Genomic DNA, 54,791 nt, shown 5'->3' with positions numbered 1-54,791 from the left:
CGTCATGTCCTTCGGCGTGATGGGCGGCAACATGCAGCCGCAGGGGCACATGCAGACGCTCGTGCGCATGCTCGACTACCGGATGGCCCCGCAGGCCGCGTGCGACGGCCCGCGCTGGCGCTTCAACGAAGGCGTGTCGCTGAACGTCGAGACGCAGATGCCGAAATCGACGCTGGAAGCGCTCGCGGCGCGCGGCCACGAGGTGGAAGTGCTCGAGGACAGCTACCAGGACTTCGGCGCGGGCCAGTTCATCTGGCGCGCGGGAGACCCGAAGCGCGAAGGCTACATCGCCGCGTCCGATTCGCGCAGAGACGGGCTCGCGGCGGGCTATTGAGTAGCACCGCCGCTCCCCGTCATTCCCGCGAAGGCGGGAATCCGGAGGCGCAGCATCACTCCCCGTCATTCCCGCGAAGGCGGGAATCCAGAGGAGCAGCACCGCTCCCCGTCATTCCCGCGAAGGCGGGAATCCCCCCTGGGTAAAACGCTAATGGAAGAGATGGGCGCCCTGGATTCCCGCCTTCGCGGGAATGACAGGAGTGGTGCTGCTGCTCCACTGGGCGCCTGACCAGCGCCCGCGCCAGCATGTGCGTTCGATTGGAATTTCGTTTTCATGCGGGATGGTGTACAAACGCAAGCGCCATGAAGCTGTTCTTCTCGTCGTCTTCTCCATTCGCACGCAAGGTGCGCGTCTTCGCCCGCGAGAAAGGACTCGCGGGCGGCCTGAGCGAAGTGGAATGCAACCCTTACGCCAACTCGGGCGAGCTCGCGCAGGCAAACCGCCTCGGGCTCGTGCCCACGCTCGTCGTGGGGACCGATCTGGTCCTCTACGACAGCCCCGTGATCTGCGAATATCTGGAAAGCCGCAACGACCGGCCCCGGCTCATCCCCCAGGCGGGGGGCGACCGCTGGCGCGTCCTGCGCGCGCAGGCGCTGGCCGACGGCCTGATGGAGCTCGCCGTCGCGATGACGGTCGAAGGCAGGCGGCCCGTGCAGGAGCAGTCGGCGCAGACCCAGGCGCGCCGCCGCCTGAAGATCGCCGGGGCGCTGCAGATGATGGAAGAGCAGCTGCCGGACCTCACCGCGCTCCTCAATCTCGGTCACATCGCCTTCGCGGCGGCTCTCGGCTACCTCGACTTTCGCCATGCGGACCTGGGCTGGCGCGCGAAGCATCCGGCACTCGCCGACTGGTTCGACCCGTTCGCACAGCGCCCGGCCATGCTGCAGACCGCGCCGAGCGATTCCAGTTACGCCTTGTAGCAGCACGCCGACGAAGCGCGGGAAATCCCCGATCGGTGGCCGCTTGCCCTGCGCGCCGCACGCGTTAACCTCATGGACGGTTCCAGTGGACAAGTGCGCAGAGGCAGGAGACGAATTTGGTCGTAATGTGCAAGGCGCTCGCGGCGCTCACGGCAGCGCTCGGCATGGCCCTCGCGGCGCACGCTCAGGACTCATGGGTCGTCGGCCAGTCGGCCCCGCTCACCGGCGGCAACGCGCAGTTCGGCAACGACATCCGCAGCGGCGCGAACGCGTGGTTCGCCTCCGTCAACGCAAGGGGCGGCGTGCAGGGCCGCCCGATCGAGCTCGTCACGCTCGACGACAGGAACGACCGCAAGCAGGCCGGTGCCAACGCGAAGACGCTGCTCGAAAATCCGAATCTCCTTGCGCTCTTCGGCTTCGCATCGGCCACGCTGAGCCTGGACGCGCTGCCGCAGGCCGAAGCCAAGGGCGTAGCGTTCTTCGCGCCGTTCTCGGGCGCGAACCCGGTGCGCGTCAACAACCCCGTGCTCTTCACCGTGCGCGCGTCGTACGGACAGGAGATGGAGAAGATGCTGCGGTTCTGGACGAGCCTTGGCCTCACGCGCGTCTCCGTCGTGCACTACGACGACGAAGTGGGCAACCAGAATTTCGCGGTGGTGCAGGAGTGGCTCGGCAAGATCGGCCTGAAGCCGCAGCACCTGATGCTCAAGCGCAATGCGGCCGTCGGACGCGCGGATGCCGACGCGCTCGTGGCCCAGCAGCCGCAGCTCGTGATCAACACCACGCTCTCCGGCTCGGCCGCGGCGCTGCAAAAGCAGCTCGTCGCGATGGGGCGCATCGTGCCGACTTCGAGCCTCTCCTTCGTCGGGGCGGACCAGTACATCAAGGCGGCGGGGCCCGCGGGCTCGGGTGTTTCGATCACGCAGGTGGTGCCGCTGCCGGGCTCGACGATCCCGGCCGTGCGCGCATGTGCGGCGGCACTCGAAGCGCAGGGCGTGAAATCGATGAATTCGACGCAGCTGGAAGCCTGCTTCGCCGCGAAGGTGCTCACCGAGGGCATCCGGCGCGCGAAGAAGCCGGTGAACGCGAAGTCGGTGCTCGAGGCGCTCGCGAACCTCGGCACCTACGATCTGGGCGGCTACAGGATCACGTTCCAGCCGGGATCGCATCACGGCAGCAAGTTCGTGGACCTCGCGATGGTGACGCGCGACGGCCGGCTCGTTTCCCAGTAGGCGGTTTGCACGGCCGAGATGCAGCCGTGCACGCGCGGCCGTTTCGCCGTGCCAGAGGCAGCCTCAGGCAGTCGGACGGGGACTACCCTGGACGGCGACAGGGGCGCACCGCGCATGGCCGTGCCCGCACGCACGATCGGATGAGCAGAACCCCCTTGTGGAGAAAACCATGCACACCGTCATTTCGGCATTCGAAGACCGCGCCTCGGCGCAGCGGGCGATGGACCGGCTGGTCGCATCCGGCGTCGCGCGTGAGGATGTCCACATCCAGCATATCGCGAGCGAAGCGTCGACCGGGCAGGGGGCGATTCGCGAGCGGATTCATGAGCAGCCCGAGCGCGAAGTCGCCGTGGACCGCGGCACGCTCGACAGCATCGGCCGGTTCTTCGCGAGCCTGTTCGGGCTGGATCACCAGCAGAGTTATGCCGGCACCTACACTGCCGCCGTGCAGGGCGGCCGCGCGGTCCTGGTGGTGGATGCGCGCGACGAGGAGGAAGCCGAGCGGGCGCTGGACATCATGCACGCCGAAGGATCGACGGCGAAGCCGGACATCGTGGAGCGGCCGCGGCAAACGCGTCTGCGCGACATCGTGCTCACGACCGAGGACCCGCTCGCGTCCACGAGCACCGCGATGCACGATCGTGTGATCGAGGAGGTGTCGTCGCTCGCGATCGAGGGGCAGCGCCAGTTGCGTCGTGACGAGAAAGAGCGCGCGATCGCGGCGAACAGCGACGCGTTCCGGGACAAGCCGTCGCGGTAGGCGTGTCGTTCGTCATCCCCGCGCCCCCTCCACGTCATCGCCGCGCCCCCCCACGTCATCCCCGCGCACGCGGGGATCCAGTGTCTTTAACGCGCCCCGCGCGTAACGCCGCCTGAAAGGTTCCTCGCAAAGAGCCCGAAAAGCCTTTCCCAATGCCTCTCCGCCGAGGCCTTGTCGTAAATCCCCTCGCGCTTCGGAAACACGAAGCCGTGCTGCGCACCCGGGTACCACTCCAGCCGATAGTTCGTGCCGCCCTCGTCGAGCGCCTTCTGCAGCACCGCCATCTGTTCCTTCGTCGCCCAGATGTCGTTCTCGGCGCAGCCGACGTACGTTTCGCACCGGATGCGGCCTGCCATGAGGTGCGGCGAGTCGTCGCGGTCGGTCACCATCTTCGCGCCGTGAATCGCGGCGATGCACCGGATGCGGTCGGCGAACGCGGCCGCCGCCGCGAACACGAACGGCCCGCTCATGCAGTAGCCCACGCATCCGATGCGCGATGCGTCCGCCTCGGGCAGCCCATCGACGAAGCGCAGCATGGCCTCGGTGTCGCGCACGACCATCGCGTTGGTGAGCGAATTCATGTGCTCGAACATCGGCGCCATCGCCTCCGGCGTGCGTTCGCGCAGTTCGAACTCGCGCGTGCGCCGGTAGTACAGATTGGGCAGCACCACGTAGTAGCCGACGCTGGCGATGCGCCGCGCCATGTCGTGCAGTTCCTCGCGCTTGCCCGGCGCATCCATGTAGAAGAGCACCACCGGGTGCGGGCCGCCTTCGTCCGGATGCACGACGAACGTGTTCATGCCGCCGTGCGGCGTGGAGATGTCCAGGTCCTTCTCGATCATGCACTCAGCCTTTGTCGATGCGGCTGGCAGTCTACTCCCCGCGGCCGTTTTCGCTACCATCGCCGCATCCCGTGGAAACCCCATCATGCCCCTCCAATTCGCCTCCCGCCTCGACAACGTCGAAACCTCCGCCATCCGCGAACTCTTCAAGCTCCTCGGCAAGCCCGGCATCATTTCGTTCGCGGGCGGCTTTCCCGACAGCGCGCTCTTCGACGTCGCGGGCATCCAGGCGTCCGTCGACGCGGCGCTGAAGGAAGAACCCGGCGGCGCCCTGCAATACGGCGCCACCGAAGGCTACGAGCCGCTGCGCACGCAGATCGCCGCGTTCATGCGCGGCAAGGGCGTCACCGGGCTCGAGCCGACGAACCTGATCACGACCACCGGCAGCCAGCAGGCGCTCGACCTCTTGGGCAAGACGATGATCTCCCCCGGCGACAAGGTGATCGTCGAGGGGCCGACCTTCCTCGCCACGATCCAGTGCTTCCGGCTCTATGGCGCGGACCTCGTGAGCGCGCCGATCGACGCGCAGGGCGTGCAAACGGACAAGCTCGAGGCATTGATCCGCGAGCACCGGCCCAAGCTCGTGTACCTCATCCCGACCTTCGGCAACCCGAGCGGCGCGACGCTCACGCGCGAGCGGCGCCTGAAGGTGCTCGAACTCGCGAAGCAGTACGAGACGCTGGTGGTGGAAGACGATCCTTATGGCGACCTCTTCTTCGGCGAGGCCCCGCCGCCCAGCATCTTCGCCCTGAGCCGCGAGGTCCCGGGCAGCCGCGAGTGGATTGCGCATTGCGGCAGCATGAGCAAGGTGCTGAGCCCGGGGCTTCGCGTGGGCTGGATGATCGCCGAGCCCGGGCTGCTCGCGAAGGCCACGATGTGCAAGCAGTTCAGCGACGCGTGCACGAGCACGTTCAGCCAGGCGACCGCGGCGCAGTACCTGAAGAGCGGGCGCATGCCCGATACGCTGCATCGCGTGCGGCAGATCTACGCGGAGCGCGCGCAGGCGATGGCCCATGCATTGCGGCGCGAACTGGGAGACGCCATCGAATTCACCGAACCCAAGGGCGGCCTCTTCTTCTGGGCGCGGCTCACCGGCGCGGGCGGCAAGGTGTCGGACGCGGGCGAATTCGCGAAGCGCGCCATCGAAAAGGGCGTGGCCTTTGTGCCGGGCGCGCCGTTCTTCGCGAAGGACGCGGACGCGAGCACGCTGCGCCTGAGCTTCGCCACCGTCGGCACGCAGAAGATCGAGGAGGGCGTGCAGCGGCTCGCGCAGGCGCTCTAGCCGTCTTCGATTCGTGCATGCCCTCATGCGCAAGAGTACGAACTGTCGAGTGGAACGGAATCGCTTCGAGCGTCACTCAACCGGCGTCCCTCTTCAGGAAGTACGCCATGTCAGCTCCGAATTCGATCACCACTTCGCCGAACGCGGCGCTGCTTCCGGGCGAGCCACAGCCTGTCGAACACGAAGAGATGCAGCCGCGCGCAAGGCGCAGTGCGGTTGTCGGCAGGGATGACCTTCCACCCGGGCCGCCTCGGCCCATTGACGGCGGACGGTCGTCCCTCGTTGCCGCAACCGGTCGGCGCCCGGTGGCAGGTGCCGACGCCGAGGAGAAGCCCTTCCGCCCGGAGCCGGAGTTCAAGCGTCCGTCCGCCGGCAGCCTCTCGAGCCGCCCGAAAGGATTCATGGCTTCGGTGCGGGCAAAGACGGGGACGCTGAGGGGCTCGCGAAAGGCGGCTCCGCCCGATCCGGCGGCGGCAGGAGCGGAAGACCGGCTGCTCGCGGTAGCGCAACGTCCCTCGATCCAGTCGGCCTTGGCCGAGGCCATCGCAAGCGGCGACGCCGAGGTCTATTCGCGCGCGGTGTCCGAAGTCATGGAAGCATTCCCGGGGACGGAATGCGACGCCGTGATCGTGCAGGCGATCGCATGCCTGCTTCAGCAAGGCGTCATCGACCCGCCCGCGATCAGCAATTTCTTCGCGACGGTCATGATTGCCGAGCGATTGAGCGAACTGGTCTCGCACGTCCAGCCCACGGGCGCGCCCGAGCAGGCGACCGTCCTGATGCTCGCCGGGAATTCACTGCATGCGCGCAACTTGGTCCCCGTCGCCGCCGGCGACCCGCACGCATCCGGGATGCACAGCCGAGCGAATGCCGCTCGCGAGCCCAGGACGCGCGAGGGGCACGCGAATTTCCTTTCGCTCTTCCTGCCGGTGATCGAGGCGGTGCAGAACGCCTCCGACGGCCGCTCGCTGACCGAAGTGCTGCGCCGGATCAAGGATGCCCGGGCGATGCACGCGAGGAGTTCCTATCCGTACAAGGGCAGTTTCGTGGACGACCTGAAGGAACTGATCGCCGAAAACCTCTCTGGCGAGGAACGCGACGCGCTGGCCCGGGCGCTGCGCCGCGTGAAGATGCGCGAACTGCGCGCCGTCCTGCGGGAAGTGGGCCGCACGGCCGCGGTCAAGATGTTCGATGCGCTGCCCGATGAACTGCGCCGGCTCGAGTCGGCGCTTTGTGCGATGCGCACGGCAGCCGACCCGGCCGGAGAGGACGAATCGCCTTGCATCCCCCAGCTTGCCATGGTGAGTCCGGCGGTGCGCGAGACGTTGCGGGCGGCCTGCGCGATCGAGATCGAAACGAACGAGAGCGTCAGCGTCGTCTCGGGCGCTGCATCGCGCAACGTGCGGACTCTCCTCGGCAAGGAACTGCGAAGCATTGTCGAGGCGCCGCAGACGGCTGCGGACCCGGAGGAACTTGCCGACTACGTCCTGGACGGCGCCCCGCTGGTGGACAAGGAAGAGCTGACGCGGCCCGGGACGGACCGGCAACAGGTGCTCCTTGCAGCCGATCGGAAGCTGATGCAGTGGACGAGCGATGCGCCGGCCATGCTGCGAACCCTTCGGCGCGTCGCGAGCGGCGGCGCCACGGGTGCCTTGACCGGGGCGATCGTCCATTCCCCCGACAACCCCTTCCGCCTGGCGGACGGCACGCCTTTCATTCCATCGAGTGCCGGCCGGGTCGCGTTCAGCATTCGCCGCAATGGAAGAAACGGTCTCGTCGTGACTTGCCGCTGGAGATTTCCGAAGACGACCCGCGCGCGGGTGATCGACCCGATGGGACGGGAAAGAGTCGTCGCGCTCGACGAACCCGTGCGAACGGGCTTGAGCTGGGACATCAAGATTTCGCCCGACGGCGCGGCCGCCCTCGTTCCCGCCTCGGTCGATTTCTGGCGGGGCAGCGATGTGCCCGACGAGGTGAGCGAATTGACCCGCGCCGATGCGAACCCTTACCTGGTCGACGAACTCATCGACTTTCTGGAACGCGAGCACAGCATGGAGAACATCTCCTTCATCCGCGCGTTGAACGAGTTCGACAAGATCGGCTCTCTCGAAGAAGCGATCTCGCGGGCCGAAGGGATTCGGGGCGAGTACGTCGCGCAAGGGGCGCCCCAGCAGGTCAACCTGCCTGCCCAGACGCGCCAGGCGATCAAGGACGCGATCGAACGCGCCTCGTCGCCGGACCTGCCGGATGCCGAACGCCATCGATTGCTCACGGACGCGTTCGCGGCGGCCCGGGAGGCCATCGCCGAGCTCATGCGGCGCGACACCTACAGGCGCTTTCTCTCGCAGGCGCGAAGCAATCTTCCTGCGCAGGCCCTGCCCAACGAGCCGCCGCCGCCTCCCGAAGCCCACCGCCGCAGCCTTGCCGAGATCGACGGCGACTGGTTGAGCATGAGCAACACCGTCGCGGGCAAACTGAACGTGCTCGCGACGCCGCTTCCGAGCGCGAGCCTGGTGCAAACCTGGGTGCGCGAGATCGAGAACCTGGATCTCGCGCCGGGTGCGTTCGCCCAGCACGTGAGCGGGTGCCTGAACGCCATGCCCCTGGAGGCGGTCGCATCGCTGGTCTACAACCTGGACGGATTCACGCCGCCAGGACAGGACACGCTTCCGCGCGTCGGCGCCGTGCTCGCGGCCGCGCGCGCACGACTCCGGGGTACGCGCGAGGGGCGGATGACACCGGAGGGCGTGCTGCTCGAAACGGTTGTGCCCGCCCGGATCGACATGCGGACGCTTTCCGCATGGCTGGCGGGGCACCGCGTGAATGAAGAAGAGGTCGCCACGTTCTTCCAAAAACTGGGAGGCGTCGCCCTCCACCGCATCCACACCTCGAGCGACCTCGACGAGGACATGGTCCGCATCGTCGGCAATGTGCTTCGCGCCCGCCGTGAACAGATCGAATTCCAGGGAACTCAGCTCGCTGGGAGAATCCGCGATTCCGTGCCAGGGCTCGTTCGGCAGGTGACCTCGCCGGGCGCGGCCCTGTTGCTTTCCGTTTGGCAAATCGCCGCCTCGCTCGCCTCCAGCGTTCAGAGATTCCAGGAGACCTGTCAAGACAACAGGGTGCGAGGGCTTTCGACATCCTTTGGGCCGCTCACGCGGCCTCTCGCGGCGGCACTGATCGCGCAACTTCGGGAGTTCGGCGTCCGGCCTCCGCTGGACCCGAGGCGCACGCAGGAATACAGATCGACGCTCATCCAGTTGGGTGGAGCGCTGCACGAAGTCGACGAGGCATTGCGAACCCGAGTGCCCGCCTCGGAAGAATTGCCCCCGCCCCCGGGGCAAACCTCGCCGTCGTCGGAGGCATTGCCGCCGCCATTGTCGTCGGACGATGAGCCGCTCACCCCACCGCCTCCCGAGCAGGAGCCGTCGCCTCACCTGCCGCCGCCCGAGCAGGACCCATCGCCGCGCACGCCGCCGCCGCCCGAGGACCCGGATGCATGAAGCACCCCGGATCGGCAGCGAGGCCGAAGACCGCTAGAAGCTTCGCCGCGGCAGCGCCTTGTGCAACGCCGCGAGGAAAGCTTCGCGCTGGTCCTTGCGGTCGACGTTGTCCACCATCGCCGCGACGAGGTCCTTGAAGGTCGCGCTGCGGGCGATCTCCTTGCGCACCACGATGCGTGCCATCGGCCCGATGAACTTGCTGAGCGCGAGTTCCATCGCGGCGACTTCCTCGGCGGGCAGATCGAGCGGCCGCGTGGTGGTCGAGCCGCTGCGAGTGGAAATCGGCTGCGCTGCCGGCGCCGCGCGCTGCGCGGGAATGCTCGCACCGAGCGCCGAACGCGGCATCGTGTTCGACTTCGCGGGCGCCGAAGGCATCGCGCCGGAACGCGGCTGAGTGACACCGCGCGGCTTCGAAATCGCAACGCTCTGGCCGCCCGTCGCATGGCTATGCGGCGGATGGCTGCTCGGCCCTTGCTGCCCCGAGAGAAACAGTTCGCGCAAGGCCTCGTCCTGGATCGTGGGCGCGAGCGTCTCGCGCAACTGCTCCACCGACTGCGCGAGCGGCCGCGCCTTGGCCACCAGCACGCGCGCGAGCGGGCCGATGTGCCGCGCGAGTTCGGCCTCCACCTCCGCGGCGCTCGCATCGTCGAGCGCGGCTCCTTGCACCGGCACCGTCTGCGTGTAGCCGGTCGACGGGCCGGTGCGCTTCGTGGTCGATGTCTTCGCGCCGCCCGGCGAGCCGGCCGCATAGAGTTCATGCACGCGACCGTGCTTGTCCTCGTACTGCCCGAGGTAGGCGAACATGTCGGCCGTGTCGTCGGTGATGCGCGAGATCACGTCGTAGTACGCGCGCGAGACGAGCACCTGGTTCGGCTGCGCGAAATCCATCACGCGCTGCGCGACGTTGATGCCGTCGCCGATCACGTTCACGCGTTCGTTGATGTCCTTCACGACGCGCACCGGCCCCATGTGCAGCCCGAGCCGGAGCGCGAACGCCTTGCCCTGGCGCTGCCCGAGCAGGTCGCGCAACAGCAGCGTGGAGCGCAGCGCCTCCTCCGGGTCGCCCATGAAGCAGATGGCCGCGCCGTCGCCCGTGTCGATGGCGATGCGCGTTTCCTCCGGCACCCCGCGCAGCGCCTTGCCGAGCAGGTCCTTGAACATCTTGCGGATCGCCTGCTGATCGTCCACCGACCGCACCGAATAGCCGACCATGTCGAGAAAGAGGATCGTGCACAGGAGCGTGCGCTTCGCCTGCGGGCCGGGGACGGTAGTGGAGGCGGGCTCGAGCGCACGCACCGCGCCCTTCGGCAGAGCGCGAGTGTCGGTGCGGTTGCCGTCGTCGGGCAGCACGACGTCGAGCGTGGCCGCGCCATCCACCGAACTGCGGAACTCGGCCACCGACTGCGGACGGCGGCCTTCCTCCGGCTGCAGCGCCCAGTCGATCGCGGCAAGGAGGGCCGCGCCGTAGACCGAATCGTCGGCGAGTTCGGCCGCCGGCACCATCTCGTCGGTCTTCACGCGCGCGGCCGATTCCACGGGCTTCCTGCCCGTCACCATCCAGTACATCACCGCGCCGATCGAGTAGATGTCGGTCCACGGCCCCTGGTGCCCCTGCGAGTGGTACTGCTCGAACGGCGCGAAGCCGGGACTCACGATGTTCGTGAGCTCCTTGTTGCCCGACATGCGCCGGGCCGAACCGAAGTCCAGCAGCACGGGGGAGTTGTCCGCGCGCACGTAGATGTTGTCGGGCTTGATGTCGCGGTGAAGAAAGCCCGCGCCGTGCACCTGCTCCAGTCCTTCGAGCAGGGGCAGGACGATGCCGAGCAGCGAGCGCTGCGAGAGCGGCGCGTGCTGCGGCACCCACTTCTTCAGCGACAGGCCCGACTCGTACTCCATCACGATGTAGGCCGTGCCGTTTTCGCGGAAGTAGCGCAGCACGCGCACGATGTTGGCGTGGCGAAAGGTCGCGAGCGCGCGCGCTTCGTCGAGGAAGCGCTCGAGCCCCCATTCGAACGTGCCGCGGTTGTCTTCGTTGCCGGATCGGATGTGGACCGTGTGGCCCGTGCCGCGCACGGCGAGGTCGGAGGGAAAGTACTCCTTGATCGCGACGGGCAGGTTCAGGTTGTCGTCGCGCGCGAGGTAGGTGATGCCGAAGCCGCCGCCGCCCAGCGTCTTTTCGATGCGGTACTCGTGGATGGCGTAGCCCGCGGGCAGCGCCGCTTCGTCCGCCGCCGCGGCGTGCGGTGGCGCGGGCGGCGTGGCGTCGGGCGGGCCCATCGCGCGGCGGCTACTGCTCGCCGATCATCTGCATGGCCTTCTCGAGGCTGCGGCGCATGCGATTGAAGGAGCTGCCGAGCACCGCGACTTCGTCGCCGCCCCGCTCGCTGAATTCGGGTTCGCCGAAGTCGCCGGTGCTGATCCTGTCCGCCGACTCCGACATCTTCCGGATCGGCCGCACGATGAGCCAGCTCAGCATGACGTTCAGCACGACGAAGACGGCCACGAACACGCCGGCGAGCGACAGCATGAAGGTGTGGAATGCGTTCTCGGCTTTGGCGAGCGGCACTTCCATCGGCACGCTCACGATCTGGGCGCCGACGATCTCGTTGTGCTTCCAGCCGAACCCGTTCGCCTCGCCGTAGATCTTGATCATGGTGGGCGGCGCCTCGGCGGCGGTGTTGTGGCACTGCAGGCAGGCCGCGTTGGTGATCTGGATCGGCCGCGCGATGAAAAGGCTGCGGCCGTTGGCCGACTGCCGCTCGGAGACGACTTCGGTCACGTCCGCATGGTTGCGAAACCGGTTCACGAGGTCGGCTTCCCAGTCGGCCGTGCGGTCGCGCGGATTGGTCGGGTTGAGCGTCGCTTCCTTGTAGCTGTATTCCGCGTACTTCTTGCGCAGCGTGTTGATCGTCTCGGTGGCCGCGAACGCGGGCACGGTCTGCGGCAGGAAGACGTCGTCGAGCTGCTTGATGAGGTGGGGGCGGATCTGGTCGACCGTGTAGGACCGAACGGAAAGCGCGGCTTCGAGCATGAGGCGCGCGTCGCGCACGACTTCGTCGCGGGCGTTGGCCTGCAGCAGTTCGCGCGAAACGAAGCCCGCCGCGGCGAAGCCGGCCAGGAACACGACAACCAGCACCAGGTTGAACTTGAGGCGCAGTCCCATTCCGATTCCCCTCTCGCCTTGCCGAATATTGAGGACGATTCTATCCACCCGACTCTTCGATGGCGCACCGGATAATCCAGGGATGTCCTCCCGAGTCCTTTTCGGCTTTCATGCGGTGGGCGTACGCCTGAAGACCGCGCCGCAGTCCATCGTCGAGATTTACGCGGACCCGTCGCGGCGGGACGCCCGCATGCGGCAGTTCGTGGCGCGCGCGGGCGAAGCGGGCGTGCGCCTGATCGAGGCGGACGCCGAGCGGCTCGCGAAGCTCGCGGGCACCGTCGGCCACCAGGGCGTGGTCGCGCGCGTGCAGCCGCTTGCGCAGACGCATTCGCTCGACGATCTGCTGGACGGTGTGGAAGGGCCGCCGCTCGTGCTCGTGCTGGACGGCGTGACCGACCCGCACAACCTCGGCGCCTGCCTGCGCGTGGCCGACGGCGCCGGAGTGCATGCCGTGGTCGCGCCGAAGGATCACGCCGCCGGGATCAATGCGACCGTCGCGAAGGTCGCGAGCGGCGCGGCCGAGACGGTGCCGTACTTCATGGTGACCAATCTCGCGCGCACGATGGGCGAGCTGAAGGAGCGCGGCATCCGGTGCGTGGGGCTTTCCGACGACGCGGACAAGACGCTCTACCAGGCGGACCTGAAGGACCCGCTCGCGCTCGTGATGGGCGCGGAGGGCACGGGCATGCGGCAGCTCACGCGCAAGACCTGCGACGATCTCGTGGCGATCCCCATGCTCGGGGCGGTCGAGAGCCTGAACGTCTCGGTGGCAAGCGGCATCTGTCTGTACGAAGCGGTGCGGCAGCGCGGCCGATGAAGGTCGACCTGGCGGTGGTCGGAGCCAGCTTCGCCGGGCTCGCGTGCGCGCGTGCGGCAGCGCTCGGCGGCTTGCGGGTCGCGGTGATCGAGAAGAAGGCAACCGCCGGCGAGAAACTGCACACCACGGGCCTTGTCGTGAAGGACGCCGTGGATTCGGTCGCCTGGCTGCGCGAGGTGCCCGCCGCGCTCGTGCGGCGCATCGATGGCGTGCGGCTTTACGCGCCCAACCTGCGCCACGTGGACCTCGCGGCGCCCGGCTACTACTTCTGGGCCACCGATGCGCCCGCGCTCATGGACTGGATGGTGGAGTCGGTTCGGGCCTGCGGCGTGGACGTTCGGCTCGAGCGCCTGTTCACCGAGGCGCGCCGCGCGGGCGGCGAATGGCGCATCCCGTTCGCATCGGGCGAGGAGATCGCCGCACGCTATCTCGTCGGCGCGGACGGTCCACGATCGCGCGTGGCGCAGGTCCTCGGCCTCTCGCGCAACACCGAGTTTCTCTTCGGCATCGAGCACGAGTATGCCGAGGCGGCCCTGGCGCCGGACCTCCTGCACTGCTTCATCGACGCGAAGCTCGCGCCCGGGTACATCGCCTGGGCGTTCGCGGGCGTTCGCGCGGCGCAGGTGGGACTCGCGCGGCGTTCCAGCGGGATGCGCGCGGGCGCGGTCGATCTCGCGCCCTTTCTGCACAAGGTGCGCGGGCACGTGACGTGCGAGGGCCGCGCGTCGTCGGTGCGCGCGGGGCTCATTCCCTGCGGCGGCCTGCTCGCGCGCGTTGCATGCCCCGGTGCGCTGCTCGTGGGCGATGCGGCCGGCATGGTGTCGCCCGTGACGGCGGGCGGCATCCATACGGCGCTGTGGCATGGCGAGCGCGTGGGCGATGCGGTCGCGGCGCATCTGTGCGGCGCTGCGGACGATCCCGCCGGCTGGCTCGCCCGCGCGTATCCGCGGTTTCGCGCGAAACGGGTGTTGCGCACGCTCTACGATCGTTTCCAGAACGACTGGATCTTCGATCGCCTGCTCGCAACCGCCGCGATGCGGCGCGCGGCGCAGCTCGTGTTTTTCCATCGCAAGGCGGGCGTGGACCGCCGGGTGGCGTGACCGGCGAGGCATCCACTTCGCGCGTCAGAGCTTCGCGATCGACACTTCCGTGGCTTTGACGAGCGCAACCACGTCGCTGCCGGGCTTGAGCTGAAGCTCGTCGACCGAGCGCGTCGTGATGACCGATGTCACGATGCCCCAGGGTGTCTGCACATCCACTTCCGACAGCACGTCGCCCCGGATGATTTCCTTCACCTGACCCTTGAACTGGTTGCGGACGTTGATCGCTTGAATCGCCATGGTGTTTCTCCTGTGGTTGGAACGAATCAGACGGCCCAGCGCAGCGCATGGGCCGCGGGCTGGAACCGGTGGGCATCCGGCGGGTCGGCCTCGGTTGTCTCGAGGACGCGCGCCAGGATCTGCTGCTCGAGCGCCGCGAACGCCGCGTCGCCGTGCGAACGCGGGCGGGGCAGCGGGATGCGAAGGTCCATCGTGACCTGCCCCTCCTCGATCAGCACGACCCGGTCGGCGAGGCTCACGGCCTCCTGCACGTCGTGCGTGACGAGCAGCGCCGTGAAGCCGTGGCGCCGCCAGAGCGATTCGATGAGCCGCTGCATCTCGATGCGCGTGAGCGCATCCAGCGCGCCGAGCGGCTCGTCCAGCAGAAGAAGGCGCGGCTCGTGCGCCAGTGCCCGCGCGAGCGCCACGCGCTGGCGCTGGCCGCCGGAGAGGCGGGAGGGCCATTCGCCGGCCCGGTCCGCGAGTCCCACCTGCCCGAGCAGGTCGAGCGCCTGATCGTGCCGCTCGGACGCGAGACCGAGCGCGACGTTGTCCCACACGCGGCGCCACGGCAGCAGACGCGCGTCCTGGAACATGATGCGCGTGTCCTCGCGCAGGCCGCCCTGCGCGTCGCCGTCGATCCGCACGCTGCCGCGCGTCGGGTCTTCGAGGCCCGCGACCAGGCGCAGGAGCGTGCTCTTGCCGCAGCCGCTGCGCCCCACGATGGCGACGAATTCGCCGGGTTCGATCTCGAGGCTCGCGCGCCGCAGGACGTCGCGGCGGACATAGCGTTTCGAGAGGCGGTGCAGCGTCACGCGCGCGCCGGGATCGGCGGAGGAATTCATGGCGTCTTTCATTGATGGGCGGGATGCCAGCGCAGCCACCAGCGCTCGAGCCCGCTCGCGGCGACGTCGGCAAGCTTGCCGAGGAGCGCATAGAGCAGGATGCCCACGAGCACGACGTCCGTCTGCAGGAACTCGCGCGCGTTCATCGTGAGATAGCCGATGCCCGCCTGCGCGGAGATCGTCTCGGCGACGATCAGGATCACCCACATGAGGCCGAGCGAGAAGCGCAGGCCCACGAGGATGGAAGAGAGCGCGCCGGGCAGGATCACCTGCCGATACAGCGGCCAGCCGCGCAGCCCGTAGGTGCGTGCCATCTCGATCAGACCCGGGTCGACGTTGCGGATGCCGTGGAACGTGTTGAGGTAGATCGGAAAGAACACGGACACGGCGATCAGGAACAGCTTCGCGCTCTCGTCGATCCCGAACCAGAGGATCACGAGCGGGATCAACGCGAGCGCGGGGATGTTGCGCAGCATCTGCAGGCTCGTGTCCAGAAGCCGTTCCGCCCAGCGCACGGAGCCGGTGAGGAGCCCGAGCGCGAGTCCGAGCGTGCCGCCGATCGCGAGTCCGCCGAACGCGCGCGCGGCGCTCACCTTGACGTGCGTCCACAACTCGCCGGACGCGGCGAGCCTGCGGAAAGCCTTCAGCACTTCGACCGGCTCGGGCAGCACGCGCGTGGAAAGCCATCCGAGCTGCGAAGCGCCTTGCCACACCGCGACCAGCGCGAGAGGCAACGCCCACGGCAACGACCGGGCTGCGGCCACGCGCAGCAGCGCCGCGGCGCGCGAAGGCCGAACGTCGCATTTCGCTTCCGGCACGGCGAAGCCGGTCGGCTCCATCGTGAGCGCGCCGGTCTGCAGTTCGGGCGGTCCCATGTCACGCCCGCGAAGGCCGCGGCTCGTAGCTGTTCGCGACCACTTCGCCGAAGGGACCGGACAATACCCGGCCGGGAAGCTGCTCGCTCGCTCGCGCGGGCAGCAGCGGGAACACGAGTTCCGCGAAGCGATACGCCTCCTCGAGATGCGGATAGCCGGAGAGAATGAACTTGTCGAGGCCGAGCGAGGCGTACTCCTCGATGCGTGCCGCCACTGTTTGCGGGCTGCCGACGAGCGCCGTGCCCGCGCCGCCGCGAACCAGTCCGACGCCGGCCCACAGGTTGGGCGAGATCTCGAGGTCCGCGCGCGTTCTCCTGCGTCCGTTGCCGTGGAGCGCGGCCATGCGGCGCTGGCCTTCCGAATCCATGCGCGCGAATGCTTCCTGCGCACGCAGCACCGTCGCGTCGTCCAGGCGGCCGATGAGCGCTTCGGCGGCCTGCCATGCGGCGTCTTCGGTCTCGCGCACGATCACGTGCAGGCGTATCCCGAACTGCACTTCACGGCCGTGGCGCGCGGCGCGCAGGCGCACGTCGGCGACCTTGCGCGCGACTTGGTCGGGCGGCTCGCCCCAGGTGAGATAGGTCTCGGCCTGCTGCGCGGCGAGTTCGTGCGCCGCTTCCGACGATCCGCCGAAATACACAGGCGGGTGCGGCTGCTGCACGGGGGGGAACATGAGCTTCGCGCCGCGCACGCCGAGATGTTCGCCCTCGTAGTCGAACGACCGCCCGTCGTGGCTGCGCGCGAGGATTTCGCGCCAGATGCGGATGAACTCGCTCGACTGCCGGTAGCGCTCGGCGTGATCGAGGAAGACGCCGTCGCCTTCGAGCTCCACCTGGTCGCCCCCGGTCACGAGGTTGACCAGCAGGCGGCCGCCGGAGAGGCGGTCGAAGCTCGCGGCCATGCGCGCCGCGAGACTCGGCTGGTGCAGGCCGGGGCGCACGGCCACCAGGAACTTGAGCTTCCTCGTCACCGCGATCAGGCTGGAGGCCACCACCCACGGGTCCTCGCACGAGCGGCCCGTGGGAATCAGCACGCCTTCGTAGCCGAGATGGTCCGCGGCCTGCGCGATCTGCTTCAGATAGTCGTGGTCGACCTGGCGCGCGCCCTCGGCCGTGCCGAGATAGCGGCTGTCGCCATGGGTGGGAAGGAACCAGAACACTTTCATCGCTGCTGCTCCAGGTGATGCCGCGGGAAGCGCTTCGGCGCGTGGAGGAAGTCGCGGCGGTCCATCACTGCGGTTCCTGCCATGCCGCTTCGCGCACCGAGATCGGCTTCGGGATCAGCCTGAGCTCGGTGAACGTATCGGCGATCCGCTGCTGCTGCGCGGTCACAGCGGGCGTGAGCGGCTTCACGCCGAACTCCGAGCGGCGCAGGCTCACTTCGACGACGTCGACCGGCAAGCCCTGCAAAGGCGCGATCTGTTCGGCGGCTTGGCGCGGGTGCGCCTTGAGCCACTCTCCCTTTTCCACCGAGTCGGCGAAGAGCGCGCGGATCACCTGCGGGTTGCGGTCGGCATAGCCGCGTTCGGCGAGGTAGAACTGGTGATTGCTCGCGACGCCCGTCGCATCGGCGAGGACGCGCGCGCCGATCTGCTTCTCGGCCGCCGCGGTGTAGGGATCCCAGATGGCCCAGGCGTCGACGGCCTTGCTCTCGAAGGCGGCCCGCGCGTCGGCGGGCGGCAGGTAGACGGGGGTGATGTCGGAGACCTTCAGCCCGTGCTTTTCGAGCAGCTTCACGAGCAGGTAATGCACGTTGCTGCCCTTGTTCAGCGCGACCTTGCGGCCCTTCAGTTCGGCGACCGACCGGATCGCCGAATCCTTCGGCACGACGATCGCCTCGGCTCTCGGCGCGGCCGGTTCGTTGCCGATGTAGTAGAACCGCGCGCCCGCGGCCTGCGCGAAGATGGGCGGCGCCTCGCCGGTGAAGCCGACGTCCACCGAGCCGACGTTCAGACCTTCGAGCAGCTGCGGACCCGCGGGAAACTCGACCCACTTCACGCCCACGCCGAGCGGGGCGAGCTTCTTCTCGATGCTGCCCTGGGCCTTCTGCAGCACGAGCAGGCTCGCGCCCTTCTGATAGCCGATGCGCAGGTCTTTCCCGGACTGCGCGAGCGCGGGCAGCGCGAGGGTGGAAGCGAGCGCGAGCAGTGCCGCGCGGCGTACGACGGCATTCAACAGTTTCTTCATGGCAAAGGTTCTCCTTGCCCGCGCGGCGCGGGCTGTGATGGGGGGGTGAATTCGGCGGGGGGCGGCGGCGGGTTCAGACGCTACATCGCACGTTCTCGAAGGGCACCGGCTGGAAGGTGCCGGCCGAGGGCGTGTTGCGCGCGTGTTCCCGCACCAGCTCGAGCACGGCGTCGTCGAGCCGCGCATCGACGTCGGAGGCGATGTGCCAGCCGCCTTCGGGCAGCAGCGTCACCTGCGAGTCCGTCGCGTAGATGCCGGGCAGGATGTGGCGCGCTCCGAGCGACTGGAGCACGGGACGCAGCGCGTAGTCGAGCGCAAGCATGTGGTGGGGGCTGCCGCCCGTGGCGAGGGGCAGGATCACCTTCTCGCGCAATGCCGTTTGCGGCAACAGGTCGAGAAAGACCTTCAGCACGCCGCTGTACGCGGCCTTGTAGACGGGCGTGGCGACCACGACGGCGGCGGCGCGCCGCACCGCGTCCGCGGCCGCGCGGATCGTGCGATGCGACGTGTCGGCCAGGAGCAGCGCCTGCGGAGAGAGGTCGCGGATGTGCAGCCGCTCGATCAGCGGACCGCGGCCGCCCAGCCGATGGCTCACGCGGTCGAGCAGTGCCGCCGAGCGCGACCGCTCGGAGGGGCTTCCGGCCAGCAGCAGGATGGACATTCGGGTGACTCCGCTCTTTGCGCGAATTGGGATACACGCATTCTGGGAAGCGCCGCCTCCGAATGGAACGACAGAGTTCTTGTTTCGTTATCCGGATATGCAAATCCCGGTGCCCATGGCTCAGACGAGCCCGAACCACCCGAGAATCGCTCCCGCCCCGAGCAGCCACAACAGATGAATCTTCGTGCGCCACACGAGCAGCATGCTCACGAAGGCCAGGAGCCACAGCGGCCAGTGCTCGAGCCCGGTGTGGCCGCCCGTCGCGAGGATCCAGCCCGTGGCAACGAGCAGGGCCACCACGATCGGCGCCATGCCCTGCTTGAACGCGCGCACGCCGCGCAGGTCGCGGTTCTCGTGGCTCCAGCGTGTCGCGTAGTAGGTGAGCGCCGTGCTCGGCAGAAGCGTCCCGAGCATGCAGACGGCGAGTCCGAGCAGGGCGGTGGCCGTATTGCCCGCGTTCAGCCCGACGTTCCAGCCGAGGAGCGCGACGAAGAGCACGTTCGGCCCCGGCGCGGCCTGCGCGATCGCCACCGAAGCGCTGAATTGCGCTTCGCTGAGCCAATGCTGCTCCTGCACGAGGTAGCGGTGCATGTCGGGCGCGGTGGTGATCGCGCCGCCCACCGCGAGCAGCGACAGCATCGTGTAATGCAGGAAGAGGGCGAGCCAGTCGGGAAACGACATCGCGATCGTCATCGCGCGAGCCTCGCGTAGGTGAGCACGCACGAGAGGCCGCCGAGCCCGAGCAGCACCCACGCGAGCGGCCATCTGAGGATCGCGACGCCCGCGAACGTGAGCGCACCGAGAACGAGGCAGGCGGGGACACCCAGCGGGTGGGTCCTGAGCGTGCCGAAGAGCTTCACACCGGTGGCGGTGATGAGTCCCGCCGCGACGGCGCCCATGCCCCGCAACGCACCCGCCACGTGCGCATTGCCCGCGAATTGCGCGTAGACGAGCGCGAGGACGAGCACGACGAGCAGCGGCACGGCGATGAGCCCGAGCACCCCCACGATCGCGCCGCGCCAGCCGAACCAGCGGTTGCCGAGCATGATGCCGAGGTTCACCACGTTCGGTCCGGGAAGAATCTGCGCGACGGCCCATTCCTCGACGAATTCTTCCTGCGTCATCCAGCCGCGCCGCTCGACCAGCTCGCGCTGCACCACGGCGAGCACGCCGCCGAAGCCCTGGAGAGCAAGGATGGTGAGCGAGATGAATAGCTCCGACAGGGACGCGGGGCGCGGCCGCTCGGCCTCGGCGGCCGTTGTGGACTCCGGCTGCGTCACGCCATTGGGCGACGTGGACCGCGCCGCATCGGACGTCATCGGGATCGGCGTCGCGGTCTTCGCAGGCCGCGCTGCGCGGGGCGCTTCTGGCATGCCTCCATTATCGAAGCGCGGGCTGTCGATTTCCCGTCAAGGGTCGTCGCTCTCCGGCCAGCCAGAGGCCCGCGAAGATCATGACGAGGCCGGCGAGAAGACTCGCGTGCACCGTCTCGCCGAGCGCCCACCAGCCGAGCAGCGCTGCCGTGGCCGGGTTGAGGGCGAGGAACATCGTCACGCGCGTGGGCGACTCGTGCTTCAGCGCGTAGAGCAGGCAGAAGTACCCCACGCCGCTCGACAAGCCGATGAAGGCGACCACGCCCCACGTCTCGATCCCCAGCGTTGCGACCCGCCGCGGCCAGTCCTCTCCGATCGCCGCGAAGGCAAGAAACAGCACCGAGGCGAGCATCGCGAACGCGGAGACCGGCACGGTCGGATAGCGCTGCAGATAGGGTCTGTACAGCACGCTGCACGCCGCGCCGATGCAAGCGGATGCGAAGACGGCGAGTTCTCCCCACCAGGCGCGCGGATCGCGCGTCGCGAGCTTCGGCGCGAGCGACAGGGCCACGCCCCCGATGGAAATCACGAGACCGGCGGCGAGCCGCGCGGAGATGCGCTCCCGCCCGAGTGCCGCGCCGAAGAGCAGCGTGATCAGTGGAAAGAGGCTGAAGATGAGCGCGGCGTTGGCCGCGTTGACGGTGGCAAGCCCCCAGTTCATGAGTGCGATCAGCACGCCGAACTGCGCGATGCCGAGCACGGCCATGGCCAGCAGGTCCCGCGTGGAAGGCGCCGGGAAGCTCTCGCGATGCGCGCGCCACGCGGGCCAGGCGAAGGGCGCGAGGCACGCGAAGCCGATCGCGTAGCGCAGCATCGCGAGCGTGAGCGGCGGCACTTCGGCCAGCACGAAGCGCGACGCGACGATGGCGGCGCCGACCAGCACGCCCATGGCCGCGGCGGCGGCGAGGGCGCGGCTCAGAGCTTGAGCTCCCAGATCTCGCTCACGAGGCCCGGGTGGAAATCGGCCTCGTAGCGCTCGCGCTTCGTCACCTGGAATCCGCGGGACCGGTAGATGGCTCGCGCGGCCTCGAGGTGGCTCTGAGTCCAAAGCATCAGCCGGCGGTAGCGCTTCTCGCGCGCGAACGCGATGCACTCGTCGACAAGCCGTCCGCCGAGCCCGAGTCCGCGCGCTGCGGGCGTGAGGATCAGCAAGCGCAGTTGCGCGATCGTGCGGGAGCGCCGCATGACGAAGACGGACCCCGCGCGTTCGCCGTCGACTTCGGCGATCCAGCCTCTTTCGTATTCGGGATCGAAGTTGCGGATGAATTTTGCGGCGATCTCGGCCACCAGCGCCTCGAAGCGCGCATCGAACTGGTATTCGCGCCAGTAGAGCTCGCCGTGCGCCTGCACGACCCAGCCCATGTCGCCCGGCCGCGGCTCGCGCAGCTCGATGCGGCGCGGTTGCGCGTCGGCGGCCGGTGCATCGAGGAGATGCCGCACCGTCCCCATGGCCTCGATGAGGCGGGGGCGCGCTTCGGGCGGCACGGTCGCCAGCAGCGCGGCGGTTTCGTCGCGCGACTTCTGCTGCAGCGGCTCGAACGCCGCATGGCCCGCGTCGGTGATGCGCAAAAAGCTCTGGCGCGCGTCGTGGCTCGCGGCTTCGCGTTCGATCCAGCCCTGGTGCTGGAAGCGCCGCAGGATGCGGCTCAGGTAGCCGGCGTCGAGGTCCAGGTCGCGCCCGAGCTCGGTGGCGGTGCAATGCTTGCGATGGGCGAGTTCGTAGAGCACCCGCACTTCGGTCAGCGTGAAGTCCGAACCCAGGTAGCGGCGCAGCACGCCGATGCGCTGCGTGTAAAAGCGGTTGAAGGCGCGCACGGCCTTCACCTGCGCGGCGGGAACGGGGGACGGGGTCATGCGCCCCAGTGTGATTCAATTGATTGACTGAGTCAACCAAGTGGCCCGCCCGGCTTCGGGCCGCGCCATCAGCGTGAAGCCCTTGCGCGGCAGCCGAAGCGAAACGAATCCCGCCGCGATCAGCAGGACGCCGGCCGCCCCGAACGAAACCCAGTGCGTCCCGAAGCGCTCGAAGCCCCAGCCTCCGAGCCAGGAACTGAGCGTCCCGCCGGCCTGGTGGCCCACGTAGGCGATTCCGTAGAGCACGCCCACCAGCCGAACGCCATAGACATCGGCAAGGATCGCCGACGACACGGCGATGCTGCCCGCCCACACCAGCCCGCCGACGGTGGACGTGAGGTACAGCTCCCAGTGCGTGCCCACCATCACGAGCGCGAGAAAGCCGATGCCGCGCACGAAATAGATGGCCGCGAGGATGTGGCGGCGCGGCAGCCGATCGGCCCAGCGACCGAGCAGGAGCGTGCCGCCGATGGCGACGAAGCCGATGAGGCCGATGCCCATCGAGCTCGTGAATGGATCGAAGCCGTGGTCCATCAGCATCGGAACGCCGTGCGTGCCGAGGAGATTCATGCTGAAGCCGCAGCAAAAGAGGCCGAAGAAGATCTTCCAGAATGGCGCCGTGCGCATGGCGTCGCGCAGCCTCAGGCTTTGCGGCGCCGGGGCGGCATTGCCATCGGCAACCGCGGATTCCCCGGGGGGCAGATCGGCATGTTCGGGCGCATCGTCGCGGATCACGAAGAGGGCCGCGGGGACGGTGACGAGCGTGAAGACCGCGGCGAACGCCACCAGCGTCGCCCGCCAGCCGAAATGGCCGATGGCGAAGCTCAGGATGGGCGTCATCGCCGCGAGGCCGGCCATGGAACCCGTGGAGAGGAAAAAGAGGGCCATGCCCCGCCGCCGCGCGAACCAGTGGCTGATGACGGGCGTGAGCGCGACGGGGCTCGTGAACGCGAGCCCCACGGAAAGCAGCAGGCCGAAGGCGAGCAGGAAGGCGAACGCACTGTCGGTGCTCACGGTCCACAGCACCGATGCGATCACGAGCGCGTTGCCCGCGAGCAGCAGGGGCCGCGTGCCGAAGCGCGCGATCAGCAGGCCCGCGAGCGGCATCGCCAATCCATACGCGAACTGTCCCGCCGCGACGATGGTCGCCAGCAGGCTGCGGGTGAAGCCCAGGTCGTGCGCCATCGGAAGGAAGAACGGCCCGAAGCTGAGGCGCATGCCCGACGACAGCAGCGTGAGCATGGCGCTCGCCGCGACGATGTTCCAGCCGAAGTACCAGCGGGAACGCATCACGGGGCCGGGGGCGCGTCCCACTTCGGCTCGTGCCGCCGGATCGCTTCTTTCACCCGCGGCGCGAGGACGAACCCCGGCCCGTACTTCGAAGCCAGCACTTCCGCGCGATGCAGGAAGACATCGATGCCCATGCCGTAGATGAACTGCAGCGCGCCCCCCGTCCATCCCGGAAACCCGATGCCGAAGATCGAGCCGATGTTCGCGTCGTGCACGGTGGTGAGCACGCCTTCGGCGAGGCAGCGCGCGGTCTCGACCGACTGGCGATAGAGAAGGCGGTCCTTCAGCTCCTGCATGTCCCAGGCCGCGTCCGGCTTCTCGAAGAGCTCCTTCAGCTTCGGCCACAGGAATTTCCGGCCGTCCGCCGGATATTCGTAGAAGCCGCCGCCCGCCGCGCGGCCGTTGCGGTCGAACTCCTTCACCATGCGCTCGACGAGCAGTTCGCCCGGCGTCGCGATGTAGGTGCCTCCTTCGGCGCGCAGGTCGGCACGCGTCTGGTCGAGCACGTGCACGGAAAGCGAGAGCGCGGTTTCATCGAGCACCGCGAGCGGCCCCACCGGCATGCCCGCCTGCAGACCGGCCTGCTCCACGACGGCGGCGGGAATGCCTTCGCTCACCATCGCCGCGCCTTCCATCACGAAGGTGCCGAACACGCGGCTCGTGAAGAAGCCGCGCGAGTCGTTCACGACGATCGGGGTCTTGCCGAGCGCCTGCACGTAGTCGAACGCGCGCGCGATGGTTTCGTCGTCGGTCTGCTCGCCGCGGATGATCTCCACGAGCTTCATCTTGTCCACGGGGCTGAAGAAATGGATGCCGACGAACTTGCGCGGCCGCGCGCTCGCCTTCGCGAGGCCCGTGATCGGCAGCGTGGACGTGTTGCTCGCGAAGAAGCCGCCTTCGGCCAGCAACGGCTCGGCTTCGCGGGTCACGCGCGCCTTCAGCTCGCGGTTTTCGAACACGGCTTCGATGATGAGCTCGCACCCTTCGAGCGCCTTCAGCGACTCGGTCGCGGTGATGCGGGCCACGAGCGCCTGCTGTTCGCCCGCGTTCATGCGCCCCTTGTCGACGCGAGGCTGCGTCACCTTCGTGCTGTACGCCTTGCCGAGCTCGGCTTTCTCCTGCGTCACGTCGCGCAGCACGGTTTCGATGCCGCGGCTCGCCTGCGCATAGGCGATGCCCCCGCCCATCATGCCGGCGCCGAGGATGCCCACCTTGCGAGGTCTGTACTTCGGCACGTCCTTCGGCCGCGACCGCCCCGACTTGATCGCGTTCATGTCGAAGAAGAACGTGTTGATCATGTTCTTCGCGACCGGGCTCACGATGAGGCGCGCGAGATAGCGTGATTCGATTCGCAGCGCGGTGTCGAAGTCCACGAGCGCGCCTTCGACCATGCAGGCGAGCGCGTATTCGGGCGCGGGGTAGAGGCCGCGCGTCTTTTGCCTGAGCATCGCCGGTGCGACCGAGAGCATGCCCGCGAGCCTGGGGCTGTCGGGTGTGCCGCCGGGGATGCGGTAGTTCTTGTCGTCCCAGGGCTGCTGCGACTGCGGATGCGCATCGATCCAGGCGAGCGCGGCCGCGCGCAGCGAGCCGGCATCGGGCACGAGTTCGTGCACCACGCCGATCGCGAGCCCTTCGCGCGGATCGAAGAGCTTCGCTTCCATGATGCAGGGCTGCGCGCCCATGAGGCCCAGCAGGCGCGTCATCTTCGTGATGCCCGAGGCGCCGGGGATGAGGCCGAGGTTCACTTCCGGCGTGCCGAACTGGATCTTCGGATCGTCCACCGCGACGCGGTGATGCGCGATCAGCGCCACTTCCCAGCCGCCACCGAGCGCCGAGCCGTTCAGGCACGCGACCACGGGCTTGCCGAGCGTCTCGAGCGTGCGGAAGTTCTTCTTCACCCGCTCGATGCCCCGATAGACCTCGGCGGCGTCCTCGGGCTTCAGGCGCATCGTGCCCTTCAGGTCGGCTCCCGCGAAGAAACTCGTCTTGTTCGAAGCGAGCACGATGCCCCGGATCGCTTCCCGATCCTGCAGCACGCGCTCAGCGAGTTCGGTCATGTCCTGCTGCCACTGCAGGCACATCGTGTTGACGGGCGAATCGGGCTCGTCGAAGGTGATGGTGGCAATGCCGTCGGCGATGTCGTACCGGATCGTCTTCATGTGTGTGTGCCCGCAACCGGCTGCTGTCGTGCCGCAACGATGTTCAAAGCCGCTCGACGATCGTCGCGATTCCCATCCCGCCGCCTACGCAGAGCGTCGCGAGCCCGTAACGCAGTTTCCTGCGGTGCAGTTCATCCACCAGCGTGTTGAGGATCATCGCCCCCGTCGCGCCGAGCGGATGCCCCATCGCGATCGCGCCGCCGTTCACGTTCACCTTCTCGTGGGGCACGCCCATCTCCTTCATGAAGCGCATCGGCACCGCGGCGAAGGCCTCGTTCACCTCGAAGAGGTCGATCTGCTCGAGGGTCATGCCCGCCTTCGCGAGCGCCTTGCGCGCCGCGGGCATCGGGCCGGTGAGCATGATCGTCGGATCGGCGCCGGAAAGCGCCGCCGCCACGATGCGCGCGCGCGGCGTGAAGCCATGCGCGCGGCCCGCTTTTTCGCTGCCGATGAGGATCGCGGCCGCGCCGTCGACGATGCCCGACGAATTGCCCGCGTGGTGTACGTGGTCGATGCGCTCCACCTGCGGATACCGCCCGATCGCGACCTGGTCGAAGCCCATCGCGCCGAGTTGCTCGAACGCGGGCTTGAGCGCGGCGAGCCCCTGCATCGTCGTGTGGGGCTTGATGAACTCGTCTTCTTCGAGAAGGGTCTGGCCGAGGAAATCCTTCACCGGCGCGATCGAGCCCGCGAAGAAGCCGGCTTCGCGCGCCTTCGCCGCGCGCTTTTGCGACTCGAGCGCATACGCATCGACATCCTCGCGCGAGAAGCCCTCGAGCGTGGCGATGAGATCGGCGCCGATGCCCTGCGGCACGAACGCCGTCGCCGCGTTCGTCTCCGGGTCCTGCGCCCAGGCGCCGCCGTCGGAGCCGATCGGCACGCGGCTCATGCTTTCCACGCCGCCCGCCACGACCAGGTCTTCCCAGCCGGAGCGCACTTTCTGCGCGGCGATGTTCACGGCCTCCAGGCCCGATGCGCAGAAGCGGTTGAGCTGCACGCCCGCGCAGCGCCAGTCCCACCCGGCCTTGAGCGCGGCGACCTTCGCGATCACCGAGCCCTGCTCGCCGACCGGAGACACGACGCCCATCACGACGTCGTCGACCCGAGCGGTATCGAAATCGTTGCGCCGCTGCAGTTCGGCAAGCACGCCCGCGAGCAGGTTCACCGGCTTCACTTCGTACAGGCTGCCGTCCTTCTTGCCCTTGCCCCGCGGGGTGCGGATCGCGTCGTAGACGTAGGCTTCGCTCATGAGCTTTCTTTCGAATGCGCTGTTGCGCGGGCCAGTATATGCTCCACGTCCCGCATCGGCCTTCGAGGCCAGGAGCAGCCATGGACCCCGTCGTTCATTTCGAATTCCCCTATGAGAACCGCGAGCGCATCGTCGCTTTCTACCGCACCGCCTTCGACTGGGAGATGCAGGTCCTGGGCGAGGACATGGGCCACTACGTGCTCGCGACCACGGCCAAGCCCGGCAGCGAGAAAGCGCCGCCCGACGCCGCTCGCGGCGCCATCAACGGCGGCTTCTACCAGCGCAACAACGACTGGCCCGCGCAGTACCCGTCCGTGGTGATCGCGGTGCAGGACATCCAGGCTTCCATGCGCAAGGTGAAAGAGGCCGGGGGCGAAGTGCTCGGCGAGCCGATGGAGATTCCCGGCGTGGGGCAGTACGTCTCGTTCTTCGACACGGAGAAGAACCGGGTGAGCTTGCTTCAGCCGAAGATGTAGCGCATGCCGGCCGCGATGCCGGCGAGGCCGCCTACCGCGCCGGCATCGCCGTCATGTAGAGCGCCGTCACGATCGTTCCGAGCGAGAACGCCATCGTCGCGAAGAGCAGGTACCAGGGCCAGCCCGTGAGCGGATTGAGGACGGCCCAGGGCCCCGCGGCCTCCTCGGACTGCACCGGCCCGCCGGCGAGCCCCATCGGGCGCGACTCGGCCCGCTCGATCCACACGTCGTGCTCGGCTCGGCGGTGCGGATCGGAAAGCACTTCGTACGCGGCATTGATCGCCGCCATCGCGCGCACCGCATTCGCGTTGCCGGGCATCTTGTCGGGGTGGTACTTGTGCGCGAGCCGGCGCCAGGCGTGGCGGATGCCCTCCGGCGTCGCGTCGCGTTCGACCTGCAGGACGTCGTAGTAGGTGGGCAGCGGAATTGCCATCGCTATGAATTCTATAGTTTGGTTCCTGCTCGAAGTGTTTGTCGCCGCTCGATTTTCCCGTGGCTTGTGGGTGCCGCGCCACAGGCGCTCAGGCCATGCGGTGGCGAATCGAGCTGCCCACGGAGTAGATGAGCTGCTTCGAGGCGCTGTGCAGGCCGAGTTCGAGCAGGGTGAGCGCACCGGGCGGGATGGCGCCGATCGCGTTGCGCGCGACGAGCTGCGCCGACAGGAGCGCGGCTTCCGGTGTCGAATGGTATTCGCCGCCGAAGAGCTTGAACACGACCTCGTCGGCATCCCAGTAGTTCGCCGGTGCGCGCACGGAGACCTTCGCGTAGCTGCAATAGCGGTCTCCGTCGCCCGCGGGCGCCGCATAGGCTGCGATGTAGAAGCCCTTGACCGGGCCCCAGACCCTTTCCATGAATACAGACTCCGTGCTTGCCTTGGCAAGCAGTGTGCCGCCTTCGCTTCAGCCTGTGAGCGCACCGTAACAGGGCCTCGCGGGCACCCCGACGCGACCGCGCGGTGGTGTCCTACACCCTGTCGTTCTGACACAATGCGCCCAAGCGCCTGGGGCATACTGGCAGGCCCGTCCGGGCCCGCATGCGTGCCCGGGCTTTTCTCCCCCCGCCGATGTTCCTGAGCCGCGAATCCTCCGCCGACGAGCTATCCGCCGGCCGCCCCGCCGCGCCTTCGCGGCGCATTGCACGCCTCGTGCTGCGCTGCCTCGTCCCGCTCGTCCTTCTGGCTGCCGCATGGCAGTGGCTGCTGCGCCATGCCGATGTCGACGCGCTGTGGCGCACGATGGGCAGCGTGCCCGCCGCGGCATGGTTCGCGGCCGGCGTGGCCTTGCTCTCCGGCCACGCGCTGCGCGCGCTCAGGCTGCAGCAGGAGTGGCGTCATGTGCGCCATGCCGGCTTCTTCGCGTGCCTGCGTCTCGTGCTGCTGCACAACGCCGCCGTGCTGCTCTTGCCGCTGCGCTCGGGCGAGGCGGGCTACCTCTACCTCGTGCAGCGCGAGTTCGGTGTCGGCTGGCGTGAATCCGCGCCGCGCCTTGCGTGGTGGCGCGTGCAGGATGCGGCGGTGCTGCTCGCGCTGTCCATCCTCCTGCTCGTGCCGTGGCCCGTCGCGGCGCGGCTGCTGCTCGTGGCTGCGTTCGTGCTCCTGGCCGTGTCGCTCGTTCCGCGTCCGTCCTCGTGGCTCGGCCTTGCCGCGAGCGCGGGCAACTGGACTTTCAAGGTGGCGGCCAACGGTGGCCTCATGATGCTGCTCGGCGGCTTCGGCGTCGGTGCCGCCGCGCGAGCCGGGCTCGGCGGCGAGATTGCGGGCGTGCTGCCGGTTCAAGGGCCGGCGGGGCTCGGCACGTACGAAGCCGGCGCGTGGATTGCTTCGCATCTGCCCGAGGCGCAGCAGGGGAGCTTCGTGGCCGCCGCGCTGGCCGTCCACGCGTTCAGCCTCGCCGTGGCGCTCGGCGCCGCGGCCATCGCGCTCTGGCGCGATCGCGTCGTCGCGGCGCGCGCACCCCTGCAGGCAGCCTGAAGTGGCACGGCCTCTCGTCATCGTCGTGGTCATCGCTGCGCCAGGCGTTGCCGCGAGCGCATCCAGCCTCGCCGTCATCCCCGCGAAGGCGGCAATGACGGATGTGTTTCATCGGCGGCGGCAGACTCACTGCGTCGCGGACAACTGACCCATGGACCCGACTCTCATCGCCTCGCCCGCCGACCCCGTTGCGCGCGACATCCCCGTGCCCGCGACCGGCCCGGCCCCGCACCGCCTCTCCGTCGTGGTGCCGATGTACAACGAAGCGGAAAACGCCGCGCCGCTCGTCGAAGCCGTTCAATCCGCGCTCGCCGCCTATCCGCACCCCTGGGAGCTGATCGTCGTGGACGACGGCAGCACGGACGGCACGGCCGCGGCGCTCGCGCGCGAAGCCGCGCGCACCGGCCCGCACATCCGCGTGCTGCGGCTCGCGCGCAATTTCCGGCAGACGGCCGCGATGCAAGCCGGCATCGATGCCGCACGCGGCGACGTGATCGCCACGCTCGACGGCGACCTGCAGAACGATCCACGCGACATCCCGCGCATGGTCGCACGCCTCCTGAACGAAGACCTCGACCTCGTGGCCGGCTGGCGACGCGACCGGCAGGACGGCTTCTTCCTCAGACGCTTTCCTTCCATGCTCGCCAACCGGCTCATCCGGCGCGTGAGCGGGCTCGAATTCCGCGACCTCGGCTGCAGCCTGAAAGTGTTCCGCTCGGAAGTGCTGCATCGCGTGCGCCTCTACGGCGAGATGCACCGGTTCATCCCCGCGTGGCTCGCGACCGTGACGAGCCCGAGCCGCATGGCCGAGGAGCCGGTGAACCACAGCGCGCGCGTGGCGGGGCAGTCGAAATACGGCATCGGCCGCACCTTCCGCGTGATCGTCGACCTGCTTGCGATGCATTTCTTCCTGCGCTTCGGCTCGCGCCCCGGCCACTTCTTCGGCGGCATCGGCCTGGCGAGCTGCACCGCGGGCCTCGCGATGCTCGCCTACCTGCTCGTACTCAAGCTCGGCGGCGAAGACGTCGGCTCGCGTCCACTCCTTGCCCTCGGCTTTTTCCTCGTGATGGGCGGGCTGCAGTTCCTCTGCACCGGCGTGCTCGCGGAAATCCTCACGCGCGTCTACTACGACGGCGGCCATGCCCGGCCCTACCACCTGCGCAACACGCCCGAGCTCGGCAACGACGAAGGGTGGCATGCCTGAGCGGCCACCCCGGCCCGCCTCGCTGTTCGTCCTGCTCGCCGCCCTCGCCGGCGTGCTCCTGCTGCGCATCGCGGTGATGGAAGCAAGCGGTGCCGGGCTCTACGTGGACGAAGCGCAATACTGGGATTGGTCGCGCGAACTCGCGTGGGGCTATTGGTCGAAGCCCCCGGGGATCGCGGCGATCATCGCGGCTTCGACCGCGATCTTCGGCGACGGCCTCTTCGGCGTGCGCGTGTTCTCGATGGCGTGCTGGGTCGCCGCGGCATTCGCGCTCGCCTGGACCGCGCGGAGGGCTTCCGGCCCCACCGCTGCGGTGTGGGCCGCGGCGCTCTTCGTCTCGACGCCGACCGCGGGCCTGCTCGGCCTCGTCGCGACCACCGACGGTCCGCTCGTCTTCTGCTGGTCGCTCGCGATGGCGTTCTCATGGCGTGCGTGGAGCGATCGGGAGCGCCCCAGGAGCGTGAACGCGTGGTGGATGGCCGCGGGCGTGGCCACCGGGTGCGGGCTGCTTTCCAAATACTCGATGGGCGCGATCGCGGTGAGCTGGCTCGTGCTGGCCTGGTATGGAGGACGCCGCACGTTCACGGGCGTGGTGCTCGCGGGCGTCGTGGCCGCGCTGATCGCATTGCCCAACGTCCTGTGGAACGCGGCGAACGGATGGCCCACGCTCTTCCACACGGCCGCGATCACGGTGAACTCGGTGCCCGCGACAGGTCGCAGCCACGTCGGCCTCTTCGCGGAATATGTGGCCGGGCAGGTCCTTTCGTTCGGGCCGGTGGCGCTCGGCGTGCTGGCCGTCTGCATGCGTCGTGCGAAGCCGATGCGCAAGGTTTTCGCGAGCGGCGGCGACGCCGCCTGGTTCGCGCTCACCTTCGCATGGCCCATTCTCGCCATCGGCGCCGTGCAGGCGCTGCACGCCAAGGCGCAGGTGAACTGGACGGCACCCGCGCTGCTGGGCCTGTGCCTGTGGCTCGCGCTGCAGGCGGATCGCTTCATCGCGCCGGTGCGGGCTTTGCAATGCGCGGCGGCAGGCGTCGTGCTCGCGGCGGTGCTCGCGCTCGCGGGCCATGCGCAGATCGCGCTCACCGGCCGCGACAACCTCGACCTCTGGGCGCGCATGCGCGGCTGGACCGAAGCGCTCGAGGCGCTGCGTCCCTCGCTCGATGCGCTGCCGGGCCTTCCGGTCGTGGCGTCGCGCCGAGACCTCATCTCCCACGCGGACTACGTGTGGCGCAGCGCCCACCGGCCCGTCTTCGCGTGGCCGTATCCGGGCACGCCCGACAATCATTTCGCGCAGTTCCGCCCGCTCCGGCACCCGGGCGAGGCGCTGCCGCAGCAGGTGCTGCTGCTGGCCGAATCGGGTCCGGACGAGGCGATGCGCGCGGCGTATCCCGAGTGGAGCCGGCTCGCCTCCGCCACGTCCGGGCGGGTCACCGTGCAACTGTGGATGGGAGCGGGGCGCAGGCCATGATCGTGCTGAAGACTCGCCAGATCGAACGCGTCGCGCTCGCGCTGTCCATCGCGGTGGCGACGATCGTCTTCACGATGTGGCCGGGGCTCGACGTGAAGGTCGCGGGACTCTTCTTCGACGGCAACGGATTCGCCGGCGACCGCTGGCTCTGGTCGCGCGCCATCTATCGCAGCATGCCCTGGCTCGGCTGGCTGCTGGGCGCATGGGCCGCGGTCTCGCTGTTCGCGCCGCGCCTCCTGGGGCCGCGCGGGCTGCGCGCGCGCCGGCGCCGCGGCGCGATGCTGCTCCTCGCGGGCGTGGTGGGCGTGGGCCTCGTCGTGCACGTGGCGCTGAAGGACCACTGGGGCCGCCCGCGCCCGGGGAGCATCGAGGCATTCGGCGGTCCGATGCCTTTCCAGCAGGCGCTCGCGCCTTCATCCTATTGCCCGCGCAACTGCTCGTTCGTGAGCGGGCATGCGGCGGGCGGCTTCGTGCTGCTCGCCATCGGCGTTTTCGGCGCGCGCAGGAAGCGCCTGCGCTGGCTCGCGATCGGCATGGCCGCGGGCTTCGTCGTCGGCGCCGCCCGCATGGCGCAGGGCGGGCACTTCCTGAGCGACATCGTGTTCTGCGCGCTCATCATGTGGGCGACCGCCGTGCTGCTGCGCGAATGCTGGCTGCGCGCGGCCGTGGTGGCGCGATCCAGGCATCGGCGAGCGCAGTCCGTCGCGCCATAGCGCAAGCCAAACGCATCGCGCTTCGCGGCACTCGCGCGCGGCCCGGGCTTCACACGGCGTCGGCTTGGGATTCATCTGCCGTCTGGACAATTGAGCGTGGGCGGAAAACCGCCGTGACTTGCTCAAGAGCGCCGCCCGAACTCCACTTGCTCCGCCTGCCAGCGCAACGCCTGCTCCGACAGACTGAAGCCGAGCCCCGGGCGGTCCGGCAGCCACATGCGGCCGTCCTTCAGCGTGAGCTGCTCGTTGAAAAGCGGCGCGAGCCATTCGAAATGCTCGAGCCACGGCTCGAGCGCGTAGGCCGCCGCGAGATGCAGGTGGATCTCCATCGCGAAGTGCGGCGCGAGCTTGCGGCGATGGAATTCGCCGAGCGCCATCACTTTCAGAAACGGCGTGATCCCGCCCACGCGAGGCGCATCGGGCTGGATGAAATCGGTGCCCGCCGCGATGAGCCGCGAATGCTCCTCGAAGCTCGTGAGCATCTCGCCGGTGGCGATCGGCGTGTCGAAACGCTGCGCGAGCTGCCCGTGGCCTTCGTAGTCGTGCGCGTCCAGCGGCTCCTCTATCCAGGTGAGATCGAACGGTTCCAGCGCGCGGCACGCGCGAGTGGCCTGCGGGCGGTCCCACTGCTGGTTCGCGTCGACCATCAGCGGGAAGCCGTCTCCGAGCAGCTTGCGCACCGCGCCCACGCGCTGGAAGTCCACCGCGAGGTCCGGGTGCCCCACCTTGATCTTGATGCCGCCGATGCCGCTTTCGCGCGAGATATCGACGTTGCGCAGCACCTGGTCGAGCGGCGTGTGCAGGAAGCCGCCCGAGGTGTTGTAGCACTGGACCGAATCGCGATGCGCGCCGAGCAGCTTGGCGAGCGGCAGCTTCGCGCGCTTGGCCTTCATGTCCCAGAGCGCCACGTCGAAGGGCGCGATCGCCTGCACCGTCATGCCGCCGCGGCCCATCGAGGCGCCGGCCCACTGAAGCTTCGTCGCGATCTTCGCGATGTCGTTCGGGTCTTCGCCCAGCAAGTTGGGCGCGATTTCCTTCGCGTGCGCGTACATGCCGGGGCCGCCGGCGCGCTTGGAATAGCCGAAGCCGAGGCCTTCGTGGCCGTCGCGCGTGCGAATCTCGCAGAAGACGAACGCGATTTCGGTGAGCGGCTTCTGCACGCCCGTGAGCACCTTGGCGTCGCTCACGGGCGTGGCGAGCGGCAGGTAGGCGAGTGCGAGGCGCACCCATTCGATGCGGTCCGCGGTGTCCGATGCGATGCGTGCATCGGGTGCGGCTCGTGCATAGGAAACGGCGCTGGCGTCGACAACGGGCATGCTCGGCCTCCGGGTGCGAGTGCCGACATTCTCTTCCATGCCGCGCCCCGTCGATCTGTCACGGCTTGCTACACCGGGCGCACGCGGCATGCGGGCCGTGGCAAGCTGGACGGCACGATGAAGCTGATCGTCACCGTCCGCCACCAGAAACGGCACCTGCGCGTGGGCGTGACCGGGCAGTGGGAATACAACGACGCGCTCTCGCTCGCCTACCAGCTGAAGGCGGCGGCCCTGCGCGCGGGGGAAGACCACATGGTGCTCGACTTGCGGCAGCTCGGCGCTTCACCGGGCGTCGAGGGGCCGTTTCTCATCGGCGATCGGCTGCAGCGCGTGCTGCCTGCGGGCTTCGCCGTGGCGGTCGTCGCGACAGCGGAACTCGTGGACGTCGATTCGAATCCACTCGCAGGGACTCCTGGAATGGCTCGCTTCGACACGGAGCGAGCGGCGCTCGCGTGGCTCGAAAAAATCCCCCGGTCCTTGCGTTCCGAGGGACAAACAGCCGGGAAAGAAACTTGAAAAGAAACCCGGCCACTTATTTGGATCGCGCCCGCGCCGTTCGGTTCCTAGGGTAAATCCCGCTCGCTGCCAACGCACCGCGCAAAGACGTGAATTTCTCACGTGGCCGTGTCGTGCCCGGCCGTGGGGCGGCTGCGCCGCTCGCCTCGCGAGCGCCGATTCTGTAGGATGCTTCTGACAGAAGGAGTCTCACCTCCGGCCAACGCGCTTCGCGCGGCGGCTCCACAACGCTCCCTCGTCGGCAGGAACGCCCATGTCCGAATTGTCCTCTCCGAAAGAAACCTCCCCAACCCCCGAACGCGCCTCCCGAGGGCTCGCCGCCGTGCGCAAGGCCGCCAACCGCGTGCAGGACTGGTTCACGATCCAGTCCACCGCGGTGCGCGTGCTGGTGCTGAGCGTCTTGCTGCTCATCCCCCTCACGGGCACGTATTCGTTCGTGGTCTGGCAGCGGCAGGCCGCCGTGGCTGAACAGCTGAAGGCGATGAACGACGGCTCCTCGGAGGCGCTCTGGACGCTCGACGACCGGCTGCCGGTCGTCTTCGGCACCGGCTCGATCCTCGGCTTCGTCGAATCGCATCCGATCGAGCGCATCACGGTGGTCTACAAGCCGCTCATGTGGAACATCTCCGAGCGCATCGTGCTCATCGAGTCGCAGGGGAAGAACTACGCGTACTACCCGAGCGACATGGAAACGAAGATCTTCTCGGACAAGGCGGTGAACGCATCGTGGGGATCGAAGATCGTCTTCATCCCGCGCTCCGAGCTGAGCGTTGCGGGCTCGGCGATGCTCGAACGCCTGGACGAGCGCTTCGGCAGCGCCCGCCCGCAGTCCGAGAAGGACGGCTGGAAGGCGGGCGTGAGCGGCGCGCTTTCCGCCGCGCTCAGCCTGGGCCTGCTCGCCTTCCTCGCGTTCCAGCTGAAGGGCCAGTTCAAGTCGCTCAAGTTCATCGAGCCCCACCAGGTGCAAGGCTCGATCGACGACCTGGTGGGCATGCAGGACATCAAGTCCGAGGTGTTCCAGATCAAGGACCAGTACGAGCGGCGCGCGAAGTACGCCGAATACGGCGTCGACAAGCCGTTCAACGTGATGTTCAGCGGCCCCGCGGGTACGGGCAAGACGAAGCTCGCGAGCTACCTCGCCAAGCAGCTGAACCTGCCGATCCTCTTCCATTCGGCGGCCAACCTGGAAACCGGCTACGTCGCGGGCGGCTCCAACACGCTCGGGCGCATCGTCGGCATGGCGAGGCGGCGCAAGCGCTGCATCGTGTTCCTCGACGAGGCGCAGGACCTGTTCATGAAGCGCGGGGGCCATCGCAAATTCGACGACGACACGCAGAATTCACTGCTCGCGATTCTGGACGGCGTGCGCACGCGGCACGATGCGGAGATCATCTGGATCGTCGCCTCGAACTTCAACAGCGAGACGATGCAGATGGACGAAGCCATGCTGCGCCGCTTCCAGATGAAGGTGGATTTCCGCCTGCCCAATCGCGAGGAACGCCTCGCGATCGTGGAGCACTATCTGCAGCGGCGCGCGGACAAGGTCGAGGCGCGGATCGACCTCAGGCACATCGTCGAGGTGACCGAAGGGCGCAGCCCCGCCGACCTGGAGACGATCGTGAACCAGGCGGGCATCACGGCGGTGCAGGCGGGCGACCTCATCACGTCCGAGACGCTGATGCAGGCCGCCGAGCGCGTGCTGGTCGGCAACGTGAACACGAATACGACGAAGGAACGGGAGAGGGACCGGCGCATCATCGCGATCCACGAGTGGGGCCACTTCCTCGTGGATTTCGAGCACGAGCGCAGCAAGGCCGGCGGCGACTGGGAAGCCGTCCTTGCGGAGATGAAGACGCTCAAGATTTCGCTGAAGGCCAATCCGCGCAACAACGCGCTCGGCTTCGTCTTTCACAAGCAGGGCGCCAATCTGCTGAAGACGAAGTCCGACATCGAGCACGACGTGAGAGTGCTCCTGGGCGGCATGGCCAACGAGGAGCTCTTCTTCGGCGAAGAGGGCACGACCAACGGCGCGCACAACGACATCACGCGCGTGACGAAGCTGCTGCACCATGCCGTGGCCGAGATGGGCATGTATCGCAAGACGCGGCTGAACTTCGGCGCGCTCTCGAGCGATGCCGGGCGCAACCTCGATGAGGAAACGCGCGGGATCATGGAAACGCAAAGCGAGCGTCTCTACGCGGAGACGAAGACCCTGCTTGCCAGGCTGAAGCCGCTCACGGAGCACCTCACGGGCAAGCTGCTGGAGCAAGGCGAGATGAGCCTGAAGGAGGCGCTGTTCGAGATTCGCAGTTTCGAGGCGGCGTGCTACAGCTTCAATTCGAAGGTCGGGCTCGGGGCCTGAAGGCGTTCCCCCCGCGCTTCAGGCCGAGGCGCGCGGCGTGATGCTGTGCTTGGCCATCAGCCGGTACATCGTCATGCGCGACACGCCCAGATCGCGCGCGGCGAGCGACACGTTCTGGCTCGCGCGATCGAGCGACAGCGCGACGGCGTCCTTCTCCGCTTGCACGCGGATGGCCTGAAGGCTGTCGATCGGCCCGGCGGCCTTCGCCTCGAGGCCGAGCTCCTCGGGCCCGATCAGCCGCCGCTCGGCGAGCACGAGCGCCCGGCGCACGCGGCTCGAGAGCTCGCGCACGTTGCCGGGCCACGCGTGCTCCTTCATCGCGGCGAGCGCGCGGCGGCTGAAGCCGCGGGCGATGCTTGCGCGCGCGGACGCGGCCGTCGAGCGGAAGTGATGCGCAAGCGGCTCGATGTCTTCCTTGCGAAGCCGCAGCGGCGAAAGCGTCAGCGGGATCACGCTCAGGCGAAAGAAGAGGTCCTGCCGGAAACGCTTGGCGTGGACCGCCTCGGCAAGCGAGGTCTCGCACGCAGCGACCACGCGGGTGGCGCCGCTGCCGTCGCGCCCGAGCTTCGTGCGCAGCACGCTCTGCTCCGCGAGGAACCTCACAAGACGCGCCTGCGCGCCGAGCGTCAGGTGCGCGACGTCGGCGAGAAAGAGCGTTCCGCCGGCCGCCCGGGCGAAGCGTTCGTGCGCGTCCTCGCCGAGGGTCGCGCAATCGATCGCGACGAACGGCCCCGCCGCGTGCGACGAGCAGGCGTGCAGCGCGCGCGCGACGCGTGCCTTGCCGGTGCCGTATTCGCCTTCGATCAGCACGCACGCGTCGCTCGCGGCGCTGCGGCGCACGAGGCGCCTGAGCTGCGCGGTGACAGCGCTGCGTCCGACGAGTCCGAGGTCGTCCGCCGCCGTCGCGAGGCAGCGGCGGCGCAGCATCGCGCGTCCCCAGGCGTGGCCGAGAGACTGCCCGAGAAACCGCGGATCGGCGGGGTGCGTGTGGTAGTCGAACACGTGGTGCAGCACCAGCTCGCGCAGCCACTCGCAGGATTCGAGCGCGCCGCGCGGCAGGAGCGCCACCCATTCGCACGCCTCGCTGCATTCGCGCAAGGCTTCGAAATCCTGAGTGAATTCGCGCGCGCCCGCCTCGATCGCGAGCAGGGCGACCAGGAAGTCCTGCCCCCGCATGAGCGCGCGCGCCGCCTTGAGGCTCTTCGCGTGCACCACATCCCAGCCGAGGTCCGCGAGCAACGCGAGCAGGTCGGCGGGGCCGGGGCGCGATGCGACTTGCAGGAGTTTGCGGCGGGGGGTGGACATCGCGGTGGACATCGCGGTGGGCTCGGTGCGGTTTCGCGCCCGAGTAGACCGTGCCTCACCCGCCCGGCGTGCCCGCGCGGGTCGCGAAGCGGCGTCGGAAAACGCCGCCAGCCGTGGGCCGCCTACCGGCTTGCCGGCCGGGCCGGCTGCCTGGCGGCCGGCACGGCCGGGCTCGACGCAGCGCCTTGCGGCGGGACCCCGAGGTGCTTCGCCATGCTTTGCTCGAGCGTGCGCACCTTCGGCTCGATCGTGGGCTTCACGTCGGTCACGAGCTTGTCCACCAGCGCCTTCTGCATGTCGGGGCCGAGCTGCTGGAACTTGACGTACACCGGCGACTCGAGGAACGCCAGAACCTGCTTCAGCTCGTCCTCGGAGAATTTTTCTTCGAGCAAGGCGCCGACGGTCGAGGGGGCGAGCTTCACCGCGCGGTCCTTCGCGAAGGGCACGGCCTCGTCGAGGTACTTCTTCACGTCGGCATCGATCTCCTTGGCCATCGCCGGGTGCTTGTCGGCCGCGACGCGCTGCGACATGTACTGGTCCGCGCGCACGACGAGCCCGCGCGCCGGGTCCTCGACCAGGTTGCGGGCGAGCGCCTCGATGCCGGCTTGCTGCACTTTCAGGATACGGTTCACGAGGTCCTTCTTGGCCGGGCTCGACTGGGCCTGCGCCGCGCAGCAGGCGGCGACGAGGGAAAGGACGATGAGGGATTTCTTCAGCATGGGCGGCATCTTACCGTCGCGCACCGACAAGCCCGTCCGTTCGTCCTACACACCGCAAAAGGGAATTCGCACGGCCGGTCGCAGCGCGTGCCGTCGCAATGCATTCCAGGCGCGCGCCACGATCGCACCGCAACCCAAGGAGGAACGTGCCATGTTCGAAGATGCGGGGAGTGCGGCGGCGAACGAATCGCTGATCCACCTGGAGCAAGCGTGGGAACGGCGCGACTGGTGCAAGTGGCTGCACTGCAGCGAAGAGGAGCTCGAAGAAGCGGTCATGTGCGTCGGCAGCGACCCGGACAACGTGCGCCGCTTTCTGCGGCAGGCGCGCGGCTGATCGCGCGGGCCCACCGCACATGGCACCGGCCCCGCGTTCCGCGGCTGTCGGAGAAATGCGCGAATGCGCACGGGCGTTCGTCCTACGGCAGGAACCGGGCTGGCCCACCAACATCGGTTCGGGGCAGACCCTGTTGCCCCGATGCCTTGGAATCTTCCGCCCGGCCGTGGCCGGGCTCTTTTTGTGCGGTCGGCGAGGCGGCCCTCACGCGCGGTGCGGATCGGGATAGATCAGCGCCTTGATGCCCAGGAGGCCGGAGCGGTCGAACGGCTTCCACTCGCCTTCGGCCTGTGCGAGCCGGTCGGCCACCGCCCACCACGCGCTCGGGTTCAGGCCCATGCCGAAATGGCTTGCGATCACTTCGATGTTTTCGGTGCGCGCATGATCGGGCGGCTGGATGCTGCCGCGCCATGCGACGACGCCATCGCTGCGCGAATAGATGCTCGTGGTCGGCACGGGAGGCGCCTCGCTGAGCGCGCCGCTGCGCCGGTGTTCCTCTTCGGCGCTGCGTCCGCTCGCCAGCTCGTAGATGCGCCACGCGTTGGTCGCCTTCGGGGGCGCCGCGAAAGGCGAGCCGAGCGTCACCACGCAGCGGACGTTGTCTTCGAACTCCTTCGCGAGCTCGCGCGCATAGACGCCGCCCAGGCTCCAGCCCACGAGGCTCACCTTGCGGCCGCTCGACTCGCAGGCATCCCGCAGCTCGCGCCGGATCGATTCCAGCACGCCTGCGCGCGGGCCGAAGTTGAAGCCCTGGCGCCAGCCGTGGGCCTCGTAGCCGAGATACGCGAGGTAGCGGCGCAGCGGGACCGTGGAGGCGTCGCCCGCGGACAAACCCGGGAACACCATCACCGCATGGCCGTCGCCCCGCGGCGCGCGATGCAGCGCGGGCCAGGCGGCCAGCACCGAGCCGAATTCCCAGGGCGCGCGCAGCTCGAGCGCGAGGAGGCCGAGGTGCGGCGGCTTCAGGTCGGAGTCGGCATCTGTTGTCATGGGGGAAATTTCCTGACGGGTCACTGTACGGCAGTTTGTCATGGCGCGCTGCGCAACCTCGCGTGGCCGCCGCTCGCGCGAAGAAAGTCCTCGCAAACCTCGTTCATTTCACAGGCGTGGCCATCCGGCGAAGGCCCGGATGAGCCAGAGGCCGTCATGCGGCCTCGGCCACGGCCGCGCGCTTGCGCGCGACACCTGCGGGGGCTTTCGTTGCAGCCTTCTTTGCAGGCTTCTTGCGCGGCGGCTTCGTCTCGGGCGCCTGCACGTCGGGCGCGGCGAAGAGCCCCTTCGCTTCTTCGAATGCATGCTCGAGCGCCGAGGCCAGGTCATGCACGTGCGGGACGGCCTTCCTGTCCGCGATGATCCCGAAGTCCACGCGGCCCGCGTACGTCTGGATCGTGATGTTGAGCGCAAGACCGTGCATCACGATCGACAGCGGATGAAACGTCACCATGCGCGCGCCGGCCAGGTACAGCGGCACCTGCGGCCCGGGCACGTTGCTGATCGCGAGGTTCGCGATCGCAGGCAGGCGCTCCGTGATGCCCGAGCGGCCGTAAGTCCTGAACACCGCCTTGCCCGCGCCGCCCACGAGCCAGGGTGCGAAGAGGGACGGGTAGTCGGTGGGCAGCACGGACTTGAGCCCGGCGAGCGCCTCCTTCACCTTCGCGGTCGATTCCAGGATCGCATTCATGCGCTTCAGCGGATTGCCGATGTGCGTGCCGAGCTGCACGACGGTGATCGACGCCTGGTTGTTCAGCTCCTTGTTGCTTTCCTCGCGCAGGCTCACCGGCATCGCGGCGACCAGCGGCTTCTTCGGCAGCGTGCCGTGCCGCGCGAGGTAGTCGCGCAGGGCGGTCGCGCAGATCCACAGCACGATGTCGTTGAAGCTGCCGCCGACGTTCTTCGCGAGCGCCTTGCACTCGGCAAACGGCAGCGTCGCGGTCGCGAACGCGCGCTGCGGCGTGATCCCGACGTTGAAGATCGTGCGCGGCGCGAGCTGCAGGGGCATGCGCGCGCGCAGCCCGTCTCCACCGCCCCGCACCGATCGGCGCGCGATCGTGCCGCCGAGCGACGAGGCCGCGGCGGGCAGCGAGCGCGCGAGCTTCGCGTACTGCACGAGCGAATTGGAGAACACCGCGCCGATCATCTCGCCGATCTTCAGCTCGCTGGCCTTGCGGGGCCTCCCCGCGTCGTCCGGCGGAGCCACTTCGCGCGGCGTCGGGCCGATGTCGAGGATGGCGTTCGCGAGCACGGTGCCACCCTTGCCGTCGAGCGCCGCGTGGTGGATCTTCGAGTAGAAGCCGGCGAGCCGTCCCGCGTGCGGCATGTCCGCTGGCGGCCGGATGTCGTCGAAGATGTGGAACTCCCACAAGGGATGTTCACGGTCGATGAGCCGCGAATGCAGCTTCGCCGCGGCGGCCTCGGCCTGGCGCACGGTGAGCCTGCGCCCGGGCGCCTTGTGGATGTGGAAGTCGAGGTCCACCTGATCGGCCTCGACCCAGATCGGATGGCCGAGGTCGAACGGCATGAAGGCGAGCCGCCGAGTGAAGATCGGGGCGAGGTGCATGCGCCGTGCGATGTGCTCCTTCACCGCGCGGTGGAAGCTGCCCTTGAAGCCCGGCGGCAGCTCGTAGAGGCAGAAGGAGCCCACGTGCATCGGCGTCTCGGGTGTCTCCAGGTAGAGAAAGGTCGCGTCGAGTCCGCTCAGGGGTTTCATGCAGGTGTCTCCTTCCGGGTTCAGCCCTTTTCATTGCGAAACGGGCTGCGTGCTTCGAGATGTTCGAGGTAGATCGAGATTCCACTGTCCTCGCGTTGCAAGAAGCGCTCGACCGCGTCCGCGAACGCGGGGTGCGCGAGCCAATGCGCGCTCGTGGTCTTCACCGGCATCAGCGCGCGGGCCATCTTGTGCTCACCCTGCGCGCCGCCTTCGAAGCGGCTCATGCCGTGTTCGATGCACCACTGCAGCGGCTGGTAGTAGCACGCTTCGAAGTGCAGGCAGTCCACGCGTTCGAGCGCGCCCCAGTATCGACCGAATGCCGCCGTGCCGCCGAGCGCGATGAGGCTCGCGGCGATCGGGCGGCCTGCTCGCTCCCCGACGAAGAGCAGCCAGTTCTCCGGCATGTCGCGCTCCATGCGGCGGAAGAAGTCGCGCGTGAGGTAAGGCGGATTGCCGTGTTCGCGGTACGTGCGCTGGTAGCAGCGGTAGAAGAAATCCCAGTCGGCGCGAGCGATGTCCGCGCCGCGCGACCAGCGAAAGCTCACCCCCGCGTCGTGCACCTTGCGGCGCTCCTGGCGAATCTTCTTGCGCTTGTCGTGCGAGAGGCTCGCGAGGAAGGCGTCGAAGTCGGGCCAGCCCGCGGTGGCGCCTCCGGGCCGCTCGAAGGCGCAATTCGCCTCCTCGGGGGGCGGCGCGGTAGACGAAGCGGCACGCGCGGGGGCTTGGTTGATCCAGTGGAACTGGACGGTGTGGCGAAGCATCAGGCCGGCATCCACGCATGCGGCCACGTCATCGTCGTCACCGAACAGCAGATGCAGCGACGACAGCCGCTCGGCCTTGCAAAACGCAAGCAGCGCCTTCACCAGCGCCCGGCGCGCGTGATCGTCCGCCGCCGCGAGGCGCGGCCCCGGCACGGGCGTGAACGGCACCGCGACGAGGCCCTTCGGGTAGTACTCGAGGCCGTGCTGCTCGTACGCATGCGCCCACGCCCAGTCGAACACGTACTCGCCGTAGGAGTGATCCTTCAGGTAGAGCGGGCACGCCGCACGCAGCTCGTTGCCGCGCCAGAGCGTGATGAAGCGCGGCGTCCAGCCCGTATCGGGCGTTGCGCTGCCGCTTTCGTGGAGCGCGGCGAGGTACTCGTGGCGCATGAAAGGCGCCTCGTCGCGAGCGATGAGCGCGTTCCACTCGCCGGCCGGGATCGCCTGCGGCGACTCGAGCACGCGGGTAACATAGTCCTTCGGGCTGTCCAACAATTTCGCCATGACTCTCAAACTCTGCATTGCCCAGTTGAACCTGCTGGTGGGCGACACCCTGGGCAATGCGCAAAAGATCATCGAAGCCTCGCGCGCAGCCTACGCCGCGGGCGCGCGGCTGGTGGTCACGCCCGAGCTGTCGATCTCCGGCTATCCGGCCGAGGATCTCTGGCTGCGCCCCGCGTTCACCGCCGCCTGCGATGATGCCGTGAAACTCGTCGCCCGCGAACTCGCGGGGCTGAAAGGCCTGCATGTCACCGTGGGCCACCCGCACGGCATCTCGCTGGGCAGCAAGTCCGTGCAGGTGCAGCACCGCTACAACGCGCAGAGCGTGCTCAGCGAAGGCCGCGTGCTGGAAACGTACGCCAAGCGCGAGCTGCCGAACTACCAGGTGTTCGACGAGTACCGCTATTTCGCGCGCGGGCAGGGCAGCTGCGTCTTCCAGGTGGAGGGCGTGAACGTCGGGCTCATCATCTGCGAGGACGCGTGGTTCGAGGAGCCCGCGCAGCTCGCGGCCGCCGCGGGCGCCGAGCTGCTGGTCGTGCCCAATGCCTCGCCCTTTCACGTCAACAAGAGCGAGGAGCGCGTCGCGCGCATGGCCGAGCGCGCGCGCGCGGTCGGCATGCCGCTCGTGTACGCGCATCTGGTGGGCGGACAGGACGAGGTCATCTTCGACGGTGCGTCGTTCGCGGTCGATGCGGACGGGTCGCTTGCGGCGCGCGCGCCGGGTTTTCGCGAGGACCTCTTCTACGTGGATGTCGAACGCAGCGACGCGGGCGGGTTGCGTGCGTCGGGCCCCATCGCGCCCGATCCGCCGGGGGAAGAGGAGCTCTGGCATGCCCTCGTGCTCGGCGTGCGGGACTATGTCGGCAAGAACGGCTTTCCGGGCGTGCTGCTGGGGCTTTCGGGCGGCATCGACTCGGCGCTGGTGCTCGCCGTCGCGGTCGACGCGCTCGGGCCGGACAAGGTGCGCGCGGTGATGATGCCCTCGCCTTTCACGGCCGACATCTCGTGGATCGACGCGCGCGACATGTCGAAGCGGCTCGGGGTGCGGTATGACGAGATTTCGATCGTGCCGGAGTTCGAGGCCTTCAGACAGTCGCTCGCGAAGGAGTTCGCCGGGCTGCCGCAGGACACGACGGAAGAGAACATCCAGGCCCGCATCCGCGGCGTCTTCCTGATGGCGCTATCCAACAAGTTCGGCAGCATCGTGCTCACCACCGGCAACAAGAGCGAGATGGCCACGGGCTACTGCACGCTGTACGGCGACATGGCCGGCGGCTTCGCGGTGATCAAGGACTTGCTGAAGACGACCGTCTTCAAGCTTGCGCGGTGGCGCAACGCGAACGATCTGTACGGCACCGGCAGCAATCCCATACCCGAACGCATCATCACGCGTCCCCCGAGCGCGGAGCTGCGCGCGGATCAGGTGGACCAGGACAGCCTGCCGCCTTACGAAGTCCTCGACGCCATCCTCTCGCGCTACATGGAAAACGACCAGGGCATCGAGGAGATCGTGGCGGCCGGCTTCGACCGTGCGGTGGTGGAGCGCGTCGCGCGGCTCATTCGCGTGAACGAGTACAAGCGCAGGCAGGCGCCGGTGGGCATCCGCGTCACGCACCGCAGCTTCGGCAAGGACTGGCGGTATCCGATTACTGGTAGATTCAAGTCATAGGCGACAAGAGGAGCCGAAGCATATGAAGCAGATCACCGCCATCGTGAAGCCGTTCAAGCTGGAGGAAGTGCGCGAGGCGCTCGGCGACTGCGGCGTCACCGGGCTCACCGTGACCGAGGTCAAGGGCTTCGGACGCCAGAAGGGCCACACCGAGCTCTATCGCGGAGCCGAATACGTCGTCGATTTCCTGCCGAAGGTGAAGGTGGAAGTGGTGGTGAAAGACGAGGACGTGGATCGTTGCGTCGATGCGATCGTGAAGTCCGCCCGCACGGGCAAGATCGGCGACGGAAAGATCTTCGTGACGAGCGTGGAGCGCGTGGTGCGGATTCGAACCGGGGAACTCGACGAATCCGCGGTGTAGGCGGGGGATGCCTGGCGGCCGGCTCCCGCTCCCTCTCCCCTCGGGGGAGAGGGTTGGGGTGAGGGGCGGCCTTGCGATGCCGCAGCGACCGCTCAGATCTGCGAAAAATCGGTCTGCGGCGCGCTCATGCCCGCCGCCTGCACGAGCTCCGCGAGCAGTGTCGCGGCATCGGCATTCACCCGCACCAGGTCCATCTGCCAGTCGCTCATGAACCCATGGGCCACCGAACCGCGCAGGAACTGAAGCAGGGAATCGAAATAGCCGCCCGAATTCAACAAGCCCACCGGCTTGTCGTGGTAGCCGAGCTGCCGCCACGTCCACGCTTCGAAGAATTCCTCGAGCGTCCCGATCCCGCCGGGCAGTGCGACGAAAGCATCGGCCCGCTCGGCCATCATGCGCTTTCTCTCGTGCATGTTCGCTACCACGTGCAGTTCGGTGCAATCGCGCTTGGCCCATTCACGCTCGACCAGTGCATGCGGAATCACGCCCACCACTTTCGCACCGTGCGCGAGCGCGGCATCGGCCATCACACCCATCAGGCCGTTGTTGCCGCCGCCGTAGACCAGTTGCCCGTCGTGCGTGCCGATCCAGCGGCCCACTTCGGCGGCGAGCGCCATGAAGCGTTCGTCGTTGCCTGTGCGCGAGCCGCAATACACGCAGATCGAAAATGCGGGCCGGGTCGTCATGCGCCGAACTTCTCGATGAGCGCCGCGATCCAGATGCCGGTGGCGAGCACCACGCTCAGCAGCACCGCGGCGCTGCCCATGTCCTTGGCGCGTTTGGAGAGATCGTGCCACTCCGGTCCGATCCGGTCGATGGCGGTCTCGATGCCGGTGTTCAGCAGCTCGATGATCATCACGATCAGTACGGAACCCGCGAGGAGCGCGACCTCCACCCAGGTCCTGCCGATCCAGAAGGCGGCCGGCAGCAGGACGAACGACGCGATGGCCTCCTGGCGAAACGCGGTCTCGCCCCAGCCCGCGCGCAGCCCCGCGAGGGAGAACCCCGCGGCGTGAAGGATGCGGTTCAGGCCGACGCGGCGCTTCTGCGCTTCGGCGGGGCTGATGGCTTCGGGAACGGTCGACATGGCGCCGATTGTCGCCGACTCGTGTGGCACTTCGGCGCCGGCATCCTCATGCCGCGCAGCAGCGCGGCGCAGGCGTTCGGTCTGAATCAGCTGGATCAGCGAGCGACATTCGTCGCGGCCCCGGGGCTTCCATGAAACGTGACGGGGACTTCCAGTCCGGACTCGTGAGCCTGCTGGCCGGCAGCCTTGACGTCGTTGTATGCCTCCTCAAACGCTTTCCCCGCTTTGCATGCCTTCTCCCAGAGCTCTGCCGCCTCCTTCCCGGGGGGGCCGTCCGAGTCCGACACTTCCTTACCCATTGCAGTGGCAACACTCCGACCAAGAACCCAGGCCCTGAGTGCGCCGTCGTTTGCGTGGCTTGCCTTGTAGTTTTCGAAAGCCTGGCTCGCCTGGCTATCTTCAAGCTTTGCTTTCGTTAACCGTGCGCGCGCGCTGCTCAGCACTTCTTCTGCGACTTGCGCAGTGCTCATGTGGCTTGTCGCCGCCGTGAATTCCGACCTGCCGCCGCTATCGGATGACCTGCGTTCGGAGGGGGCGGACACGGACTGCGGGTTGCCAGACTGCCCGAGTTCAGTCGAATAGACTTGCGGCGTGCTGGCATCATTCACTCTCAACATTGCGATACTCCAAGTACGGTTGGGGGAGCCGCCAATGTCGGCAGGCCGGAGCGTTCTGGACATCATTCAGAAGTCTTGCGGGCAGCAAGGGCGTGTCGAAGCCTGCCTCGTGCAGCCCCAGTGCGCGGGGGAATCCATCAGCGCGGCGCGTGCACCAGCCGCGTCCCCGCCATCGCATCGTGCAGGAACTGCCGCTCGGGATGGAACCGCGACAGCAACGCCCAGAACGCCACCCATCCCACGAACACGATGCCCACTTCGGCCAGCCCGAAATGCTTCGACTGCAGGGCCGCGAGCGGCGGCAGCACCCAGAGCCAGCTGAAGATGTAGCGCATCAGCGCGCGCCCCTGAGTGAGCCGCCTTCCGTGCCGATCCACCACCTTGATGTTCCAAGTCCGCATCGCAAGCGTCTGCCCGCGCGACCAGAACCCCGTGCAGTAGATGCCGAAGACGACGAAGAGGAAGGCATCGAGCAGCCAGCGCCGCTCGTCGATGCCGCTTCGCATCTGCGCGGCGACGCTGAAGACAAGGCCCGCGGCGAACACCACGCCGAAAAGCAGGATGCCTTCGTACACCCAGCACGCCATCCGGCGCGCAAGCGGTGGCGCGGTCAGATCGGGCGCTTCGTTCAATTGCGCGGCGCGGCGCCGCGCTGCGGCAAAAGCGTGTTCTGGTCGACCTGATTCGGCGCGACCGCAATGCCGGGCGTGTGGCTCAGCTTGCGCTGCGGCACGCGCGCGAGCTTCCCGGACGGCACCGGGCGCACCGCGGGCGCGGTGGGCGGAGGCGGCGGCTTCGCCGCGGCGGCGCCGGCGGCGAGCTTGCGCTTTTCTTCCGGCGGCAGCGCCTGGTAGGCCTCCCACGCGGCCTTCTTGTCGCGCGCGGCGACCTTCTTCGTTTCCGCGAAATTCAGGCGCGCCTGGGTTCGCTGCTGCGGACTGAGGGCCGCCCATTCGGTCATCCGGCTGTGCAGCCGCGCCTGGTCACTGGCGGTCATGGTGGGATAGTTCTTCGACAGCACCAGCCATTTGCGCTTGTGGGCTTCCGACAGGGAGCGCCAGCTCGCCGAGAGCGGACCCAGGGCACGCTGCTGGGCCGGCGTGAGCTCGGTCCAGGCGGGGCGGGATTCGTCGCGCGGCGTGGCTGAGGATTGGGCGGCGTGGCCCTGCTGCGAGGCGCGACCCACCGCGCGGCCGGCGGCTGGGGTCTGGGCCTGAGCCGAGAACGAGCCTCCCGCAGGCGCGGACGAAGCAGTGTCCGGTAGCGCGAAGACAGCCGCCGCAAGGCACAGCGCGAAAGCGGCGATTCGTCTCATCGGCGCGGCGCGGCGGAGCCCCCTTGCGCCAACTGCAGGAATTGCACGAACCCCGGGTCCGCGTAGGCGGCTGGCGGCAGGTCGTCCACGAGGAGCGCCACATCCACTTCCGCGAGTTCGGAAGCGCGGCGATCCTGCTGCACGACGTGGATGAAGACGAGCCCCGCGGCGAGCACCACGAGGGGCAGCGCGGAGGCGATGCGGCCCCAGAGGCCGAGTCCTTCCTCGTCGAAGCCGAGCGCCGCGGCGCCGCCAGTCGCAAGCACATGCGGCACGAGCCTCGGCTGCAGGCGCTTGCGCGCGGCCACCGCCCGCGTGCGAGCGGCGCGCAGCCGTTCGGACACTTCGTAGGGCAGCTCCGCCGCGCCGACCGAAAGCCGCGCCGCAACCCGCCGTCCGAACCGGTCGGCTGCCGCCTGATTTGCCTGGGTCGTTGTCATAAATGGATTCCCTTCGCCTTCAGCGCCTTGCTGAGGGCCTGGACCGCGCGCGAACAATGCGTCTTGACACTGCCTTCCGAGCAGCCCATGGCCGCGGCGGTTTCGGCGACGTCCATGTCCTCCCAATAACGCATCAAAAACGCCTCTCGTTGACGCGCGGGCAATTCCAGAATCTCCGCTTCGATCTGCCGCAGGGTCTGCGCCCGGCGCGTCGCATCCTCGGCGCTCTCCGACTGCTGGGATGACTCCTCGGCCGAATAAGTTTCCAGCAAGTCGAAGTCGCCGTCATCCCCCGCGGCTTCGAAATCGCTCAGGTTGGAGAACAAAGCATTACGCGTCTTTTGCCGGCGAAACCAGTCCAGGGTGCAGTTGGAGAGGATTCGCTGGAACAGCATCGGCAGCTCCGCGGGCGGCTTGTCGCCGTAGTGCTCCGAGAGTTTCATCATGCTGTCCTGCACGATGTCGAGGGCGGCCTCCTCGTCGCGGACGTGATAGACCGTGCGCTTGAAGGCCCTTCTTTCGACGCCCGCCAGGAAGTCCGATAGTTCGCGTTCGGTGGCCAAGGCGCAGAGGTCGGTCGCTGGGTGCGGATGGGAAACGGCGGATTATCGTGGATAATCCACCCGGCAAGTCAAAAGGCAAACGAGCCCGGGTCCGGCGCAGCGACTGGCGCGCCCATGGCACGAGGTTCCAAGTTCCGACGCCGTCTCATGAGGGCGAAGCGAAGGAGCACCCAAAGGTTTTTGGAAAAACCCGAAAGGTTGATCGACATGGAAATCTCCAAGGCGGAAATCTCCGCCGCCGCCGGCACAGGCGGCAACCCCCTCGAACTCCGCGGCGCGGAAATCCTCGTGAAGGCCCTGCAGGCCGAAGGCGTGAAGTACGTCTGGGGCTACCCGGGCGGCGCGGTGCTGCACATCTACGACGCCTTCTACAAGCAAGACACCATTCAGCACGTGCTGGTACGCCACGAGCAGGCGGCCGTCCACGCGGCCGACGGCTATGCGCGCGCCACGGGCGAAGTGGGCGTGGCGCTCGTCACCTCGGGTCCCGGCGTCACGAACGCGGTCACGGGCATCGCGACCGCCTACATGGATTCGATTCCAATGGTGATCGTGACCGGCCAGGTGCCCACGGCCGCCATCGGCCTGGACGCCTTCCAGGAATGCGACACCGTCGGCATCACGCGCCCCGTCGTGAAGCACAACTTCCTCGTGAAGGACGTGCGCGACATGGCCATCGTGATGAAGAAGGCCTTTCACATCGCCCGCAGCGGCCGCCCCGGCCCGGTGGTGGTGGATATACCGAAGGATGTGTCCTTCAACAAGACGGCGTGGTCGGGCTACCCGGACCGGCTCGAGATGCGCTCGTACAACCCCGTGCGCAAGGGCCACGGCGGGCAGATTCGCAAGGCGGTGCAGCTCCTGATGTCGGCGAGGCGTCCGTACATCTACACCGGCGGCGGCGTGGTGCTGGGCAACGCGACGAAGGAATTGCGCGCCCTGGTCGACATGCTCGGCTACCCCTGCACCAACACGCTCATGGGGCTTGGCGCCTACCCGGGCACGGACCCGAAGTTCCTGGGCATGCTGGGCATGCACGGCACGATCGAGGCGAACAACGCCATGCAGAACTGCGACGTGCTGCTGGCCGTGGGCGCGCGCTTCGACGACCGCGTGATCGGCAACCCGAAGCACTTCGCGCAGAGCGAGCGCAAGATCATCCATATCGACATCGACCCTTCTTCCATCTCCAAGCGGGTGAAGGTCGACATCCCGATCGTGGGCGACGTGAAGGACGTGCTCGCCGAGTTCGTCGCGACCATCAAGGAGTCGGGCGCGAAGCCCGATGCACAGGCGCTCGCCGCGTGGTGGGCGCAGATCGACGAGTGGCGCGGGCGCGATTGCCTGCGGTACGACCGCGGCAACAAGGACGTGATCAAGCCGCAGCTCGTGGTCGAGACGCTCTGGAAGCTCACGAAGGACGCCGACGCGTACGTCACTTCCGACGTGGGCCAGCACCAGATGTGGGCCGCGCAGTTCTACAGGTTCAACGAGCCGCGCCGCTGGATCAATTCGGGCGGGCTCGGCACGATGGGCGTGGGCATCCCGTATGCGATGGGCATCAAGCTCGCCAAGCCCGAGGCCGAGGTGTACTGCGTGACGGGCGAAGGCTCGGTGCAGATGTGCATCCAGGAGCTGTCGACCTGCCTGCAGTACAACACGCCCATCAAGATCGTGTCGCTGAACAACCGCTACCTCGGCATGGTGCGGCAGTGGCAGGAACTCGACTACGAGGGCCGCTACAGCCACAGCTACATGGACGCCCTGCCGAACTTCGTGAAGCTCGCCGAGGCGTATGGCCACGTCGGCATGCTCATCGAGCGTCCGCAGGACGTCGAGCCGGCGCTGCGCGAGGCGCGCAAGCTGAAGGACCGCACGGTGTTCATGGACTTCCGCACCGACCCGACGGAAAACGTCTGGCCGATGGTGAAAGCGGGCCGGGGCATCACGGAGATGCTGCTGGGGTCGGAGGACTTGTGAGTTGCCCCGTCGTCCCCGCGAAAGCGGGGACCCAGTGGCTTTCGTGCGGAAGACACTGCAATCCCGCCTTCGCGGGAATGACAGCGGGCTGAAGACGAATCTATTGGCTGCCGAGCCCGCCGCTTACCGGCTGCGGGGGAGGGCACCGAAAAGAGGAATCGAGAGAAATGAAACACATCATCGCCGTGCTGCTGGAAAACGAACCCGGCGCACTCTCCCGCGTGGTCGGCCTGTTCTCGGCGCGCGGCTACAACATCGAATCGCTCACGGTGGCGCCGACGGAAGACCCGTCTCTCTCGCGCATGACGATCCAGACGACCGGCTCGGACGACGTCATCGAGCAGATCACGAAGCACTTGAATCGCCTGATCGAAGTCGTGAAGGTCGTCGATCTCACCGAGGGCTCGTATACCGAGCGCGAGCTCATGATGGTGAAGGTGCGAGCGGTCGGCAAGGAGCGCGAGGAGATGAAGCGCATGGCCGACATCTTCCGCGGGCGCATCATCGACGTGACCGAGAAGAGCTACACGATCGAGCTCACCGGCGACCAGTCGAAGAACGATGCGTTCCTGGAAGCGATCGAGCGCGGCTCCATCCTCGAGACGGTGCGCACCGGCGCGAGCGGCATCGGCCGGGGCGAACGCATCCTGCGCGTGTGACGGCATTGCATTCACCACTTACCCCAACAGATTTTTCCCGGAGAGAACCATGAAGGTCTATTACGACAAGGACTGCGACCTGAGCCTGATCAAGGGCAAGACCGTCGCCATCATCGGCTACGGCTCGCAGGGCCATGCGCATGCGCAGAACCTGAACGACAGCGGCGTGAAGGTCGTGGTCGGCCTGCGCCCCGGCGGCGCGAGCTGGCCGAAGGTGGAGAAGGCGGGTCTCAAGGTCGCGGCCGTTGCCGAAGCCGTGAAGCAGGCCGACGTCGTGATGATCCTCCTGCCCGACGAGCAGATCGCGCAGGTGTACAAGAACGACGTCGAGCCGAGCATCAAGCAGGGCGCGTCGCTCGCTTTCGCGCACGGCTTCAACGTGCACTACGGCCAGGTCGTGCCACGCGCCGATCTCGACGTGTGGATGGTCGCGCCGAAGGCGCCCGGCCACACGGTTCGCAGCACCTACACGCAAGGCGGCGGCGTGCCGCACCTGGTCGCCGTGCATCAGGACAAGAGCGGCCGCGCGCGCGACCTCGCACTGTCGTACGCCATGGCCAACGGCGGCGGCAAGGCGGGCATCATCGAAACCAACTTCCGCGAAGAGACCGAGACCGATCTCTTCGGCGAACAGGCGGTGCTCTGCGGCGGCACGGTCGAGCTCATCAAGGCGGGATTCGAAACGCTGGTGGAGGCCGGCTATGCGCCGGAGATGGCGTATTTCGAATGCCTGCACGAGCTGAAGCTCATCGTGGACCTCATCTACGAGGGCGGCATCGCCAACATGAACTACTCGATCTCCAACAACGCGGAGTATGGGGAGTACGTGACCGGTCCGAAGATCGTGGACGAGCGCACGAAGGACGTGATGCGCAAGGCCCTGAAGGACATCCAGACCGGCGAATACGCGAAGAGCTTCATCCTCGAGAATCGCGCGGGCGCGCCGACCCTGCAGTCGCGCCGCCGCCTCATGGCCGAGCATCAGATCGAGGTGGTGGGCGAGCAGCTGCGCGCGATGATGCCCTGGATCAAGAAGAACAAGCTCGTGGACCAGACGCGCAACTGAGGCCAGGCTGCGGTGGGGAAGTCGCCATCCGGGGAAGAGCCGCCATTCCGGGAAGAGGCTCATTCCGGGAAGAGCCGCCTCGGGAAGAGCCTCACCGGAGCTGAAGAGCCGTCATCCCCGCCAACAGAGTCATCCCCCACCGAAGAGCCGTCATTCCCGCGAAGGCGGGAATCCAGGGCGTCCGGAAAGCCTTGCATTCCCGCCTTCGCGTCGCCTTCGCGGGAATGACGATGCTGCCATTTCCACTAAGGCCGCTAGGCATACGCCCTAAGGTTCGAAGTCGCGCGGCCTTCAGACTTCGTACCCATGATGCGAATCTTCTCCCGCGTCCTTGGGACGGACGCACGCAACTCCCGCGGCCGCGAAGCCCAGGCCACCCTGCCGCCGGTGCAAGCCGACGAGTCGGACGAGCATGAGCTGTCGCAGTTCACCACGGACTGGGACGACCTCTCGGGCCTTCACGTGCTCGAAACCGAACTCGTCGCGACGACGGCCGACGACATGCACGCGCCCATGGGCGGCCTGCTCGCCCGCCTGCGCGATGCGCTCGGCCTGGACGCGGTCTTCGTCTCGCAGACGCTCGGCGGCCAGCGCGTGGTGCGCGAAGCCTCGCATGCGGCGCAGTGCGACCCGCTGGAAGAAGCCTACTGCCTGCAGCTCCTCGCCGGCCGCGGCGTGCGCATGAGCGGAGCGGCCGTCGCGATGCCCGTGATCGGCCTCGACGGCCGCGTCTGGGGCACGATCGCCTCCTCGGCGCACGGGGACGACGGCGCCGAGCCGCTCAAGCGCGCCGCCCGTCTCGTGGGCGCCGCCATCGAACGCCACACCGCGCAAGCCGCGGCACCGCAACACCACTGATCCGCAGTTCATGAGAAGTACCTCCCTGGTTGTCCGGGGCGGGGCGCGGTGCCTGCTGGCCGCTGCCGTCGTCCTTTCCTTCGCAGCCTCCGCGGCCCCGCAAGCCTCCGCAGCCACCGACGCGGCCGCGCGCCTCGCGCTCGTGCGTGCGGCCGCGCAGAAGGCGGATCTGCAGGATGTCGGCCTCGACTGGCACGACCTCTACGGTGTGATCCACGCCGAGTCGGGCTGGGTCGGACGCGACGGCCTCGGCCGCAACGGCGTCGTGAGCCGCGGCATTGCCCAGTTCGAGCCGGCCACGGCCAAGGCCGTGGGCCTCCAAAACCCCAACGATCCGGCGCAGGCCGTCCAGGCGGCGGCCGTGCTGCTGCACGAAGCGGCGCAGTGGAGCGCGCGCAAGCTGCAAGGCGTGCCGCTCGCGCCCGGCGAATGGGCCGTGCGCCTGCGCGAAGGCGTGTCGGTCTACTACAACCTGTCGTCCAGGGCCCGCAGCGCGTGGAACGGGATGAACAGCCAGGCGATGCCGCGCGAGACGCGGCTTCACATCCGCAACGCGCGCGCGGGCGCGCTGATCGCGGCGAAACTCGACGCCATACCTGTCCCGAGCGTGCCTGTGGTCGCTGCCGCACCCCGTATCGTGCCTGTCGATGTTGGCATCGCTTCTGCGCGAAAGCCTCGTCCTGTTCGTACCGCGGGCCCTGCCGTTGCCGTGCGTGTGCCGACAGTGACCGTCGCCGGCATACCGAACTTGCACCGAACGCAATCGGCGATGCGCCTGCCGCAAGGCATGATCGAGTGGTCGCGTAGTTAGTCGATCCGAGTCCGGCCATTGAGGTTTCTCTGGTAGCCTCGCGCCTCCATGAGTTCCCACGACGGCGCCTACAAGCTGCTCTTCTCGCATTCGCGGATGGCGAGCGGCTGGCCGAGCCGGAGCAACTGGGGCGGCTGCAGGAGGTCACGGCGCGCTTGGCGCGGCAGCTCAAAGCGCCGCACAATACGGCACTCAGGCGCGCTTTCGCGGTGTGGATCAAGCGCGTGGTGCTGCGGCACCTGCCGGAGGGCGAAGAGCCGGCGCAGGTGCAGGACTTGACGGAGATTCCGGAGATGATCGGCGAGCGAATGGAGCGGTGGAAGCAGCAATTGCTGCAGCAAGGC

At 68.2% G+C, this 54,791-nt stretch carries 54 protein-coding genes and 1 pseudogene (1 of these 55 running past the window's edge); 24 read left to right on the top strand and 31 right to left on the bottom strand.

From position 1 onward, the window contains the following. From VHA82_RS12885 to VHA82_RS12870, 4 genes are all read left to right on the top strand, one after another. A protein-coding gene (locus VHA82_RS12885; protein WP_325544214.1) for a gamma-glutamyltransferase family protein crosses the window boundary here: on the top strand, positions 1–334 show its end. It extends 1,274 nt beyond the left edge of the window; the window shows 334 of its 1,608 coding nt (coding positions 1,275–1,608); its start codon lies beyond the left edge, outside the window; the stop codon is at positions 332–334. 305 nt (positions 335–639) lie between these two features. Beyond that, a complete protein-coding gene (locus tag VHA82_RS12880) occupies positions 640–1,257 on the top strand; it encodes a glutathione S-transferase N-terminal domain-containing protein (RefSeq protein WP_325544212.1) in 618 nt (205 codons plus the stop codon). Between the two features lie 125 nt (positions 1,258–1,382). Then, positions 1,383–2,489, top strand: a complete 1,107-nt coding sequence (locus VHA82_RS12875) for an ABC transporter substrate-binding protein (protein WP_325544210.1) — start codon at positions 1,383–1,385, stop codon at positions 2,487–2,489. A gap of 169 nt (positions 2,490–2,658) precedes the next feature. After that, entirely contained in the window at positions 2,659–3,249 is a 591-nt protein-coding gene (locus VHA82_RS12870) for a hypothetical protein (RefSeq protein WP_325544208.1), read from the top strand. 86 nt (positions 3,250–3,335) lie between these two features. Here VHA82_RS12870 and VHA82_RS12865 read toward each other — a convergent pair whose 3' ends face one another. Then, positions 3,336–4,091, bottom strand: a complete 756-nt coding sequence (locus tag VHA82_RS12865) for a dienelactone hydrolase family protein (protein WP_325544205.1) — start codon at positions 4,089–4,091, stop codon at positions 3,336–3,338. An 85-nt stretch (positions 4,092–4,176) separates the two neighbouring features. Between VHA82_RS12865 and VHA82_RS12860 the strand changes: the two genes are divergently transcribed. Next, positions 4,177–5,373: a PLP-dependent aminotransferase family protein gene (locus VHA82_RS12860; RefSeq protein WP_325544203.1), complete on the top strand. Its 1,197-nt coding sequence runs from the start codon at positions 4,177–4,179 to the stop codon at positions 5,371–5,373. Positions 5,374–5,678: 305 nt separating this feature from the next. Then, positions 5,679–8,876, top strand: coding sequence for a hypothetical protein (locus tag VHA82_RS12855; protein ID WP_325544201.1), 3,198 nt, complete (start codon positions 5,679–5,681; stop codon positions 8,874–8,876). 33 nt (positions 8,877–8,909) lie between these two features. Here the strand turns inward: VHA82_RS12855 and VHA82_RS12850 are convergent, their stop codons facing one another. Beyond that, positions 8,910–11,153, bottom strand: a complete 2,244-nt coding sequence (locus VHA82_RS12850; RefSeq protein WP_325544199.1) for a protein kinase domain-containing protein — start codon at positions 11,151–11,153, stop codon at positions 8,910–8,912. A 10-nt stretch (positions 11,154–11,163) separates the two neighbouring features. After that, positions 11,164–12,039: a c-type heme family protein gene (locus VHA82_RS12845; RefSeq protein WP_325544197.1), complete on the bottom strand. Its 876-nt coding sequence runs from the start codon at positions 12,037–12,039 to the stop codon at positions 11,164–11,166. An 82-nt stretch (positions 12,040–12,121) separates the two neighbouring features. Here VHA82_RS12845 and rlmB point away from each other — a divergent pair, with 82 nt between their 5' ends. Both rlmB and VHA82_RS12835 read left to right on the top strand, forming a co-directional pair. Next, entirely contained in the window at positions 12,122–12,856 is a 735-nt protein-coding gene (rlmB, locus tag VHA82_RS12840) for a 23S rRNA (guanosine(2251)-2'-O)-methyltransferase RlmB (RefSeq protein WP_325544195.1), read from the top strand. Then, positions 12,853–13,956: an NAD(P)/FAD-dependent oxidoreductase gene (locus VHA82_RS12835; protein ID WP_325544193.1), complete on the top strand. Its 1,104-nt coding sequence runs from the start codon at positions 12,853–12,855 to the stop codon at positions 13,954–13,956. Before rlmB ends, VHA82_RS12835 begins: the two co-directional genes overlap by 4 nt. A gap of 24 nt (positions 13,957–13,980) precedes the next feature. Here the strand turns inward: VHA82_RS12835 and VHA82_RS12830 are convergent, their stop codons facing one another. From VHA82_RS12830 to VHA82_RS12770, 13 genes are all read right to left on the bottom strand, one after another. Continuing rightward, entirely contained in the window at positions 13,981–14,196 is a 216-nt protein-coding gene (locus tag VHA82_RS12830) for a molybdopterin-binding protein (protein WP_325544191.1), read from the bottom strand. A gap of 26 nt (positions 14,197–14,222) precedes the next feature. Next, a complete protein-coding gene (locus VHA82_RS12825) occupies positions 14,223–15,020 on the bottom strand; it encodes an ATP-binding cassette domain-containing protein (protein WP_325544189.1) in 798 nt (265 codons plus the stop codon). An 8-nt stretch (positions 15,021–15,028) separates the two neighbouring features. After that, a complete protein-coding gene (ssuC, locus tag VHA82_RS12820) occupies positions 15,029–15,895 on the bottom strand; it encodes an aliphatic sulfonate ABC transporter permease SsuC (protein WP_325544187.1) in 867 nt (288 codons plus the stop codon). A 1-nt stretch (position 15,896) separates the two neighbouring features. Beyond that, on the bottom strand, positions 15,897–17,060 hold the full coding sequence (ssuD, locus tag VHA82_RS12815; protein ID WP_325544185.1) for an FMNH2-dependent alkanesulfonate monooxygenase: 1,164 nt from the start codon (positions 17,058–17,060) through the stop codon (positions 15,897–15,899). Between the two features lie 64 nt (positions 17,061–17,124). Beyond that, positions 17,125–18,081, bottom strand: a complete 957-nt coding sequence (locus VHA82_RS12810) for a sulfonate ABC transporter substrate-binding protein (RefSeq protein WP_325544183.1) — start codon at positions 18,079–18,081, stop codon at positions 17,125–17,127. Between the two features lie 73 nt (positions 18,082–18,154). After that, entirely contained in the window at positions 18,155–18,742 is a 588-nt protein-coding gene (gene ssuE / locus VHA82_RS12805) for an NADPH-dependent FMN reductase (protein WP_325544181.1), read from the bottom strand. 120 nt (positions 18,743–18,862) lie between these two features. Next, a complete protein-coding gene (locus VHA82_RS12800; protein ID WP_325544179.1) occupies positions 18,863–19,435 on the bottom strand; it encodes a chromate transporter in 573 nt (190 codons plus the stop codon). Further along, on the bottom strand, positions 19,432–20,115 hold the full coding sequence (locus tag VHA82_RS12795) for a chromate transporter (protein ID WP_325544177.1): 684 nt from the start codon (positions 20,113–20,115) through the stop codon (positions 19,432–19,434). Before VHA82_RS12795 ends, VHA82_RS12800 begins: the two co-directional genes overlap by 4 nt. A gap of 7 nt (positions 20,116–20,122) precedes the next feature. Continuing rightward, positions 20,123–21,034, bottom strand: a complete 912-nt coding sequence (locus tag VHA82_RS12790; protein ID WP_325544306.1) for a DMT family transporter — start codon at positions 21,032–21,034, stop codon at positions 20,123–20,125. Continuing rightward, the gene (locus VHA82_RS12785; protein WP_325544176.1) at positions 21,031–21,969 is read right to left on the bottom strand and encodes a helix-turn-helix domain-containing GNAT family N-acetyltransferase; all 939 of its coding nucleotides are present in this window, start codon (positions 21,967–21,969) and stop codon (positions 21,031–21,033) included. The genes VHA82_RS12790 and VHA82_RS12785 overlap by 4 nt, the downstream gene beginning before the upstream one ends. Positions 21,970–21,984: 15 nt before the next feature. Continuing rightward, positions 21,985–23,259 (bottom strand): MFS transporter, encoded by a 1,275-nt coding sequence (locus VHA82_RS12780; protein WP_325544173.1) that lies wholly within the window; start codon positions 23,257–23,259, stop codon positions 21,985–21,987. Further along, on the bottom strand, positions 23,259–25,418 hold the full coding sequence (locus tag VHA82_RS12775; RefSeq protein WP_325544171.1) for a 3-hydroxyacyl-CoA dehydrogenase NAD-binding domain-containing protein: 2,160 nt from the start codon (positions 25,416–25,418) through the stop codon (positions 23,259–23,261). The genes VHA82_RS12780 and VHA82_RS12775 overlap by 1 nt, the downstream gene beginning before the upstream one ends. 43 nt (positions 25,419–25,461) lie before the next feature. Beyond that, on the bottom strand, positions 25,462–26,667 hold the full coding sequence (locus VHA82_RS12770) for an acetyl-CoA C-acetyltransferase (protein WP_325544169.1): 1,206 nt from the start codon (positions 26,665–26,667) through the stop codon (positions 25,462–25,464). 80 nt (positions 26,668–26,747) lie between these two features. Here VHA82_RS12770 and VHA82_RS12765 point away from each other — a divergent pair, with 80 nt between their 5' ends. Further along, a complete protein-coding gene (locus VHA82_RS12765; RefSeq protein ID WP_325544167.1) occupies positions 26,748–27,143 on the top strand; it encodes a VOC family protein in 396 nt (131 codons plus the stop codon). 31 nt (positions 27,144–27,174) lie between these two features. Here VHA82_RS12765 and VHA82_RS12760 read toward each other — a convergent pair whose 3' ends face one another. Together VHA82_RS12760 and VHA82_RS12755 are read right to left on the bottom strand one after the other, a co-directional pair. Beyond that, positions 27,175–27,576 carry a J domain-containing protein gene (locus tag VHA82_RS12760; RefSeq protein ID WP_325544165.1) on the bottom strand — a complete coding sequence of 134 codons (402 nt, stop codon included), beginning with the start codon at positions 27,574–27,576 and terminating at the stop codon, positions 27,175–27,177. Positions 27,577–27,664: 88 nt separating this feature from the next. Then, positions 27,665–27,994 carry a hypothetical protein gene (locus VHA82_RS12755; RefSeq protein WP_325544163.1) on the bottom strand — a complete coding sequence of 110 codons (330 nt, stop codon included), beginning with the start codon at positions 27,992–27,994 and terminating at the stop codon, positions 27,665–27,667. A gap of 212 nt (positions 27,995–28,206) precedes the next feature. Between VHA82_RS12755 and VHA82_RS12750 the strand changes: the two genes are divergently transcribed. The 4 genes from VHA82_RS12750 to VHA82_RS12735 all read left to right on the top strand — a co-directional run bounded on the left by VHA82_RS12750 (position 28,207) and on the right by VHA82_RS12735 (position 32,500). Continuing rightward, positions 28,207–29,112 (top strand): hypothetical protein, encoded by a 906-nt coding sequence (locus tag VHA82_RS12750; RefSeq protein WP_325544161.1) that lies wholly within the window; start codon positions 28,207–28,209, stop codon positions 29,110–29,112. 151 nt (positions 29,113–29,263) lie between these two features. Then, complete coding sequence (locus VHA82_RS12745) at positions 29,264–30,316, top strand: glycosyltransferase family 2 protein (RefSeq protein WP_325544159.1); 1,053 nt, start codon at positions 29,264–29,266, stop codon at positions 30,314–30,316. Further along, a complete protein-coding gene (locus VHA82_RS12740) occupies positions 30,309–31,787 on the top strand; it encodes an ArnT family glycosyltransferase (RefSeq protein WP_325544157.1) in 1,479 nt (492 codons plus the stop codon). Before VHA82_RS12745 ends, VHA82_RS12740 begins: the two co-directional genes overlap by 8 nt. Further along, positions 31,784–32,500, top strand: coding sequence for a phosphatase PAP2 family protein (locus VHA82_RS12735; protein ID WP_325544154.1), 717 nt, complete (start codon positions 31,784–31,786; stop codon positions 32,498–32,500). Before VHA82_RS12740 ends, VHA82_RS12735 begins: the two co-directional genes overlap by 4 nt. Positions 32,501–32,622: 122 nt before the next feature. Here VHA82_RS12735 and VHA82_RS12730 read toward each other — a convergent pair whose 3' ends face one another. Beyond that, positions 32,623–33,816 (bottom strand): L-talarate/galactarate dehydratase, encoded by a 1,194-nt coding sequence (locus VHA82_RS12730; protein ID WP_325544152.1) that lies wholly within the window; start codon positions 33,814–33,816, stop codon positions 32,623–32,625. A 117-nt stretch (positions 33,817–33,933) separates the two neighbouring features. On the opposite strand from VHA82_RS12730, the gene VHA82_RS12725 reads away from it, so the two are divergent. Together VHA82_RS12725 and VHA82_RS12720 are read left to right on the top strand one after the other, a co-directional pair. After that, the gene (locus VHA82_RS12725) at positions 33,934–34,332 is read left to right on the top strand and encodes a hypothetical protein (protein WP_325544150.1); all 399 of its coding nucleotides are present in this window, start codon (positions 33,934–33,936) and stop codon (positions 34,330–34,332) included. 322 nt (positions 34,333–34,654) lie between these two features. Next, the gene (locus VHA82_RS12720; RefSeq protein ID WP_325544149.1) at positions 34,655–36,694 is read left to right on the top strand and encodes an AAA family ATPase; all 2,040 of its coding nucleotides are present in this window, start codon (positions 34,655–34,657) and stop codon (positions 36,692–36,694) included. A gap of 18 nt (positions 36,695–36,712) precedes the next feature. On the opposite strand, the gene VHA82_RS12715 is transcribed toward VHA82_RS12720, so the two are convergent. Together VHA82_RS12715 and VHA82_RS12710 are read right to left on the bottom strand one after the other, a co-directional pair. Continuing rightward, positions 36,713–37,999, bottom strand: coding sequence for a sigma-54-dependent transcriptional regulator (locus VHA82_RS12715; protein ID WP_325544147.1), 1,287 nt, complete (start codon positions 37,997–37,999; stop codon positions 36,713–36,715). Positions 38,000–38,121: 122 nt separating this feature from the next. Continuing rightward, entirely contained in the window at positions 38,122–38,718 is a 597-nt protein-coding gene (locus tag VHA82_RS12710) for a DUF2059 domain-containing protein (protein WP_325544145.1), read from the bottom strand. 151 nt (positions 38,719–38,869) lie between these two features. Here VHA82_RS12710 and VHA82_RS12705 point away from each other — a divergent pair, with 151 nt between their 5' ends. Continuing rightward, positions 38,870–39,052: a DUF3606 domain-containing protein gene (locus VHA82_RS12705; protein WP_325544143.1), complete on the top strand. Its 183-nt coding sequence runs from the start codon at positions 38,870–38,872 to the stop codon at positions 39,050–39,052. A 204-nt stretch (positions 39,053–39,256) separates the two neighbouring features. On the opposite strand, the gene VHA82_RS12700 is transcribed toward VHA82_RS12705, so the two are convergent. The 3 genes from VHA82_RS12700 to VHA82_RS12690 form a co-directional block, all read right to left on the bottom strand. Beyond that, positions 39,257–40,042: an alpha/beta hydrolase gene (locus tag VHA82_RS12700; protein WP_325544141.1), complete on the bottom strand. Its 786-nt coding sequence runs from the start codon at positions 40,040–40,042 to the stop codon at positions 39,257–39,259. 154 nt (positions 40,043–40,196) lie between these two features. After that, entirely contained in the window at positions 40,197–41,759 is a 1,563-nt protein-coding gene (locus VHA82_RS12695) for a wax ester/triacylglycerol synthase family O-acyltransferase (protein WP_325544139.1), read from the bottom strand. Positions 41,760–41,779: 20 nt separating this feature from the next. Further along, the gene (locus VHA82_RS12690) at positions 41,780–43,024 is read right to left on the bottom strand and encodes a GNAT family N-acetyltransferase (protein ID WP_325544137.1); all 1,245 of its coding nucleotides are present in this window, start codon (positions 43,022–43,024) and stop codon (positions 41,780–41,782) included. Between VHA82_RS12690 and VHA82_RS12685 the strand changes: the two genes are divergently transcribed. Continuing rightward, positions 43,023–44,690 carry an NAD+ synthase gene (locus VHA82_RS12685; RefSeq protein WP_325544135.1) on the top strand — a complete coding sequence of 556 codons (1,668 nt, stop codon included), beginning with the start codon at positions 43,023–43,025 and terminating at the stop codon, positions 44,688–44,690. The genes VHA82_RS12690 and VHA82_RS12685 overlap by 2 nt on opposite strands. A 22-nt stretch (positions 44,691–44,712) precedes the next feature. Then, positions 44,713–45,051 carry a P-II family nitrogen regulator gene (locus tag VHA82_RS12680; protein ID WP_325544133.1) on the top strand — a complete coding sequence of 113 codons (339 nt, stop codon included), beginning with the start codon at positions 44,713–44,715 and terminating at the stop codon, positions 45,049–45,051. 92 nt (positions 45,052–45,143) lie between these two features. Here VHA82_RS12680 and VHA82_RS12675 read toward each other — a convergent pair whose 3' ends face one another. The 7 genes from VHA82_RS12675 to VHA82_RS12645 form a co-directional block, all read right to left on the bottom strand. Then, positions 45,144–45,737, bottom strand: a complete 594-nt coding sequence (locus tag VHA82_RS12675) for a TIGR00730 family Rossman fold protein (protein WP_325544131.1) — start codon at positions 45,735–45,737, stop codon at positions 45,144–45,146. Continuing rightward, a complete protein-coding gene (locus tag VHA82_RS12670) occupies positions 45,734–46,138 on the bottom strand; it encodes a diacylglycerol kinase (protein ID WP_325544129.1) in 405 nt (134 codons plus the stop codon). Before VHA82_RS12670 ends, VHA82_RS12675 begins: the two co-directional genes overlap by 4 nt. A gap of 95 nt (positions 46,139–46,233) precedes the next feature. Beyond that, positions 46,234–46,755, bottom strand: coding sequence for a hypothetical protein (locus tag VHA82_RS12665; protein WP_325544127.1), 522 nt, complete (start codon positions 46,753–46,755; stop codon positions 46,234–46,236). Positions 46,756–46,892: 137 nt separating this feature from the next. Beyond that, on the bottom strand, positions 46,893–47,387 hold the full coding sequence (locus tag VHA82_RS12660; RefSeq protein WP_325544125.1) for an RDD family protein: 495 nt from the start codon (positions 47,385–47,387) through the stop codon (positions 46,893–46,895). Then, positions 47,384–48,070, bottom strand: a complete 687-nt coding sequence (locus tag VHA82_RS12655) for a DUF3106 domain-containing protein (RefSeq protein WP_325544123.1) — start codon at positions 48,068–48,070, stop codon at positions 47,384–47,386. Before VHA82_RS12655 ends, VHA82_RS12660 begins: the two co-directional genes overlap by 4 nt. Further along, positions 48,067–48,510, bottom strand: a complete 444-nt coding sequence (locus tag VHA82_RS12650; RefSeq protein ID WP_325544121.1) for a DUF3619 family protein — start codon at positions 48,508–48,510, stop codon at positions 48,067–48,069. The genes VHA82_RS12655 and VHA82_RS12650 overlap by 4 nt, the downstream gene beginning before the upstream one ends. Beyond that, complete coding sequence (locus VHA82_RS12645; protein ID WP_325544119.1) at positions 48,507–49,073, bottom strand: RNA polymerase sigma factor; 567 nt, start codon at positions 49,071–49,073, stop codon at positions 48,507–48,509. The genes VHA82_RS12650 and VHA82_RS12645 overlap by 4 nt, the downstream gene beginning before the upstream one ends. A 207-nt stretch (positions 49,074–49,280) precedes the next feature. Between VHA82_RS12645 and VHA82_RS12640 the strand changes: the two genes are divergently transcribed. The 6 genes and pseudogenes from VHA82_RS12640 to VHA82_RS12615 form a co-directional block, all read left to right on the top strand. Then, on the top strand, positions 49,281–51,053 hold the full coding sequence (locus VHA82_RS12640) for an acetolactate synthase 3 catalytic subunit (protein WP_325544117.1): 1,773 nt from the start codon (positions 49,281–49,283) through the stop codon (positions 51,051–51,053). A gap of 167 nt (positions 51,054–51,220) precedes the next feature. Continuing rightward, positions 51,221–51,712: an acetolactate synthase small subunit gene (gene ilvN, locus VHA82_RS12635; RefSeq protein WP_325544115.1), complete on the top strand. Its 492-nt coding sequence runs from the start codon at positions 51,221–51,223 to the stop codon at positions 51,710–51,712. 49 nt (positions 51,713–51,761) lie between these two features. Next, positions 51,762–52,778: a ketol-acid reductoisomerase gene (ilvC, locus tag VHA82_RS12630; RefSeq protein ID WP_325544112.1), complete on the top strand. Its 1,017-nt coding sequence runs from the start codon at positions 51,762–51,764 to the stop codon at positions 52,776–52,778. A 306-nt stretch (positions 52,779–53,084) separates the two neighbouring features. Further along, positions 53,085–53,636, top strand: coding sequence for a hypothetical protein (locus VHA82_RS12625; protein ID WP_325544110.1), 552 nt, complete (start codon positions 53,085–53,087; stop codon positions 53,634–53,636). 10 nt (positions 53,637–53,646) lie between these two features. Then, positions 53,647–54,447 carry a hypothetical protein gene (locus VHA82_RS12620; protein ID WP_325544108.1) on the top strand — a complete coding sequence of 267 codons (801 nt, stop codon included), beginning with the start codon at positions 53,647–53,649 and terminating at the stop codon, positions 54,445–54,447. A 155-nt stretch (positions 54,448–54,602) separates the two neighbouring features. Beyond that, positions 54,603–54,791: pseudogene (locus tag VHA82_RS12615) on the top strand (hypothetical protein); the annotation flags it as partial.

This window comes from Ramlibacter sp. (assembly GCF_035548915.1).
GTDB lineage: Bacteria > Pseudomonadota > Gammaproteobacteria > Burkholderiales > Burkholderiaceae_C > Ramlibacter.
The sequence above is the reverse complement of the archived record's forward strand: the minus strand, read 5'-3'. Positions and strand labels throughout refer to the sequence as shown.

Excerpts from the sequence above, each read along its gene's own strand:
- VHA82_RS12705 (WP_325544143.1), top strand. The coding sequence starts at position 38,870 with ATGTTCGAAGATGCGGGGAGTGCGGCGGCGAACGAATCGCTGATCCAC.
- VHA82_RS12760 (WP_325544165.1), bottom strand. The coding sequence starts at position 27,576 with ATGGCAATTCCGCTGCCCACCTACTACGACGTCCTGCAGGTCGAACGC.
- VHA82_RS12880 (WP_325544212.1), top strand. The coding sequence starts at position 640 with ATGAAGCTGTTCTTCTCGTCGTCTTCTCCATTCGCACGCAAGGTGCGC.
- VHA82_RS12685 (WP_325544135.1), top strand. The coding sequence starts at position 43,023 with ATGACTCTCAAACTCTGCATTGCCCAGTTGAACCTGCTGGTGGGCGAC.
- VHA82_RS12625 (WP_325544110.1), top strand. The coding sequence starts at position 53,085 with ATGATGCGAATCTTCTCCCGCGTCCTTGGGACGGACGCACGCAACTCC.
- VHA82_RS12735 (WP_325544154.1), top strand. The coding sequence starts at position 31,784 with ATGATCGTGCTGAAGACTCGCCAGATCGAACGCGTCGCGCTCGCGCTG.
- VHA82_RS12750 (WP_325544161.1), top strand. The coding sequence starts at position 28,207 with ATGTTCCTGAGCCGCGAATCCTCCGCCGACGAGCTATCCGCCGGCCGC.
- VHA82_RS12690 (WP_325544137.1), bottom strand. The coding sequence starts at position 43,024 with ATGGCGAAATTGTTGGACAGCCCGAAGGACTATGTTACCCGCGTGCTC.
- VHA82_RS12715 (WP_325544147.1), bottom strand. The coding sequence starts at position 37,999 with ATGTCCACCCCCCGCCGCAAACTCCTGCAAGTCGCATCGCGCCCCGGC.
- VHA82_RS12780 (WP_325544173.1), bottom strand. The coding sequence starts at position 23,259 with ATGCGTTCCCGCTGGTACTTCGGCTGGAACATCGTCGCGGCGAGCGCC.
- rlmB (WP_325544195.1), top strand. The coding sequence starts at position 12,122 with ATGTCCTCCCGAGTCCTTTTCGGCTTTCATGCGGTGGGCGTACGCCTG.
- VHA82_RS12800 (WP_325544179.1), bottom strand. The coding sequence starts at position 19,435 with ATGACGATCGCGATGTCGTTTCCCGACTGGCTCGCCCTCTTCCTGCAT.
- VHA82_RS12665 (WP_325544127.1), bottom strand. The coding sequence starts at position 46,755 with ATGTTGAGAGTGAATGATGCCAGCACGCCGCAAGTCTATTCGACTGAA.
- VHA82_RS12830 (WP_325544191.1), bottom strand. The coding sequence starts at position 14,196 with ATGGCGATTCAAGCGATCAACGTCCGCAACCAGTTCAAGGGTCAGGTG.
- ssuE (WP_325544181.1), bottom strand. The coding sequence starts at position 18,742 with ATGTCCATCCTGCTGCTGGCCGGAAGCCCCTCCGAGCGGTCGCGCTCG.
- VHA82_RS12675 (WP_325544131.1), bottom strand. The coding sequence starts at position 45,737 with ATGACGACCCGGCCCGCATTTTCGATCTGCGTGTATTGCGGCTCGCGC.
- VHA82_RS12680 (WP_325544133.1), top strand. The coding sequence starts at position 44,713 with ATGAAGCAGATCACCGCCATCGTGAAGCCGTTCAAGCTGGAGGAAGTG.
- VHA82_RS12845 (WP_325544197.1), bottom strand. The coding sequence starts at position 12,039 with ATGGGACTGCGCCTCAAGTTCAACCTGGTGCTGGTTGTCGTGTTCCTG.
- VHA82_RS12825 (WP_325544189.1), bottom strand. The coding sequence starts at position 15,020 with ATGAATTCCTCCGCCGATCCCGGCGCGCGCGTGACGCTGCACCGCCTC.
- VHA82_RS12860 (WP_325544203.1), top strand. The coding sequence starts at position 4,177 with ATGCCCCTCCAATTCGCCTCCCGCCTCGACAACGTCGAAACCTCCGCC.
- VHA82_RS12765 (WP_325544167.1), top strand. The coding sequence starts at position 26,748 with ATGGACCCCGTCGTTCATTTCGAATTCCCCTATGAGAACCGCGAGCGC.
- VHA82_RS12650 (WP_325544121.1), bottom strand. The coding sequence starts at position 48,510 with ATGACAACGACCCAGGCAAATCAGGCGGCAGCCGACCGGTTCGGACGG.
- VHA82_RS12740 (WP_325544157.1), top strand. The coding sequence starts at position 30,309 with ATGCCTGAGCGGCCACCCCGGCCCGCCTCGCTGTTCGTCCTGCTCGCC.
- VHA82_RS12655 (WP_325544123.1), bottom strand. The coding sequence starts at position 48,070 with ATGAGACGAATCGCCGCTTTCGCGCTGTGCCTTGCGGCGGCTGTCTTC.
- ssuD (WP_325544185.1), bottom strand. The coding sequence starts at position 17,060 with ATGAAAGTGTTCTGGTTCCTTCCCACCCATGGCGACAGCCGCTATCTC.
- VHA82_RS12710 (WP_325544145.1), bottom strand. The coding sequence starts at position 38,718 with ATGCTGAAGAAATCCCTCATCGTCCTTTCCCTCGTCGCCGCCTGCTGC.
- VHA82_RS12810 (WP_325544183.1), bottom strand. The coding sequence starts at position 18,081 with ATGAAGAAACTGTTGAATGCCGTCGTACGCCGCGCGGCACTGCTCGCG.
- VHA82_RS12640 (WP_325544117.1), top strand. The coding sequence starts at position 49,281 with ATGGAAATCTCCAAGGCGGAAATCTCCGCCGCCGCCGGCACAGGCGGC.
- VHA82_RS12700 (WP_325544141.1), bottom strand. The coding sequence starts at position 40,042 with ATGACAACAGATGCCGACTCCGACCTGAAGCCGCCGCACCTCGGCCTC.
- VHA82_RS12670 (WP_325544129.1), bottom strand. The coding sequence starts at position 46,138 with ATGTCGACCGTTCCCGAAGCCATCAGCCCCGCCGAAGCGCAGAAGCGC.
- VHA82_RS12745 (WP_325544159.1), top strand. The coding sequence starts at position 29,264 with ATGGACCCGACTCTCATCGCCTCGCCCGCCGACCCCGTTGCGCGCGAC.
- VHA82_RS12850 (WP_325544199.1), bottom strand. The coding sequence starts at position 11,153 with ATGGGCCCGCCCGACGCCACGCCGCCCGCGCCACCGCACGCCGCGGCG.
- VHA82_RS12835 (WP_325544193.1), top strand. The coding sequence starts at position 12,853 with ATGAAGGTCGACCTGGCGGTGGTCGGAGCCAGCTTCGCCGGGCTCGCG.
- VHA82_RS12755 (WP_325544163.1), bottom strand. The coding sequence starts at position 27,994 with ATGGAAAGGGTCTGGGGCCCGGTCAAGGGCTTCTACATCGCAGCCTAT.
- VHA82_RS12785 (WP_325544176.1), bottom strand. The coding sequence starts at position 21,969 with ATGACCCCGTCCCCCGTTCCCGCCGCGCAGGTGAAGGCCGTGCGCGCC.
- ilvC (WP_325544112.1), top strand. The coding sequence starts at position 51,762 with ATGAAGGTCTATTACGACAAGGACTGCGACCTGAGCCTGATCAAGGGC.
- VHA82_RS12730 (WP_325544152.1), bottom strand. The coding sequence starts at position 33,816 with ATGCCCGTTGTCGACGCCAGCGCCGTTTCCTATGCACGAGCCGCACCC.
- VHA82_RS12620 (WP_325544108.1), top strand. The coding sequence starts at position 53,647 with ATGAGAAGTACCTCCCTGGTTGTCCGGGGCGGGGCGCGGTGCCTGCTG.
- VHA82_RS12875 (WP_325544210.1), top strand. The coding sequence starts at position 1,383 with ATGTGCAAGGCGCTCGCGGCGCTCACGGCAGCGCTCGGCATGGCCCTC.
- VHA82_RS12725 (WP_325544150.1), top strand. The coding sequence starts at position 33,934 with ATGAAGCTGATCGTCACCGTCCGCCACCAGAAACGGCACCTGCGCGTG.
- VHA82_RS12865 (WP_325544205.1), bottom strand. The coding sequence starts at position 4,091 with ATGATCGAGAAGGACCTGGACATCTCCACGCCGCACGGCGGCATGAAC.
- VHA82_RS12795 (WP_325544177.1), bottom strand. The coding sequence starts at position 20,115 with ATGCCAGAAGCGCCCCGCGCAGCGCGGCCTGCGAAGACCGCGACGCCG.
- VHA82_RS12870 (WP_325544208.1), top strand. The coding sequence starts at position 2,659 with ATGCACACCGTCATTTCGGCATTCGAAGACCGCGCCTCGGCGCAGCGG.
- ssuC (WP_325544187.1), bottom strand. The coding sequence starts at position 15,895 with ATGGGACCGCCCGAACTGCAGACCGGCGCGCTCACGATGGAGCCGACC.
- VHA82_RS12770 (WP_325544169.1), bottom strand. The coding sequence starts at position 26,667 with ATGAGCGAAGCCTACGTCTACGACGCGATCCGCACCCCGCGGGGCAAG.
- VHA82_RS12775 (WP_325544171.1), bottom strand. The coding sequence starts at position 25,418 with ATGAAGACGATCCGGTACGACATCGCCGACGGCATTGCCACCATCACC.
- ilvN (WP_325544115.1), top strand. The coding sequence starts at position 51,221 with ATGAAACACATCATCGCCGTGCTGCTGGAAAACGAACCCGGCGCACTC.
- VHA82_RS12695 (WP_325544139.1), bottom strand. The coding sequence starts at position 41,759 with ATGAAACCCCTGAGCGGACTCGACGCGACCTTTCTCTACCTGGAGACA.